44 protein-coding genes and 14 pseudogenes (1 of these 58 cut by a window edge) are annotated in these 55,891 nt (G+C 59.9%); 25 read left to right on the top strand and 33 right to left on the bottom strand.

Features of this window, described 5'->3' with window-relative positions; translation table 11 throughout:
* Positions 1–266, top strand: partial view of an NUDIX hydrolase gene (locus ACGLHR_RS23800; protein ID WP_400096624.1) — the 3' portion only. The gene continues 214 nt to the left of window position 1, outside the view; only the last 266 of its 480 coding nucleotides appear in the window; the start codon falls outside the window, past its left edge; its stop codon occupies positions 264–266.
* On the opposite strand, the pseudogene ACGLHR_RS23795 reads toward ACGLHR_RS23800, so the two are convergent.
* The 4 genes and pseudogenes from ACGLHR_RS23795 to ACGLHR_RS23780 form a co-directional block, all read right to left on the bottom strand.
* Positions 246–664, bottom strand: a pseudogene (locus ACGLHR_RS23795) (ISNCY family transposase); the annotation flags it as partial. The gene ACGLHR_RS23800 and the pseudogene ACGLHR_RS23795 overlap by 21 nt on opposite strands.
* Positions 665–713: 49 nt before the next feature.
* A pseudogene (gene tnpC / locus ACGLHR_RS23790) lies at positions 714–1,469 on the bottom strand (IS66 family transposase); the annotation flags it as partial.
* 131 nt (positions 1,470–1,600) lie between these two features.
* Complete coding sequence (gene ltrA, locus ACGLHR_RS23785) at positions 1,601–3,238, bottom strand: group II intron reverse transcriptase/maturase (protein ID WP_400096623.1); 1,638 nt, start codon at positions 3,236–3,238, stop codon at positions 1,601–1,603.
* 562 nt (positions 3,239–3,800) lie between these two features.
* A pseudogene (locus tag ACGLHR_RS23780) lies at positions 3,801–4,079 on the bottom strand (transposase); the annotation flags it as partial.
* A gap of 572 nt (positions 4,080–4,651) precedes the next feature.
* Here ACGLHR_RS23780 and ACGLHR_RS23775 point away from each other — a divergent pair.
* Positions 4,652–4,880: pseudogene (locus ACGLHR_RS23775) on the top strand (divalent metal cation transporter); the annotation flags it as partial.
* A gap of 105 nt (positions 4,881–4,985) precedes the next feature.
* Here the strand turns inward: ACGLHR_RS23775 and ACGLHR_RS23770 are convergent.
* Positions 4,986–5,228 carry a hypothetical protein gene (locus ACGLHR_RS23770; protein WP_400096622.1) on the bottom strand — a complete coding sequence of 81 codons (243 nt, stop codon included), beginning with the start codon at positions 5,226–5,228 and terminating at the stop codon, positions 4,986–4,988.
* A gap of 520 nt (positions 5,229–5,748) precedes the next feature.
* Between ACGLHR_RS23770 and ACGLHR_RS23765 the strand changes: the two genes are divergently transcribed.
* Complete coding sequence (locus tag ACGLHR_RS23765) at positions 5,749–6,294, top strand: Cache 3/Cache 2 fusion domain-containing protein (protein ID WP_400096621.1); 546 nt, start codon at positions 5,749–5,751, stop codon at positions 6,292–6,294.
* 742 nt (positions 6,295–7,036) lie between these two features.
* Positions 7,037–7,234, top strand: coding sequence for a hypothetical protein (locus ACGLHR_RS23760; protein WP_400096620.1), 198 nt, complete (start codon positions 7,037–7,039; stop codon positions 7,232–7,234).
* A gap of 7 nt (positions 7,235–7,241) precedes the next feature.
* On the opposite strand, the gene ACGLHR_RS23755 is transcribed toward ACGLHR_RS23760, so the two are convergent.
* The 3 genes from ACGLHR_RS23755 to ACGLHR_RS23745 form a co-directional block, all read right to left on the bottom strand.
* The gene (locus ACGLHR_RS23755) at positions 7,242–7,745 is read right to left on the bottom strand and encodes an ADP-ribosylglycohydrolase family protein (RefSeq protein WP_400096619.1); all 504 of its coding nucleotides are present in this window, start codon (positions 7,743–7,745) and stop codon (positions 7,242–7,244) included.
* Positions 7,742–8,335 (bottom strand): hypothetical protein, encoded by a 594-nt coding sequence (locus ACGLHR_RS23750; RefSeq protein WP_400096618.1) that lies wholly within the window; start codon positions 8,333–8,335, stop codon positions 7,742–7,744. The genes ACGLHR_RS23755 and ACGLHR_RS23750 overlap by 4 nt, the downstream gene beginning before the upstream one ends.
* Positions 8,336–8,733: 398 nt before the next feature.
* Positions 8,734–8,985 carry a hypothetical protein gene (locus ACGLHR_RS23745; protein ID WP_400096617.1) on the bottom strand — a complete coding sequence of 84 codons (252 nt, stop codon included), beginning with the start codon at positions 8,983–8,985 and terminating at the stop codon, positions 8,734–8,736.
* Positions 8,986–9,123: 138 nt separating this feature from the next.
* Here ACGLHR_RS23745 and ACGLHR_RS23740 point away from each other — a divergent pair, with 138 nt between their 5' ends.
* On the top strand, positions 9,124–9,387 hold the full coding sequence (locus tag ACGLHR_RS23740; RefSeq protein WP_400096616.1) for a hypothetical protein: 264 nt from the start codon (positions 9,124–9,126) through the stop codon (positions 9,385–9,387).
* A 990-nt stretch (positions 9,388–10,377) separates the two neighbouring features.
* Here the strand turns inward: ACGLHR_RS23740 and ACGLHR_RS23735 are convergent.
* From ACGLHR_RS23735 to ACGLHR_RS23725, 3 genes are all read right to left on the bottom strand, one after another.
* On the bottom strand, positions 10,378–10,827 hold the full coding sequence (locus ACGLHR_RS23735; RefSeq protein ID WP_400096615.1) for a helix-turn-helix domain-containing protein: 450 nt from the start codon (positions 10,825–10,827) through the stop codon (positions 10,378–10,380).
* Between the two features lie 298 nt (positions 10,828–11,125).
* Complete coding sequence (locus ACGLHR_RS23730; RefSeq protein ID WP_400096630.1) at positions 11,126–12,466, bottom strand: MFS transporter; 1,341 nt, start codon at positions 12,464–12,466, stop codon at positions 11,126–11,128.
* A 179-nt stretch (positions 12,467–12,645) separates the two neighbouring features.
* Positions 12,646–13,017 carry a hypothetical protein gene (locus ACGLHR_RS23725; protein ID WP_045242993.1) on the bottom strand — a complete coding sequence of 124 codons (372 nt, stop codon included), beginning with the start codon at positions 13,015–13,017 and terminating at the stop codon, positions 12,646–12,648.
* A gap of 756 nt (positions 13,018–13,773) precedes the next feature.
* On the opposite strand from ACGLHR_RS23725, the pseudogene ACGLHR_RS23720 reads away from it, so the two are divergent.
* The 8 genes and pseudogenes from ACGLHR_RS23720 to ACGLHR_RS23685 all read left to right on the top strand — a co-directional run.
* Positions 13,774–14,499 (top strand): annotated as a pseudogene (locus ACGLHR_RS23720) (SDR family NAD(P)-dependent oxidoreductase).
* A gap of 449 nt (positions 14,500–14,948) precedes the next feature.
* Positions 14,949–16,208, top strand: coding sequence for a serine hydrolase domain-containing protein (locus ACGLHR_RS23715; protein WP_400096614.1), 1,260 nt, complete (start codon positions 14,949–14,951; stop codon positions 16,206–16,208).
* 106 nt (positions 16,209–16,314) lie between these two features.
* The gene (locus tag ACGLHR_RS23710) at positions 16,315–17,301 is read left to right on the top strand and encodes a tripartite tricarboxylate transporter substrate binding protein (protein WP_400096613.1); all 987 of its coding nucleotides are present in this window, start codon (positions 16,315–16,317) and stop codon (positions 17,299–17,301) included.
* 27 nt (positions 17,302–17,328) lie between these two features.
* Entirely contained in the window at positions 17,329–17,985 is a 657-nt protein-coding gene (locus ACGLHR_RS23705; protein WP_400096612.1) for a flavin reductase family protein, read from the top strand.
* 324 nt (positions 17,986–18,309) lie between these two features.
* Positions 18,310–19,051 (top strand): annotated as a pseudogene (locus ACGLHR_RS23700) (SDR family oxidoreductase).
* A gap of 36 nt (positions 19,052–19,087) precedes the next feature.
* A complete protein-coding gene (locus tag ACGLHR_RS23695; protein ID WP_400096611.1) occupies positions 19,088–20,095 on the top strand; it encodes an NAD(P)H-dependent flavin oxidoreductase in 1,008 nt (335 codons plus the stop codon).
* Positions 20,096–20,144: 49 nt separating this feature from the next.
* Positions 20,145–20,746, top strand: a pseudogene (locus ACGLHR_RS23690) (2-hydroxychromene-2-carboxylate isomerase).
* Between the two features lie 66 nt (positions 20,747–20,812).
* Positions 20,813–21,001: pseudogene (locus ACGLHR_RS23685) on the top strand (glutamate--cysteine ligase); the annotation flags it as partial.
* A 1-nt stretch (position 21,002) separates the two neighbouring features.
* On the opposite strand, the pseudogene ACGLHR_RS23680 reads toward ACGLHR_RS23685, so the two are convergent.
* The 12 genes and pseudogenes from ACGLHR_RS23680 to ACGLHR_RS23625 all read right to left on the bottom strand — a co-directional run.
* Positions 21,003–21,113: pseudogene (locus ACGLHR_RS23680) on the bottom strand (hypothetical protein); the annotation flags it as partial.
* 326 nt (positions 21,114–21,439) lie between these two features.
* Positions 21,440–21,719: pseudogene (locus ACGLHR_RS23675) on the bottom strand (IS110 family transposase); the annotation flags it as partial.
* 7 nt (positions 21,720–21,726) lie between these two features.
* Positions 21,727–23,274 (bottom strand): AMP-binding protein, encoded by a 1,548-nt coding sequence (locus ACGLHR_RS23670; protein WP_400096610.1) that lies wholly within the window; start codon positions 23,272–23,274, stop codon positions 21,727–21,729.
* An 8-nt stretch (positions 23,275–23,282) separates the two neighbouring features.
* Positions 23,283–23,843: an enoyl-CoA hydratase-related protein gene (locus ACGLHR_RS23665; protein ID WP_400096609.1), complete on the bottom strand. Its 561-nt coding sequence runs from the start codon at positions 23,841–23,843 to the stop codon at positions 23,283–23,285.
* 311 nt (positions 23,844–24,154) lie between these two features.
* The gene (locus ACGLHR_RS23660) at positions 24,155–25,624 is read right to left on the bottom strand and encodes an NAD(P)(+) transhydrogenase (Re/Si-specific) subunit beta (protein ID WP_400096608.1); all 1,470 of its coding nucleotides are present in this window, start codon (positions 25,622–25,624) and stop codon (positions 24,155–24,157) included.
* Positions 25,621–25,977 carry an NAD(P) transhydrogenase subunit alpha gene (locus tag ACGLHR_RS23655; protein WP_267602024.1) on the bottom strand — a complete coding sequence of 119 codons (357 nt, stop codon included), beginning with the start codon at positions 25,975–25,977 and terminating at the stop codon, positions 25,621–25,623. Before ACGLHR_RS23655 ends, ACGLHR_RS23660 begins: the two co-directional genes overlap by 4 nt.
* A 10-nt stretch (positions 25,978–25,987) precedes the next feature.
* Positions 25,988–27,106, bottom strand: coding sequence for a Re/Si-specific NAD(P)(+) transhydrogenase subunit alpha (locus ACGLHR_RS23650; protein ID WP_400096607.1), 1,119 nt, complete (start codon positions 27,104–27,106; stop codon positions 25,988–25,990).
* Between the two features lie 151 nt (positions 27,107–27,257).
* Complete coding sequence (locus ACGLHR_RS23645) at positions 27,258–27,881, bottom strand: 2-hydroxychromene-2-carboxylate isomerase (RefSeq protein WP_400096606.1); 624 nt, start codon at positions 27,879–27,881, stop codon at positions 27,258–27,260.
* A gap of 129 nt (positions 27,882–28,010) precedes the next feature.
* Complete coding sequence (locus ACGLHR_RS23640) at positions 28,011–28,220, bottom strand: hypothetical protein (protein WP_400096605.1); 210 nt, start codon at positions 28,218–28,220, stop codon at positions 28,011–28,013.
* Positions 28,221–28,317: 97 nt separating this feature from the next.
* Positions 28,318–29,502 (bottom strand): acetyl-CoA C-acyltransferase, encoded by a 1,185-nt coding sequence (locus tag ACGLHR_RS23635; RefSeq protein WP_400096604.1) that lies wholly within the window; start codon positions 29,500–29,502, stop codon positions 28,318–28,320.
* Between the two features lie 171 nt (positions 29,503–29,673).
* On the bottom strand, positions 29,674–30,408 hold the full coding sequence (locus tag ACGLHR_RS23630; RefSeq protein ID WP_267602028.1) for an SDR family oxidoreductase: 735 nt from the start codon (positions 30,406–30,408) through the stop codon (positions 29,674–29,676).
* Between the two features lie 377 nt (positions 30,409–30,785).
* Positions 30,786–31,364 carry a TetR/AcrR family transcriptional regulator gene (locus tag ACGLHR_RS23625; protein ID WP_400096603.1) on the bottom strand — a complete coding sequence of 193 codons (579 nt, stop codon included), beginning with the start codon at positions 31,362–31,364 and terminating at the stop codon, positions 30,786–30,788.
* 558 nt (positions 31,365–31,922) lie between these two features.
* Here ACGLHR_RS23625 and ACGLHR_RS23620 point away from each other — a divergent pair.
* The 4 genes and pseudogenes from ACGLHR_RS23620 to ACGLHR_RS23605 all read left to right on the top strand — a co-directional run.
* Positions 31,923–33,596, top strand: coding sequence for an AMP-binding protein (locus tag ACGLHR_RS23620; protein ID WP_400096602.1), 1,674 nt, complete (start codon positions 31,923–31,925; stop codon positions 33,594–33,596).
* Between the two features lie 66 nt (positions 33,597–33,662).
* A complete protein-coding gene (locus ACGLHR_RS23615) occupies positions 33,663–35,432 on the top strand; it encodes an acyl-CoA dehydrogenase C-terminal domain-containing protein (protein ID WP_400096601.1) in 1,770 nt (589 codons plus the stop codon).
* A 455-nt stretch (positions 35,433–35,887) separates the two neighbouring features.
* On the top strand, positions 35,888–36,076 hold the full coding sequence (locus ACGLHR_RS23610; protein ID WP_267602031.1) for a hypothetical protein: 189 nt from the start codon (positions 35,888–35,890) through the stop codon (positions 36,074–36,076).
* Positions 36,077–36,236: 160 nt separating this feature from the next.
* A pseudogene (locus ACGLHR_RS23605) lies at positions 36,237–36,311 on the top strand (transposase); the annotation flags it as partial.
* Between the two features lie 37 nt (positions 36,312–36,348).
* On the opposite strand, the gene ACGLHR_RS23600 reads toward ACGLHR_RS23605, so the two are convergent.
* Positions 36,349–36,945: a TetR/AcrR family transcriptional regulator gene (locus ACGLHR_RS23600; RefSeq protein WP_400096600.1), complete on the bottom strand. Its 597-nt coding sequence runs from the start codon at positions 36,943–36,945 to the stop codon at positions 36,349–36,351.
* An 83-nt stretch (positions 36,946–37,028) separates the two neighbouring features.
* Between ACGLHR_RS23600 and ACGLHR_RS23595 the strand changes: the two genes are divergently transcribed.
* Positions 37,029–37,913: an SDR family oxidoreductase gene (locus tag ACGLHR_RS23595; protein ID WP_400096599.1), complete on the top strand. Its 885-nt coding sequence runs from the start codon at positions 37,029–37,031 to the stop codon at positions 37,911–37,913.
* Between the two features lie 226 nt (positions 37,914–38,139).
* On the opposite strand, the gene ACGLHR_RS23590 is transcribed toward ACGLHR_RS23595, so the two are convergent.
* The 3 genes from ACGLHR_RS23590 to ACGLHR_RS23580 all read right to left on the bottom strand — a co-directional run bounded on the left by ACGLHR_RS23590 (position 38,140) and on the right by ACGLHR_RS23580 (position 41,054).
* Positions 38,140–39,009 carry an AraC family transcriptional regulator gene (locus ACGLHR_RS23590; protein WP_267602034.1) on the bottom strand — a complete coding sequence of 290 codons (870 nt, stop codon included), beginning with the start codon at positions 39,007–39,009 and terminating at the stop codon, positions 38,140–38,142.
* 406 nt (positions 39,010–39,415) lie between these two features.
* The gene (locus ACGLHR_RS23585; protein WP_400096598.1) at positions 39,416–40,339 is read right to left on the bottom strand and encodes a 3-keto-5-aminohexanoate cleavage protein; all 924 of its coding nucleotides are present in this window, start codon (positions 40,337–40,339) and stop codon (positions 39,416–39,418) included.
* A 343-nt stretch (positions 40,340–40,682) separates the two neighbouring features.
* Entirely contained in the window at positions 40,683–41,054 is a 372-nt protein-coding gene (locus tag ACGLHR_RS23580; protein WP_267602035.1) for a hypothetical protein, read from the bottom strand.
* 287 nt (positions 41,055–41,341) lie between these two features.
* On the opposite strand from ACGLHR_RS23580, the pseudogene ACGLHR_RS23575 reads away from it, so the two are divergent.
* A pseudogene (locus ACGLHR_RS23575) lies at positions 41,342–41,554 on the top strand (MerR family transcriptional regulator); the annotation flags it as partial.
* Positions 41,555–41,655: 101 nt separating this feature from the next.
* Here ACGLHR_RS23575 and tnpC (ACGLHR_RS23570) read toward each other — a convergent pair.
* The 3 genes and pseudogenes from tnpC (ACGLHR_RS23570) to ACGLHR_RS23560 all read right to left on the bottom strand — a co-directional run bounded on the left by tnpC (ACGLHR_RS23570) (position 41,656) and on the right by ACGLHR_RS23560 (position 44,325).
* Complete coding sequence (gene tnpC / locus ACGLHR_RS23570; RefSeq protein WP_400096597.1) at positions 41,656–42,000, bottom strand: Tn3 family transposase post-transcriptional regulator TnpC; 345 nt, start codon at positions 41,998–42,000, stop codon at positions 41,656–41,658.
* Positions 41,993–42,907: pseudogene (locus ACGLHR_RS23565) on the bottom strand (Tn3 family transposase); the annotation flags it as partial. The gene tnpC (ACGLHR_RS23570) and the pseudogene ACGLHR_RS23565, both read right to left, overlap by 8 nt.
* A 992-nt stretch (positions 42,908–43,899) precedes the next feature.
* Entirely contained in the window at positions 43,900–44,325 is a 426-nt protein-coding gene (locus ACGLHR_RS23560; protein WP_400096596.1) for a hypothetical protein, read from the bottom strand.
* Between ACGLHR_RS23560 and ACGLHR_RS23555 the strand changes: the two genes are divergently transcribed.
* Entirely contained in the window at positions 44,324–45,571 is a 1,248-nt protein-coding gene (locus ACGLHR_RS23555) for an ISL3 family transposase (RefSeq protein ID WP_400096595.1), read from the top strand. The genes ACGLHR_RS23560 and ACGLHR_RS23555 overlap by 2 nt on opposite strands.
* Before the next feature lie 7 nt (positions 45,572–45,578).
* On the opposite strand, the pseudogene ACGLHR_RS23550 reads toward ACGLHR_RS23555, so the two are convergent.
* The 3 genes and pseudogenes from ACGLHR_RS23550 to ACGLHR_RS23540 form a co-directional block, all read right to left on the bottom strand.
* Positions 45,579–46,503: pseudogene (locus ACGLHR_RS23550) on the bottom strand (MFS transporter); the annotation flags it as partial.
* Positions 46,504–46,550: 47 nt separating this feature from the next.
* On the bottom strand, positions 46,551–47,357 hold the full coding sequence (locus ACGLHR_RS23545; protein ID WP_400096594.1) for an oxidoreductase: 807 nt from the start codon (positions 47,355–47,357) through the stop codon (positions 46,551–46,553).
* A 90-nt stretch (positions 47,358–47,447) separates the two neighbouring features.
* The gene (locus tag ACGLHR_RS23540; RefSeq protein ID WP_400096593.1) at positions 47,448–48,908 is read right to left on the bottom strand and encodes an efflux transporter outer membrane subunit; all 1,461 of its coding nucleotides are present in this window, start codon (positions 48,906–48,908) and stop codon (positions 47,448–47,450) included.
* A gap of 85 nt (positions 48,909–48,993) precedes the next feature.
* Here ACGLHR_RS23540 and ACGLHR_RS23535 point away from each other — a divergent pair, with 85 nt between their 5' ends.
* The 5 genes from ACGLHR_RS23535 (at position 48,994) to ACGLHR_RS23515 (ending at position 55,626) form a co-directional block, all read left to right on the top strand.
* Positions 48,994–49,608: a TetR/AcrR family transcriptional regulator gene (locus ACGLHR_RS23535; RefSeq protein WP_400096629.1), complete on the top strand. Its 615-nt coding sequence runs from the start codon at positions 48,994–48,996 to the stop codon at positions 49,606–49,608.
* A gap of 87 nt (positions 49,609–49,695) precedes the next feature.
* Positions 49,696–50,811, top strand: a complete 1,116-nt coding sequence (locus ACGLHR_RS23530; protein ID WP_400096592.1) for an efflux RND transporter periplasmic adaptor subunit — start codon at positions 49,696–49,698, stop codon at positions 50,809–50,811.
* On the top strand, positions 50,808–53,936 hold the full coding sequence (locus ACGLHR_RS23525; protein ID WP_400096591.1) for an efflux RND transporter permease subunit: 3,129 nt from the start codon (positions 50,808–50,810) through the stop codon (positions 53,934–53,936). Before ACGLHR_RS23530 ends, ACGLHR_RS23525 begins: the two co-directional genes overlap by 4 nt.
* A gap of 148 nt (positions 53,937–54,084) precedes the next feature.
* Entirely contained in the window at positions 54,085–55,245 is a 1,161-nt protein-coding gene (locus ACGLHR_RS23520) for a porin (protein ID WP_400096590.1), read from the top strand.
* A 72-nt stretch (positions 55,246–55,317) separates the two neighbouring features.
* Entirely contained in the window at positions 55,318–55,626 is a 309-nt protein-coding gene (locus ACGLHR_RS23515; RefSeq protein WP_400096589.1) for a hypothetical protein, read from the top strand.
* Positions 55,627–55,891 lie beyond the last annotated feature (265 nt).

Genomic DNA, 55,891 nt, shown 5'->3' with positions numbered 1-55,891 from the left:
TAGCGGAGCGATCTTTTCCGATGCAGCTTCCCGACGGTGAGAATGTTTGGGCGGAGGAGCGCTATTTCCTCGTCAGGGTATCAAGCGATATCCTCTCGATGGAGCATTGGACGTCGCTGGAAAATGAGGTAATGGCTGATAGCCACTGGTGGACGCTCAGTGAGTTAGCTGCTACGCGTGAAACAGTCTTTCCAGAAGACTTGGCATGCATGCTGGCCGCATGTGGAATTTCCGGAGAAAACGGCTCAGTCAGTTGTACCGTTTAATGGCCATGGTTGCTTCTGAAGCCTAACCAGGGCTTCCATCATGTCATTCTGGTCCAGCGACCGCCGCGCTTTCTTGCCAGGCGGCTACCGCGCTTGCGTGGTACTCCGTCCGTGCTTGGCAAAGATTGAGAGCGTCGGTTGTCACGCTTCTCCTGAACATACTGGGCCATCTGCAACACATACCCCAGCCCCTCGTTGTCAACGATCGCACCTTGATCGACTTCCGATAGGCGATCATAGGTGGTATAGGGAAGCGCAGCGCCATTTGCCCGCGGCTCGATCCGTCCATTGGGGTAGTGATAGACGTCGATGTAGTGGCCAGCCAGCTTGCGATGCTCCGGGGTATCAGCAACCAGGTAGAGGATCTTATCGTACTGAATCGTCAGGTTCTTGGACACACAGTAAGTAAGCGCTAGTTTCAGCACACCTTGAGCGCAACCGACCTGTTCAAGTAGGATGCGGCGGTGCGGTTTGACGCTGGGCGAAGTTGAACGGCATCAGGTCGCTGATGTCAGCATCGGGCGGCCTCTGTGGCAACTCGGTGAGCACATGGAGCAGATAGGCGTATGGCTCAACGTCACAGGCGCGGCACGTAAGCATAAGGCTGTAGATCATGGCGCTCGCCTTGGCGCCAGCTACGGTGTCCGCAAAGAGCCATGCCTTTCTCCCTGTGCAGAATGGCCGAATGTCACGTTCCACCGCGTTGTTATCCACCGGCGCCCGTCCATCAGTGACGTATCGGCTCAGGTATTCCCACTGGTTGCGGGCGTAGGCGATCGCCTTGCCCAGCAAGCTCTCCGGCAGTACCTGCGGCGCCTGCTCATCCAGCCACTCCCTGAAGGCTTTCAGCAGCGGCGCGCTGTGCTGTTGGCGCAGCCGGTACGTGTAATTGACGCGCGCTTCTCCTTCGGGCAGTTCTGCCGTGGCGAGCGTCTCGACCTGATACAGGGCCTTGAAGTACTCAAGTGCCTTTAGCACTCGGGCGCTGGGCTTCTTCTGCCCCTTTTGCGCATCAACGAACATCCTCCTTGAATGGGCCAGACAGCCGAAGTGTGTGACGCCTTCGAGAGTGCGCCAGGCACTGTAACCGTCGGTCATCAGCAGGCCCTCGTAACCTCCGAGGAATACCTGCGGATACTCCTGTCCGCGCCCTGGCTGGTAGTCGAACAGCACCACCGGATGCTCGCACTTTTCCGCGCTGCGCTGGGTAGCCGGACGCAGTTGCCCGCGCCCGGCCCCCTAAGAACTGTACGTGCGAGTTTCCCCGCATACAGCTCAAGCCCCTACAAAGGCACCTTTTCGGCACCCGTTTTCACCACTTGTGTTCCAGCGTATTACTGATTTCCATGGCAATTGGGATGGTGCAGTTGAAGATTACTCGCCGCGTCCGATCCGCCTTCAGTTCGTTTCACGATGAAGCGGGTATCCCAAGGGGTACCCTTTGTGAGCGGTTCATGACAGGTCGGACACAGACCATCTTGCCTTACCCAAACTCGGTAAAGCTTCGCGCGGCCACGGGGCGAGTTCAGCATTTTCTTACCCCAGCGGGTTTCGAAATATGCGTCCCACTTCGGGTCGTGCGGATTGGCATTGCCTTTGATTTTGATATGCCGCTGTATTGGCGTATCCGATTCTTTCAGCAAAGTGATCGTTCTTCGACTTCCATCCTCATTTTTTTCTGTCGCAGCAAATACCCAGTTTCGGAGGCCTTGGGCTTTGAAATATCTATCTTTCACCCATCTGGCTCCCTTATCCGGATGCCTTCTTACTGCCCATTGCCACAGCATTGACCAGACATTTGAATCAACCCGAGCAAAGGTTTTCTTGGCGACCATATGGCGGTGATAGTTCGCCCATCCCCGTAAAATCGGGTTGAGCAGCCCTATCAAATTGGCCTGTTTGGCCGTCTTGTTGCCTTTGATGACTTCCCGGATTTTGTCAAGATGGGCTTTGACGTTTTCTTTCGACGGCTTCATCAACAGCTTGCCGTCGTTGTACTTGCGGATATTCCATCCGAGGAAGTCGAACCCTTCGCTGATGTGTGTTATTTTGGTTTTTTCCGGCGATAGGATCAACCCGCGTTCCGCCAGAAACGCAACCACTGCGGGCTTGACCTCGTGTTCCAGCCATTCTTTCGAGTGGCCGGTGATGATGAAGTCATCCGCATAACGCACCATGTTCATTTTCAAGCCCCTCTGCTTCGCCCTCGGGAATTTTTCCGCAAGCATCGCTTCGAGACCATCCAACGTCATGTTGGCCGCGACCGATGAGATAATCCCACCTTGCGGTGTACCGGCATCGGTCGGGAAGAGCTCGTTCTGATACACATATCCCGCCTTGAGCCATTTCTGTAAGATCACCTTGTCCGTGGGGATATTGGCGAGCATCCATTCGTGGCTGATTTGGTCGAAACAGGCTTTGATGTCGGCCTCTAACACCCATTGTGCACCCGCTTTTTGCGCCAAGCATACGAAGCATTGCGCTCCCGCATCGGCGGTCGAACGTTCCGGCCTGAATCCATACGAATTCATGTCGGCGGTGGTTTCCGCAATAGGCTCCAGTGCCAGTAGATGCAGTGCTTGCATCGCCCGACACCGCATCACGGGGATGCCCAGAGGTCTTGTCTTGCCGTTCTTCTTCGGAATCAATACTCTCCGAAGCGGAAGAGCCGAATAACCCCGTCTCTTCAACGACCCGATCGCGTTGGTCTTTGCCCTCGGTGTTTTCCAAGTCGCCTTATCGACGCCGGGGGTGTTCTTGCCTTTATTTTCAGTCACCCGCTTGACGGCTAGTGCCTTGCCGCTAAACGAGTGGGTCAGCAGCCATTGCAGGGCTTTCGCCTTGTTATGGCCGGCCTGTGTCGACTTCACAATACGGATTTGCAGCCGTCTTACATGACGCTGGGCATCGGCCCAATTGATGCCGTCCCATGCCACGCCGAGAGGCGCACACGCCGGTGTTGCTGCGTCCATTTGCTTTCCTCCTGTGCAGATGGTTCTATAAACTCTCTTGTGACGAGAGACCATAAGGAAGTCTGCCCGCTTTCGCGTGGGATGATGTTGCAATCCCTATCCATCCGATTACAGGATGGCGTTCGCTTTGTCCTCGTTCCTACGCCCGCACCGCCATGGGCAGACCTTACGGTCTGCTGCCCCCGAAGGGAGCGATACGGGATTTCCACGTTCCACTTGCAAAAGTACGTCGACTTAGGCGTCTGCTGTCGGCCGGAAGGCGTATGGGTCACGAGGACGTATCTATCAAACGCCGCTCCCACCTTCGTTACCGTTTTGGTTCAAGCGTAACAGCCACTTCCGCTTGTCATGTGTTACGACCTTTAGCGCAGATTTACTTGTGTTCGCCATATCGACTATCTAGCACTCATCCGGCGTGTGGCTGCCAGAAGGGTATGTCTCTCACGATTGATACCCCGCACCCTGCGGTGCTTCGTTGCGTTGTCAGGACCGCTCTTTATTCAGGTCCCTAGATTCATCCGGTGACACGGATGGTTCCCTCCTGTTGAAGTGGAAACAACTTCTGCAAACGACTTCGTGTCGCAAGGTAGACCCACATATACGATTTGCTCTGCGCAGCCTTGCCTTCCTCCTTGAGCACCTGCACCGTCGTCTCGTCCGCATGGATCAGTGGCTGGGATAGCAGCGTGCGGCGTAGCGCCTCGTACAGCCGGCTGTAGTGCAATTGCGCGGGCCGGATGATCCAGTTCGCCAGCGTGCCGCGGCCAACTGCAATGCCAGCGCGCCCGAGCGCGTCTTCCATGGGGTACAGTGGCGTGCCGTCAACATACTTTCCGATGGCGCCGGCGGCCACCTGACCGGTGCCGCCCGGCAAGTCATCGCGCCGGCGTCCTCACACTGTCGAGTAACGCTTGTTGGGTAGGCCCGCTCCAGGGCCTATCATTAGTAGCTGACCGAGCAAACATCTTCACATCTTCGACATCGACAAGGCGTTTGGCGCTTATGAACTATATGACCACACCTACGGCCCCGACGCGGCATCCGCCAGCACCGGCAAGACGTCGGCCCGAACAACCTGACGAGGCTCGCAAGACCGCACAACCCGGTCAATTTGATCCGCAGAGCAAGCAGATAGCGGATCTTCGCGAGGATACCTGCACTCAGTAGTTCCAGACTGCACCATCACCAAGGCGCTATAGCGCGTGCAAGCGGCTGACAAGCGGATCGGGGTTTCGCCACGATCGTGGCGTCTCCTCTCAGGCCCTACCATTCCTTGCGGCATCCCATGCTCTGCTGAAAACGGTGCATTGCGCAGACGATGGTGCCTGACATAGAAACGACCACCAAAGCTCCAGCCGATGAGATTCTGCCCATGACTCAGCCGGATTCTGGCTCGGCTAGCTCGGCCCGGGACTGATTACCGGCGCCGCCGACGATGATCCCGGCGGTATCGCCACCTATTCACAGGCGGGCGCGCTGTTCGGCTTCAACATGCTGTGGACGGTGCTCTTCACCTATCCGCTGATGATCGGCATCGAGGTAGTCCCGAGGATCGGGGGGGGTGAGCGGACACGGGCTGGCCACCAACATCCGGCGGCACTATCCGGCGTGGCTGCTATACGCCGTGGTCGGCCTGGTACTGCCGCTCATCAAGCAAAAAGCCGCCTCCACGCATGCACGCGGAGGCGGCGCCTAGCGGCGGCATGGATTGCCGCCGCGAGCTTTTAGCCTTTATGCCAGCAGGTAATTAGCGCTGGCCTTGCTGGCCACCCTTCTGGCCTTGCTGGTTCTGCCCACCCTGATCGGCCTTCTGGCCCTGTTGTCCTTGCTTGTCTTGCTGGCCGCCTTGCTGGCCTTGACCACGATCCTGTTGCTGTTGCTGGCCGCCCTTCTGGTCTTGGCTGCCGGACTGGCCGCCTTGCTGACCGGATTGCTGCTGTTGCTTGCTTTGGTCTTGCTGGCCTTGGCCGGGTTGCTGTTGCTGTCCCATCGTGCTCTCCATGGCGCGGCGGAATGCCGCGTTTATGAAAGGGTGCAAGCTGCGTGCCACGCTTCGGGCCGCATGCCACCTCTCGATCACTCGAAATCTAGCGCCAACAATTATTGCTACCCAATAATTCACACTAATTTCTGGCTACCGGCCAGGCCCCATCGGAGAACGCGCCGCGAGCTCCATCGGAGAACACGTCGCGCCGGTGAAGTCCCCCGGGCACCGTCCCCATAGCATAGGCCCGTAAGCGCCACGCCGGCGCATCGCAGCAGACAGTTTTCTTATCGGGCTTATGACGCGCGGCTATATGAGATCGCGGCACCCGCTGTCCTGCATAAAGCCGACAACCGTTCTTGTCTGTTCTTGTAGGGAGTATTCCCACTGGGGTGCCAAGTGAACTCGAAGGCCAGCGGTAGGCGGTGCTACGCTACCTATACTCCAAACGGACGGATAGGCAATCGGCCACGTCTCGGGGATGTTGTCGCCCCGTCTCATCGACAACGCTGAGCAGCGGGGTGAGATGATGCCAAAGGCAAGCCAAGTGGGCATCATAGGGCGATGGGTTGTCCTAGCGATGTTTGCACTTGCAATGTCGATTTTTGTCCCAGTCGTGAGTCATGCGCAGTCGCCGGAGAACGTAAAGCAGGCCATGGTGTTACTTAAGGCAAAGACGGCCAAATTGGGCGTACCGGGGATTAAAGGAGAAGATGCCGTTGCCGGAAAACCCGTGCCAGCGTTGTATTTTGGCACGATCAAAATGAACAACAACTTCGTCGTGGTCGATGAAGTGAAAAAGGAGATGGGCGGTACTGCAACATTGTTCGTCAAGAGCGGCGATGACTTCGTCCGTGTGGCGACGAATGTACAGAAGGACGACGGGTCGCGGGCCATCGGCACGGTTCTCGATCCCAAAGGCAAGGCCATCGCGGCAATTCGCGGCGGTGGCGCTTACTATGGCGATGCCGACATTCTCGGAAAGCCCTATATCACAGGCTATGAACCAATACGGGACCCTGGTGGGAACGTCATCGGCATCTACTATGTGGGGTACCTCAAGGCGCAGTGAATTTCGGTAGCCCCTTATCGTTCGCGTCACCAGCCCGGTGACGCGTTTTTTTGGGCGAACGGGCGTCACCAATGCTGCTTCAGACACGGGCATGGCACAAGCCATACTCCTACAAGGCGGGGGGTATTGACTTTTCGTCACCTGTAACCGTGCCGGTGTCCGCGTCTTGCGGCCAATCCGAAACGTACAAGGGCATAGTTTTGGGCATGCGAATGATCCGCGTCCGTATCCGCTCGGTTTCGTCGATGAGGGTCAGCACGGCAGCGGGAATCATGTAGCGTAGCCGAATGTCGATTTGCTGGATCGATTTCTCAACCCTAGATCGAACCCGTAGCGCCACTATTTCGGCCACGACCATCGCTTCGTCGTATGCAGCGACTGGATTCGCGCCGTCACAGACCAATTCGTTCAGCGGCACCCATAGGCGATTACCAGCACGCCGGGCCGGAAGACTCCGCTGGATACCACTTCGACCCGTGGAACCACTCGATAGCTGACGTACACATCTCCCCTTCACCGTCTTGGCGGTGCTTGCGCGCTCTTGGGCGCTTTGGATATGCATTCGAGCAGGATACCTTCCTTCTGGCCCCGCAGCCGACGCATCTGGGTTAGGGGAATTCACTGAGAAAGATACGCGCTGGAAATGGGACCAACAACGTTAGAATCTTTCCTCTAAATTTTCGCAGCACAAGCCCCATCGACGTGAGAGGCAGCGACACAGGAATCCATCAAGGAGGTACGCATGTTGAGTCCGCATGAATGCGCGACGTTGATACTGGTCAACGATGCGCCCGATCAAATCGAACTAGACCGTGCGGAGCTTCACACTCTGTTGGAACATCAGTTTGTGACCATTGAACCGCTGGCTTCAGGGTACCAACTACCTCGCATCACGCCCCACGGCCATGCCTTCCTGCACGCCGTAGGGCGAATTCGCTAAATGACGACTACGGGTTGTCTGCCATCGTCGCCTCGAATCGGAAGATCAATGGTTCCACCAGTTCGAATCCGCGAAGCTGTTCCAGCCATCGCGTTGGCATCCCGGCCAGTCCGAACCTGATCCCGGCCAGCCCACCAGTGACGGCAGCAGTCGTGTCAGTGTCGTGCCCGAATTGGATAGCAGTGCGGACCACGTCTTCGAACGACGCTTCTTCCAGTGCGCGACGCGTGGACCAGATTGTGTCAATGACATACCCGGTCCCTCGCGGCAGGTCAGTCTTTGGGAAGCCTCTCAGCACGTCCAGTTCGCGCAAGAACGCCTTCCGTTCTCGTTCATTGGGCCAGTCTTGGTAAATTTCGGCCAGACAGCCATCAGCCCAGACCCACGGATCGCCAAGCTGGCGCAGATAGCCCCTTGCCACCAGACAGTAAAACGCACAGGCGACCAGCCGACGGTCGGCCAGGTCGGCCGGCGGCAGCGGACACCCCAAATCTTCTGCGCTAAAGGTCATGCGGCGCCCTGCTCGTCGCGGTACCGCGCGTCGACGAGCCGCACAACGACGTCTATCGGGGCCGCTGCATCGGCGATCCAATCCGCCGGCGTGCGTCCCTCCAGGCCTACTTGCGAGCGATGCAGAAAATTATGGATAACCCAATTGCTCGCGCCGGCAGCCACAAATGGTGCAAGCACAGCGGCCAGCCGCTCGGAATCGACGTGGAACTGCCACGACGGATAGCGAAACCCTCGCTCGCGCCCGGGCAGCACGAGGGCATAGAGGCGACCCGCCTGGCGGTCCTGGTTGATGGCGCGGTCCGAACGTCCCGCATAAAGCGCCGCGTCCTTAAGAGACAGGTTTTCTGGCTGTTCCCACTCCCGGGCGGCTGCCAGTCGACCACGTTCGCGCGCCTCTTGCAGCGGATCGGAATGCGCTGCCCCGCCGGCATGTGCCACAGTCTCCCCGGCAGCAATAAAAGGACGCTCGCGGACCGGACGATTTGGCTTTGCAAAGATGCGAACGATCCTACCGAGTGCCGCGTCTAGTTCGTGTTGGACTTCGACGGACAACGCGACCTCACGGGATGCGTCGTTGACGAGCGCCACTGCCGTCTCAATGAGCTCACGGGGGGTGGCGTGTTGCGGGTCGCGCGCTACCGCAGACGATGCAGCACGACGAGCGCGAGCACTCGGGAGCTGCGTAGCTTCGAGCCGGACAGGTGCGGCCGGGAAACGCGCGCGAAGAGAGATACGGCGGTGTAGAGTCATGAACATATGATAGTTCATGAAGTTCATGACGCCAACCATTTTGGCCACGCGTAGCGGTCGAGCACCCCCGCCCCTGGTCCATGGCGACTGCCCATCACTTTGCAAGATGGTAAATATGCCTTTTTACCCACTTTCAAGAGGCATTGTGCCCGCCAGCACCCGGCTTAGACGGGAAACGCGCTACGCTTGGGCCCCTCTTTCGTCAGACAGAAAGTGAACCGCAGATTGGGTAGTCCTCAGGACCCCATACAACGGGCACTCGGCTTTTCGTTAGCGTCCACAGCACCTTCGGAGATATGCCGATTCTGCAAGTGGCTGTGCATCGCCTCGCAGCGGATCAACATCGTCGCCGCGGGTTCCCCGTCAGCGCCGGGACTGCCAGCTTCCGCGGCGACCCGCAGATAGACTTGCCGGGAGACAACGGCGCTGATCACAATGATGGTGCCGACGCCGAACGCTCGGACTGCAAGGAGGAGGTATTGCGCCATGGCAAAACTGCACCTTATAGCAGGGAGGAGATTGGCAGTGAGACTACACGAGGATGTCTCGCGACGGTGTCACGCCGTTGCAGGATTGACAAATCCGTTTCGTCACGGCGGGCGAGATCGTGCGCTACATGACACCGCATGGCAGCACTGAAAAGAATGTCTCGAAAAGCGATCGAGGCCTTACCGACCGGCCGCTACTGGGCCACGCCGCGCGCGCCCTTCCCGCTGGACGGTCCCAATGGCCATGATGAGGTCTTCCCCGGCGCCCAATGCGTCAGCGACGGCAAATGGGTCACCTTTTATAAGGACGGGGAAGAAGTATGGGCGTGCAATGCGGTGTATGCCGCCGCCCATTTCGACTTTGCACCGGTTCCCACCCACCGCTCGCCGACGGACAACTGAGGGTCGGACAGTTCCCCAGGTCGCACGATTCAGCAGCCCACTGAGTTTATCCTGCTTGCCGACTATGAGGAATTTGAAATTATCCCATCCTATGGGGAGAACCTCCCGCATGATGGTTTCGATCGCCGTCCGGTCATCCGCAGGAATCTGGTGTAGGCCGTCAACTATTACATATATGTTTCTTGTTTTGCTTGTCCTTCCACGAAGGCGAAAACTAAGCGTACTGAACTCCTCTGGCGTAATGATGTCTTTTGGTAACCGTTTCCCTTCGATTAGCCAGTAAAATTGCTCTGCAAGTACGAGCCGTAGATAGTCAGCACTGTAAGAAATTCTGCTTGCCGGCTTTATGAATAGGGCAACGGAAGAATCTGGTCGAAATCTACAAAACTGGGCTGAAATAGTGGTAGTCCCACATCCTTCGTCTCCCTCTAGGAAAACAACCGGTGTCTCTACAAAGAGCCGATCGATGGTATGTAGGACGTTTTCACGGTGCACTTCTGGGAGGGGGGGCTGGAAACTCTTTCGCGAAGCTAATTGGATAGACCACCTCACCTGCACTATTTTTTGACATATTATAAATATTTTCCCGCTCTATTTATTAGTTTACAGTCAAGATTCGCTGATTTCCCCGACTCCCGCTAGCCACTTTCGCACGGTAGGTGCTAAAGCGGAACTTCCGGCTTAGCCACGTACCGTCGGCTAACAAACGTTAGCAGCCCAGGCCGATGCGTGCTCCATTCATCGAGCTTGATGGCGCAGAATATTGTACCGACGCCGCTGCCGTCAACGAAGAGTTGCGCCAGCTTTCGTCCGGCAAGCTTCCGCTGGGCAATCGCCAATCCCGGTGGCGGGGAACGACTGCGATGTTTCCTTGGGAGGCAAGGCGTGCCGAAACATGGAGGTGTCGCGAGGCTAGACGGAATTTGGAACGGGCAACGGCTCGGCCGGCTTGGTACCGATCAGTTGCTTTGCGGGCCTATGACAGGGATGTCAATCACGCAGGCCAACGAGTTGGCAGAGGGGACGCTCAGCAATACGATAGCGCTGCGGTTTCCCCGGAAAAAAGTGCGACTCACCCGGGCAGGCGCGGCGATTGCGCGGCTGGTAGACCTTGTGCGGGCGCTGCTTGCGCGGCACCCAAAGCCTGGCGCTCACCATCAGTCGTCGGATCGATTCCTTGGACAACGTCAGCCCATGGCGCTCTCGCAGCTTCTCGCAGGCCAGCGTCGGGCCGAAGTCGGCGTAGTGTTGGCGGATCAGGCCAAGGACCACGGCTTCGCGATCCGCTGGCATGCGGTTGTTGTTTGGCCGGCCGCGCTGTCGCGACACTGGCCCGGATGGGCCTTCCTGCCTATAGCGTTCCAGCAGCCGCCGGAAGCCGGAATTGCCGGTCCGTGATCTCCAACCGTTCGGCGGCCACGCTGGGCCGCAGCTGACCATCCACGACCGCCTGGACGGTCTTGAGCCCTGTCTGACTCACGCATGCTTACTGTAATTACCTTGGGTCTAGCCATCCTCTGGCGTCTCCATTGCATTCAACCGGGTAGAGGGTCGGCCGGGATTCGCGGATATGTGAAGCTTCAGATATTTGCGAATCCCGGCCAGCGCTCGGTTACGAGTTGGAGCGAGAACCTCGACTTCGTCCTCCGGTGCCCAGGTGCACGCGCTCGTCGCTTCCCGCTTGGCAGATCGGCGAAAGGGCTCTTCACCAACTCGTACACTTGCAACGGTGCAAGCATCAAGATCCCTGTCCGACCACGTTCTCGTCGTGGCTGTGCGAAGAGGCCGACGACTTGTGCTTGATCAGCGTAACCGCGACACCGCCAATCACCGCGGCCATTGCAATCGCGAGGAAGTTCTGCACCAGCGGCAGCTTCATCGAGACCAGCAGCCCGATCACGATCGGCGCCGCAATCGCGCCGATGCGCCCGACCCCCGAGGCAAAGCCCAGTCCTGTCGAACGGATCGCCGCCGGGTAGAACTGCCCGGCATACGCGTACAGCAGGATCTGCGTGCCCAGCGTCGACGCGCCGACTACGGCAACGATAAGGAACAGCGGCTGCGCGCCGTAGCCGAGCAGCGTCAGCGAGACCGCAGCGACCGCGAAGAATGCGGCCGTCACCCACTTGATGTTTAGCTTGTCGGCGAGCCATCCGCCACCGACGGCGCCGATGACTGCACCGGCGTTGTAGGCGAGCAGGAAGTTCAACGCGGAACCGAGGCTGTAGCCGGCCATGCCCATCAGCTTGACCAGCCACGAACTGAGCGCATAGAGCATGAAAAGGCAGGTCATATAGGCGACCCAGAGCATCACCGAACTGAAGCCGCGGCCGTCCAGAAACAGCCTGCCGACGGATGGACCTTCGGCCTTGTCCTCGGCAGGAACGAGGAACTCCTCGTGCGGCTCGAGCCGCATATCCGGTCGGATTTTTCGGACCACTTCGCGCAGATGTGTGTCGTCATGCTGCTTGATCAGGAACGGCAGCGACTCAGGCATGTACTTTAAGATGAACGGGATCAGCACCACCGCGGCGCCCGCGGCGATAAACACGGATTGCCAGCCATAGGTCTCGATGAACTGCTTGCCGAGCAGCGCGGCAAGGATGCTGCCGACCGCGTAGCCACAGCACATCAGCGTGACCATTACGCTGCGCACCTTCCTCGGCGAGTACTCGGTCATCTGTGCGGCTGCATTCGGGATCGCGCCGCCGATGCCGAGCCCGGCGAGGAAGCGCATCACGCTGAAGGTGATTGGGTCGTTGGTGAACCCGGCGGCCGCGGTGAGAACGCTGAACAGGAACACGCAGATCGAGATCGCCCAGCGGCGGCCGATCTTGTCGGCCAGCGCGCCGAGCGCGATCGCTCCGAACATCATGCCGAACAGCGCCGAACTGGCCATGAAGCCCGCGGTCGCGGCCTCCACATTCATCGTCTTCATGATCGACGGAAGCGCGGTGCCGGCGACCGCCAGGTCGTAGCCGTCGAGCACCAGGATCACGAAACACCAGATCAGCACGGACCAGTGAAAGCTGTTGAACTTGGCCTCGTCGGCCAGTTTGTGAACATCTATCCGGTGCACGCTTGAAGGTGCTGCGGCCAGCTCAGGGCGGATTGACTTCATTGACTTGTCTCCATTTATCGTCGGTTCGAGGTTCGGCATGCGGCGCAGTAACTCATTCTGGGCCGAGACCTCACGGCCAACGACCGCCCTTGCATAGACAATGGCGCTCCCCTTAGTCCGTGCAGGCTGCCCCCCCCTCACACGCGAGGGGCTTCGGGCAGGCGTTCACCGCCGCGCACGACGTATTTGGCGGGATACAGTGTGACGAGAACCTCGACTTCGTCCTCCGTTGCCCCCGTGCACGCGCTCCAGATCGAGCTCACTTTTTTGGCCAGCGATAGTATGGCGCCGTCGCTGCGCCCATCACGTATGTGGCAGAAGATCAGCGTTTCGGAAGTGGGCTCTCCCGAACGGTAGAGGTTGTCGGGCGTGGCTTCATGGAATACGACGCTAATCAAGTCGAGCGGCGAAAGGATGATCTCCCTGATCGCGCTCGTGAACTCGCTGGCGATCTTGGCCTTGACGCCAGCTTCGATTCCGACCTTGCATTCGCAAACAATGATAGGCATGTTATGTCTCCGTGAAGTTAGGGCTGCTGAGGCCTCAGTCTCTCGGAACGTCGCCGCCGGTGATTGCAACAGGGCGCCACCACTTGCTTGGAAGTGCCATGACATGGCGTCGTGGCCCGCCAATCCAGGCCAAGCTCGTTATCGGTGGGCCGGTGCCCCTGTGCGACGTATGTAGTGTCGCAAACATTGCCCACGCGTTTGGCACCTGCCAGATTGCACGTTGAGAGAGTCGGGCGGAGTCAACCTCCTCGGTCGAGCAACTCACAGGCCACGCGCCCGGTGCGCTGACGCAGTGGCTGAACATCGCGCTATTCATGGCGTAATAGACAGATGGCCCCACAACTGCGGCCGGCGACGTCAGGTCCTCAAGTCAGCCACAGTGACGCGCCGATCAGACGCGTGAAGGCCGGCGCCACCTTGAAGCAGTTCAGGTAAGGGGCGGTATCGGTGGAGACGTCAGGCCAGCGAAGTCATATCGGTCGACGAAAAAAGGGCTACCTGCTCGGCAAGACATGCGCGGCCGATTTGGCCTTTCGTGCAGAAAAGTCTTTCAGCGAGCACTGCCTGACCCCGATCCCCGGGGTCGCGGAAAGCATCGACCGGAAAGCGCAGCGACTCACACTCAAGAATGGATGGAGGAAACCCTTGTTGACAGGGGGTTGACGATAACATACGCTTCTTTTACTAAACGTACGTTTATTAAACGCACCTCAGGTGCGGGCCCGCGCCCTCTTACTCATCCATGGAGCAATTCACATGGCAGACAAGAAAGCCATTCTGGCGATTGGAGCCGGCGACGCTACCGGCGGCGCCATCGCCAAGCGCTTTGCCAAAGAGGGCTACATCGCATGCGTTACCCGCCTAACTGTTGACAAGCTCCAGCCCCTGGTGACGAGATCAGGGCCGAAGGCGGCGAGGCGCACGGCTTCGGCTCCAACACGCGCAAGGAGGACGACATGATCTCGCTGGTGCAGCAGATCGAGAAGGACATCGCGCCGATCGAAGTGGCGGTCTTCAACATCGGCGCCAATGTTCGCTTCGGCACCACCGAGACCGCCACTCGCGTCTACACCAAGGTCTGGGAGATGGCCTGCCTCGGCGGCTTCCTGATGGGTCGCGAAACGGCGAAGGTCATGCTGCCGCGGGGTCGCGGCACCATCATCTTTACGGGCGCGCCGGCCAGCTTGCGCGGACGCGAAGGTCTTGCTGCATTCGCCGGCGCCAAGCATGCGCTGCGCGCGCTCGCGCAAAGCATGGCCTGCGGACTGGGCCGCAAGGGAATCCACGTCGCGCATCCCGTAATCGACGCCGCGAACGACACGGCGTTCATCCGCGACAACTTCCCCGAGCGTTATGCGCTGAAGGACCAGGATGGAATCGTTCAACCCAGCTCGATGGCAAATGCTTACTGGAATTTGCATCAGCAGTCCGCGATGCCTGGACGACGAGATGGAACTGCGGCCCTGGATGGAAACGTTCTGAGACCCGGACGGTGCCAACCGCAGATTTCCAGCTGCGCTTCCTCTCCCTCTTTACTGACGGAGAAGCGTTCGTCTTCCCTTGCAACGCCAGCGGCCACGTCGTCCTGGACGCATTGGTCGAGCGTCCCCGTAGCAGCTACCTCTTTGCCCGCGCCACGGTCCGCCGGTTCTATGCCCCACCGCAAATCATTGTCGCGCCGCAGTGCGAATCGGAGCCAACTTGACGAGTTCGAGGCACTTGATGCGATGGCTCCCCAGACCTCCCACAACCGCTGGGCATGTATTTCGCGGCTCAAAACCCGGCCCGCGCGTACCCCTGTCAGCGCTTCGCCCACACCCTCACGAATTTGCACGCATGACTCGGGGCCGCCGTAGCTGGCTAAGCCTTCAACGTATCACTCTTTCTTTCACAACAATTTGCCGGTTTTGACCGGTGTACGGAGACAAACCTTGGCACAAGGTCGCAGCACATTTCTCAAGTCCTCCGTCGCGCTGGCAGCGTTGCCGGTCGCCGGTTGCCGCTCGTCGTCGGATGACACCGCCGCACTGAAAGCCAACGCCGATTCCGTGCTGACCCGTGCCGTCGCATCCGGCGACACAGCCGGCGTAGCCGCCGCGGTGATCACTCGCGATGAGACCCTCTACTCCGCGGCGCAGGGAGCGCGCGCGCTCGGCGCTTCCGCAGCGATGGACATGGACACGGTGATGCTCATCGCCTCCATGACCAAGCCGATCACCAGCGCCGCAGCCATGCAGCTGGTCGAGCAGGGCAAGTTGAGCCTGGACGGTCCAGCGTCCGCGGTGATCCCCGAGCTGGGCGTTCTCAAGGTTCTGGAGGGCTGGGACACGAATGGCGCGCCCGAACTGCGAGATGCCCAGGGCCAGCTCACCCTGCGGCATCTGCTCACCCATACGTCCGGCTTTACCTACGAGATCTGGAACGCGGACCTGGAGCGCTACTACCGCACGCAGAACGTCCCCGGCATCCTAACGGGGCAGAAAGCGGCGCTGCGGGTGCCTCTGAGCTTCGACCCCGGCACGCGCTGGAATTATGGCATCGGCATCGATTGGGTGGGCCAGCTGATCGAAGCCGCCAGCGGCCTGCGCCTGGGTGACTACTTCCAGCGCAACATCACAGGACTGCTGGGCATGGACAGCACGGCGTTTAAGATCACCACGGCCATGCGCACCCGACTGGCCGGCATGCATTTGCGCGGAGACGACGGAAAATTATCCGTGATCGATCTGGGAACAGTGCAGGATCCCGAGTTCGAGTCGGGCGGCGCAGGCCTGTACTCGACCGCCAACGACTACCTGAAGTTCATGCGCATGATCCTCAATGCGGGGCGGGGCAACGGCAACCAGATCCTCAAGCCGGAGACGGTGGCCCTGATGTCGCGCAATGCCATGGGGCCGCTTCGCGTGAGCAAGCTACCGACGCAGATTCCTTTTCTCTCGCGCGACGTGGAATTCTTCCCCGGTGTGCCCAAGACCTGGGGCCTGGGCTTCATGATCAACGAGAGTGCGGCGCCCACCGGCCGCAGTGCCGGCAGCTTGGCCTGGGCGGGGCTGGCCAATACGTACTTCTGGATCGACCCCACCCTGAACATCGCAGGCCTGGCCATGATGCAGTCGCTGCCGTCCGTGGACCCGAGAACCGTGGACGTGTTCTACGGTTTTGAAAAGAGCGTTTACGCCTCGCTGAACTGATGCCTGAAGGGCGGTCACCGCCCTTCAGGATCGAGGGCGCAGGGTCTATGACATGACTCCTTCCTTCACAACAATTTACCGGTTTGACCGGCGCACGGAGACAAACATGAAAACACTGACTCGCAGACTCTTTGATGCCGCTGTTGTAGTCGCGCTTTGCTGCGCCGCCGCCGCGATGGCGCAGCCCTATCCAAACAAATCCATCCTGATCAAGGTCGCTTACCCGCCCGGGTTCGGGGTGGACGCTTCAGTGCGTCCATCCGCACCCGTGCTGGAGCGGGCCCTTGGGCAGATTCTCGTGATCGACAATATGCCCGGTGCGAACGGCTCCATCGCGGCGATGAATGTGTTGAAGGCGTCGCCAGACGGATACACGCTGCTCGCGACGGCGGGTCCGGATTTACTGGTGGCGCCGCTCACGGTCGCTTCGGCTAAGTACACGTTCGACAGCTTCAAGCTCATCGGTTCGTTCGGGATTTCGGACATGGTCCTCGTCAGTCATCCCGATCGTCCTTTCAACAACCTCACCGCGCTCCTCGAACACATGCAAAAGCGTGGCGCGAAGGAGCTTTCCATTGCCCACTGGGGCCAGGGCACGCTCGCTCATCTCGCGGCCGCTGAATTCCAGGAGCGGGTCGGCGTCAAGTTGCTGGAGGTGCCGTACAAAGGCATCGCTCCCATGGCCACGGCCGTCGCAGGTGGCGAGGTGGACCTCGCGTTTGTTCCTCTTGCGGGGCCAATCCTAGGAATGGTTCAGACCGGGCGGATCAAGGCCATCGCCTTCGCGAGCGCCAAGCGACATCCGCTCATGCCGGATGTCGCGACGCTGAGCGAGCACGCTCGATTCAAGAACTTCGAATTCGGCATCTGGACGGGCTTGTTCGCGCCCGCGCGCACAACCGATGCCGTTGTCGCGCGCCTGAGCAGGGCCTTCCAGCAGTGGAACGACAGCCCGGAATTCCTTGCGCTCGCTACTGCGCAGGGCTTTCGCAAGCTGGACTCAATGACGCCGCAGCAGGCAGCGGCCTTCTTGCGCGTAGAGAACGAAAAGTTTTTCAACATCGCAAAGACCCTTAATCTGGTGGCGCAATAGCGCTGCCGCGCCGGAAAGGCCCATACTATGACCGTTCGAGACCTTCACTACTACGAGCCCGCCGAGGGCCACGGGCTGAGCCACAACCCGCTCAATGCGCTGGTGGCACCGCGACCCATCGGCTGGATCTCGTCACGCGACGCGCAGGGGCGGGTCAATCTCGCGCCCTACAGTTTCTTCAACGCGTTCAACTACGACCCACCGATCATCGGATTTTCTTCGATCGCCTGGAAGGATAGCGTTCAAAACGCATCGGAAACGCGTGAGTTCACCTGGAACCTGGTCACCCGCGAACTCGGTGATCAGATGAACCAGACCTCATCACCGCTTCCGCGCGGCGAGGACGAGTTCCGGTTCGCCGGCCTCACGGCCGTGGCGGGTCGCAAGGTCAACGTCCCGCGGGTGGGCGAAAGCCGCGCGGCTATGGAATGCAAGGTGATCGACATCGTGCAATTCCGAAACACCGAAGGCGAAAAGGTAGGTGGCTGGCTCGTCTTGGGCGAAGTGGTGGCCGTGTACATCGACAAGACACTCCTGAAAGACGGCGTGTATCAGACAGCCGAGGCATATCCGATCATGCGGTCCGGCGGACTGAATGACTATGTCCAGGTCTCGCCAGAGAATGTCTTTCAGATCGCGCGGCTCGCGGGCGCTAGCAGCCCGTCGTCGCACGGCAAGGGATAGCACACACCGTCCGCAAGACGTCACATGCCTAGACTAGGAGATGAAACACCCCCATGCCGGCCTAGTGCTGCCGCAACCGCCATGGACATGGTAGGCCATGCGGTATTCCACCGTGGGCGAATACTTGAAATTCATCCGAATGCCCGCGATACGCCTGAACCGCTGGGTGGTCGGACGCCGATACGCTGGTCTGCTGGACGCCGCCTGAGGGCGGTCCGGGCCTTACGAATGCAACTAGAGCTTTTTACATGAGAGAAGTCTTGACACCTGGTGCGCAAGCACGTACTTTTACATAACGATCGTTTATCAAAGGAAAGCGAGTTCATGGAACCCACTAGCCTGAAAGTCGCGCTGGTCATCGGCGCAGGTAATTCGACCGACGGAGCCATCGCACGCCGGTTTGCTCGTGAAGGGTTCGTTGTCTGCGCCACCCGCCGCGATGCCGAGAAGCTTACGCCGCTGCTCGAAAAGATCCGCGACCAGGATGGCAAGGCCCACGGCTTTGGTTCCGATGCCCGCAAGGAAGAAGAAGTTGTCGCACTCATCGAGAAGATCGAGTCGGAGATCGGTCCCATCGAGGTGCTCGTGTTCAACTTCGGCGCCATTGTGCCGTGCAGCATCCTGGAAGAGACCGGGCGCAAGTCGCAAGTACTTCAAGATCTGGGAGATGGCGTGTTTCTCGGGCTTCTTGAATGGCCGCGAAGTGGCTCACAGAATGGTGGCACGCGGCCGCGGCACAATCCTGTTCACCGGCGCGACGGCCGGCATTCGCGGCTCCGCCAACTTCGCCGCCTTTGCAAGTGCCAAGCATGCGCTGCGCGCGCTGGCACAAAGCATGGCTCGCGAACTGGGTCCGAAGAACATCCACGTGGCCCATGTTGTCGTCGACGGAGCCATCGACACCGAATTCATCCGCAACAATTTCCCCCAACGCTATGCGCTCAAGGACCAGGACGGCATCCTCAATCCCGAGCAAATCGCGGACAACTACTGGTACCTGCACACGCAGCCGCGTGATGCCTGGACCCACGAACTCGATCTCAGGCCCTACATGGGACGCTTCTGAGACGGACCCACTCCACAACCAATACGACTCAATCCCATGAAGACACGGATCACCGAGCTGTTAGGCATTCGACACCCCATCGTGCAAGGCGGCATGCACTTCGTTGGCCTGGCCGAGCTGGCGGCCGCAGTCTCGAACGCCGGCGGGCTGGGCGTCATCACCGCGCTGACGCAGCGCACACCAGAACTGCTGGCGAAGGAGATCGCCAGATGTCGCGAGATGACGGACCAGCCTTTCGGCGTCAACCTCACATTCCTGCCGACTTTTTCCGCCCCGCCCTATCCCGAGTACATCCAGGCGATCGTGGAGGGAGGCGTGCGCATCGTCGAAACAGCAGGGCGCAGCCCTGAGGAATACATGCCGGCGATGAAGGCGGCCGGAGTTAAGGTGATCCACAAGTGTACGTCAGTCCGGCATGCTCTGAAGGCCGAGAGGATCGGGTGTGATGCGGTGAGCGTGGACGGCTTCGAGTGCGGTGGCCATCCCGGCGAGGATGATATCCCGAACATGATCCTGCTGCCCCGAGCCGCCAATGAGCTCAAGATCCCGTTTGTGGCTTCCGGCGGTATGGCCGACGCCCGTAGCCTGGTGGCAGCCCTCGCCCTCGGCGCCGACGGCATCAACATGGGCACGCGATTCGTGGCGACCAAGGAAGCGCCTGTTCACGAGAACGTGAAGCGCGCCATCGTCGCGGCCACCGAGCTCGACACGCGACTCGTGATGCGCCCATTGCGCAACACGGAGCGTGTGCTGAAGAACGCTGGCGTCGAGAAGATCCTGGAAATCGAGCGCGACAAGGGTGAGCAGATCCAGATCTCCGACATCCTTGAGCAGGTCGCAGGCGTCTATCCGAAAGTGATGCTCGACGGTGAGATGGATGCAGGGGCCTGGAGTTGCGGGATGGTCGCCGGCCTCATCGACGACATTCCGAGCGTACGCGAGCTCATCGATCGCATCATGGCGGATGCCAGCCACCTGATCGGGCAGCGCCTCGCCCGGATTCTCGGGTCCGAACAGATGCCCGAGGAAAGCGTTGCCGCCTGAGGAAACTCGACGTACACATCGGAAATCCATCAGACTCAGGAGAAAACTCATGTCCAAGACCGCGGAGTTCTATTTCGACCTCGGCAGTCCGGCATCGTACCTCGCATGGACGCAATTGCCGACGATCTGCGAAGAAACCGGTGGCACGCTTGTCTACAAGCCCAGATTGCTCGGCGGGGTATTCCAGGCCATTGGCAATGCCTCGCCCGCGACAATTCCGGCCAAGGGCGCATACACCAACATCGATTACGCCCGGCACGCAAGGCTTACGGCATTCCCTATCAGTGCAACCCGCACTTTCCCTTCATCACGCTCACGCTAATGCGAGCCGCCACCGGCGTACAGATGAGAATGCCCGACCGGTTCCAGGATTTCCTGCACAGCGTCTTCCATGCGTTGTGGGTCGATGCGCTGAACCTCAACCAGCCCCAGCTTGTCGCCAAAATGCTGGTCGACGCGGGGTTCGACGTCGAGGCGATCCTGGCACTCACCAACGATGCCGAGGTGAAGTCGCAACTGCGCTCGACGACGGAAAAGGCCGTCAAGCGTGGTGTGTTCGGCGCCCCGACCACTTTCGTCGGCGAGCATATGTTCTTCGGCCAAGACCGCCTCGAATGGGTCTGTCACGCGCTGCAAGGCAAGCCTCTGTGAATTGATCCGGCCGTCTCCGGCGGCCCGGCTCTGACCCGGCATCCAGGCTTCCCATGGCAAACTCCCATCCTAGCGATTCAAGACCGACTTAATGCGTTTTCGACCGACCGGCTGACGGGCATCCGGCGTGGCGTCGAGAAAGAGTCGCTGCGTGTGCGTCGCGCCGGCAGCCTTTCCGTGACGCCACCATCGGTGGCGCTGGGCTCGGCCTTGACACACGCTTGCATCACCACAGACTTCAGCGAGTCGCGAGTTCGTTCGACGAGCCGTAGCGCGCGATCGGAATAGCCTCATCGGACGGCAGGCCGCAGGGCATGCTCGCCCTCCAGAACATCTCGTCTCCCATCGCGCGGTAGACAAACTGGTGGTGAAAGCGCGAGAGGGTCTCGGGGACGTCCGCACCCAGCGTCAGCCCGCGCTCTGACGGCCATGTCTGCCGAGTTCAGCGGTTCGCACCTGAATTGCACCCGCTCGCGCAGCGATGCGAATCAACGTGCCTGCTCGAGCTTGCCTGGTCCGACACCGACTCTGCGCTCTTCCACGGGCTCGCCGAGGCATCGCTTCGCGAGCAGGCGCGGCTCGAAGCGTCCGACGACGTGCCGTTCGAATTCTTTCGCCAACACTATCTCTCGCCGTTGCAGTTGCAGCCACAGTGCCTGAGTTGTCGAAGCGCTGTGTTACGCCGTGCGCGCCTCTCGCGGCACGGCCAACGACATGGCTGATGTTCCAGATGAGCCCGGCCAGCTCGCGCGCCAACGCGACTACCGCGATGTTCCTGCTCTTGCCGCGCGCCGCCAGCTTGCGATAGCGGCGACATAGCCGCAGCTGCGCGTCCCCGGCGCGATCGATGATGGCCTTCGGGATGCCTTCGTGCCGACGCTGGATCTCGAGGCTCACGCGTGCCGGGGTGCGGGTAGCTCAAGACTGCCTCGACGAGAAGCTTCCTTGCGTAGCTGTTGCCGGTCTTGGTGATATGCGGCTCAAATGCCCACGGACGAAGGTTTCGTCGAGCGAATTAATGTGTCCCGCAGCAGCTTCTTCTGAAGCTTTCCCGTGGGCAGGCGCGGAAAATCGAGCACAAACGAGAACGACCGCGGAACCCGTACCGGACCGAGCTTGCTGCGGCAAAGGGCTCTCAACTCCTCAGCTAACGCGTGAGGGGTGCCCGGTTGCCGCTCGACCTGAACCACTGCGTGTACCGCTTCCCCGTACTCGTCATCGGGCAGGCCGAAGACAGCCACGTCGAGCACGCGATCATCTGTTACAAGAATGTTCTCTATCTCTTGTGGATAGATGTTCACGCCGCCGGATATGATCGTGAAATCGCGGCGGTCCGAGAGGTATAAGTATCCCTCTTCGTCGAGATGGCCTATATCACCGTAGGTCCACCACCCCTGTTTGCTTCGGCTCGCCGCAGTTTTGTCGGTATCGTTCCAGTAGGCAAACCTGGCGTCCGACTCAAAGTACACCGTTCCTGTCGAGCCAGAAGCCACTTCGTTCTCATCGTCGGCAAGGATATGAACGATTCCCTCGACGGCACGACCCACTGACCCCTTGTGAGCGAGCCATTCAAGCGAACTGATCGCACAGGCGCCGATCCCTTCTGTTCCCGCGTAATGTTCCTCCAGGATCGGCCCCCACCATTCGATCATTGCCTCTTTGATATGAATGGGGCAAGGTGCGGCGCCGTGCATCGCTAAGCGATGACTGGAAAGGTCAAACTGCATGTGCATGCCTGGGTCAAGGCGCAGCAATCGATGGAACATTGTCGGAACCCATAAGCTGTGGGTAACCCGGAATTTTTCCATGGCATGGAGAGCCTGAACTGCATCAAAGTGCTCCATGACCACAGCGGTACCGCCGAGCGCCAGGGTCGCCGAGACGTTTCGGTGCGGCGCGGCATGATACAGAGGTGATGTACAGAGATGGACCATGGACGTATCGACGCCCGGCTTGCTGGCAAACGAAGCATCGCGCGGGTCCATGTCACGGAACGATATGGGAGGAATCGGCTTGCGCACACCTTTTGGCCGCCCGGTCGTCCCGGACGAGTACATCATCTCCCTGCCACGAGCGGGATCATGGATTGATGTCACTGGGCACGCACCAAGCGCGTCCTCGAATCGCTCAAAACCGGGAATATCGCCCCCAAGGGCGAAACATGCTGCTGAGCCAAAATCGGCCGCTAAGAGACCCGCGCTGTTGACGGCGGCCACTGAAACGAACACAGCGCGCGCTCCACAATCGCGCGCGATATAGCGCAGGTCGTCGGCGCTTAACTTGGTTGACGCCGGCGTAAAAACGACGCCGGCGCGCTGACACCCCCATCCCAGATACAGGAACTCGGGGCAATTCTCGACGCAGAAGAGCACAGCGTCTCCGGTCTTGATCCCGGCACTGCGGAGAAGATTGGCAACCCGATTGGCCCCCTCTTCCAGTTGGAAATACGTGATTTCGCGCCCGCCAGGTATGAAGACCGCCGCAATCTTCTTAGGCATGGTCTGCGCGTAGTGCGATGGATGCGCCATGTCGCCTCTCAAGAGAAAAGGGAGAAGCCAGGCGCACGACGCTCGAAAAAGGCCGCGAAAGCATTCTTGGGTTCGGCGGACCTGAGACGGATGGCAAACTCTGGCAGTTTGAGGTCGATAGGATCGAGCTTTCCCTCATCTTCACTTCTGCGAATGAGGGAACGCATTGCCCGAATCGCGCCAGGGTCCATCGTGTGCTCTAACGCTGTTCCCGCGAGAATGTTGATCAGGCCGCATTCAGCCTCGTCTTGCGCGGTGCAGGGCTCGCCAAGCAGAAGCAACTCAGTCGCCTTAGGCGTCCCGACGTTGTTCGGCGGCAATTGACTTGACCCGAACTCCGGGCAAAGTCCCAATCTCGATGTTGCCTCTGAGGCATCGTCATTTCCGCTCGTGAATGCTTCTTCGCTGTCGTGTATCACCACAGCGCGAACTTCGCCGCGCCTGCCTGCGTCTCTGATTGACTCAGCAAGGGCTCCGTGCCTATCGAAAGTGATGGCATTCTTCCGGTCTGGTCTGTTAAGGCCAATGAGCATGACGCCACGGTCTGCTACAACTTCTATGTGCTTCATTGCGGTCTCCTAAACACCGCGCCGATTTGCATCGACTTGAGAAGGTCGCCAGCCCGTTATAGGCGACGATGGGTATTGCACGATGGATACCGAGCCGTCCATGCGGGCTCGGCCTCACTCGCTTTGCCACTATTGACCAGGCGGTCGAGGGTGCTGCTCACCGTAGCCAGTCGTTTCTGGATGGCGGCTGCGCCGATGTTCGAGCAGCACCACATCGAGCCCTGCCGGTACGTCTTGACGGCATGGCGCAATCGAAGGAGGCGGCCACCTGGGCTGGCTGAGGCCGGTTCGTCGACCGTCAGCACATGCGGCTATCCCGCGGCCTTGACCATGTCCTCGACCACCTTCTTGGCGTCGCCGAATACCATCATGGTCTTGTCCATGTAGAACAGCTCGTTATCGAGGCCTGCGTAGCCGGCCGCCATCGAGCGTTTGTTCACGATGATGGTCTTGGCCTTGTACGCCTCCAGGATCGGCATGCCGGCGATCGGAGAGTTCGGGTCGGTCTTGGCCGCCGGGTTAACCACGTCGTTGGCGCCCAGCACCAGCACCACGTCAGCCTGGCCGAACTCGCTGTTGATGTCTTCCATCTCGAACACCTGGTCGTAAGGCACCTCGGCCTCGGCCAACAGCACGTTCATGTGGCCCGGCATGCGGCCTGCCACCGGATGGATCGCATACTTTACCGTCACGCCGCGCTCCGTCAGCTTCTCGGTAAGTTCCTTGAGCGCATGCTGGGCGCGCGCCACCGCCAGGCCATAGCCCGGCACGATGACCACCGTCTCGGCATTGCTCATCAGGAAAGACGCGTCATCCGCCGAACCCGAATTGACGTTGCGCTGCTCGGCGCTGCCGCTGGCCGCGGCCGTCGCCGCACCGCCGAAGCCGCCCAGGATCACGTTGAAGAACGAGCGGTTCATGGCCTTGCACATGATGTACGACAGAATCGCACCGCTCGATCCCACCAGCGATCCGGCGATGATCAGCATCGGGTTGTTCAGGGAGAAGCCGATGCCGGCCGCCGCCCAGCCCGAGTACGAGTTCAGCATCGACACCACCACGGGCATGTCCGCGCCGCCGATCGGGATGATGATCAGGACACCGAGCACGAAGGCGATCGCCAGCATCAGCAGGAACGGCTGCCAGTTCTGCGTGAGGAAGAACGCCACGCCAAAGCCAAACATCGCCACGGCCAGCGCCAGGTTCAGCATGTGCTGGCCGGCGAAGACCACCGGCGCGCCCTGGAACAGGCGGAACTTGTAGCGCCCGGCGAGCTTGCCGAACGCGATCACCGAGCCCGAGAACGTGATGGCACCGACGAAGCAGCCGATGAACAGCTCGACGCGGTTGCCCATCGGGATCGCATGCGAGCCCGCCGTGCTGATGCCGAAGGCCGCTGGCTCGGCGACTGCCGCCACCGCGATGAACACCGCCGCCAGGCCGATCAGCGAGTGCATCGCCGCGACCAGCTCAGGCATCTTGGTCATCTCGACCTTCTTCGCCACGCAGGCGCCGATGCCGCCGCCTACCACCAGCGCGCCGAGAATCAGCGCCAGGCCCGTGCCGACCGATGACTGGCCAGCGCCGGCGGGAAGGAATTCCTGCTTGAGCTTGACGATCAGCGCCACGGTGGTCACTGCGGCGATCGCCATGCCGGCCATACCAAAAGCATTGCCCTTGCGGGCCGAGGCCGGGTGCGACAGGCCCTTGAGCGCCTGGATGAAGCAGACCGAGGCGGACAGGTAAAACAGCGTTACCGAGTTCATGGACAGAAAGTTCATCGCGCCGCCTCCGCCACAAGGTCATCGGCCACGGACTTGGTACTAGCCTGCGGCGCAGCCTTGGGTGCCTTCTTCCGGAACATCTCCAGCATCCGCTGGGTCACCATGAATCCGCCGAACACATTGACCGCGGCCAGCGCCACGGCCAGCGTGCCCATGATGCGGCCGGTGGGGCCTTCGGTAAGGCCTGCGGCCAGCATCGCGCCGACGATGATGATGGCCGAGATTGCATTGGTCACGGCCATCAGAGGCGTATGCAGAGCGGGCGTGACCGTCCAGACCACGTGGTAGCCCACATAGATCGCGAGCACGAAGATGATCAGGTTGATTACCGTGTGGTTCACCATTTCCATTAATGTCTCCTTAACTGGCCAATGCCATCTTGTCGCGCCGCGTCATCAGGCAGGCCTCGACAATGTCGTCTTCGAGGTTGATGGAGAGCTTGCCTTCCTTGTCGATGATGAGCTTAAGGAAGTCGAGCACGTTGCGCGCGTATAGCGCCGAGGCGTCGGCCGCCACCATGCTGGCTAGGTTGGTATGGCCAACCAGTACCACGCCATGCCGCTCGACCACCTGGTCGGCCACCGTCAGCGGGCAATTGCCGCCTTGCGCGGCGGCCAGGTCGACTACCACTGAGCCGGGTTTCATCGCCATCACGGTCTCTTCCTTGAGCAACACCGGCGCCGGGCGGCCCGGAATCAGCGCGGTGGTGATCACGATGTCGGCTTGGCTGGCACGCTGGTGCACCAGCTCCGCCTGGCGGCGCATCCAGTTGGCCGGCATGGGGCGGGCATAGCCTCCCGCGCCCTGCGCGATCTCGCGCTCCTCCTCGGTCTCGAAGGGCACGTCGAGAAACTTGGCGCCGAGCGACTCGATCTGTTCCTTGACCGCTGGGCGCACGTCGGAGGCCTCGATCACCGCGCCCAGGCGCTTGGCCGTGGCAATCGCCTGCAGGCCAGCAACGCCGGCGCCGAGAATCAGCACGCGCGCGGCCTTGACGGTGCCGGCCGCGGTCATCAGCATCGGCATGAAGCGCTGGTAGTGGTTGGCGGCTTCGAGCACTGCCTTGTAGCCGGCGATGTTGGCCTGCGACGAAAGTACGTCCATGCTCTGCGCGCGCGTGGTGCGGGGTGCCGCCTCGAGCGCGAAGGCGACGATGCCGGCCGCAGCCATACGCGCGTTGTTTTCGGCGTCGAAGGGATTGAGCATGCCGACCAGGGTGGCACCGGGCTTTATCTGGCCGAGTTCGGCCTCGTCCGGCGCGCGCACCTTTAGCACCAGTTCGACGCCGAGTGCCTGCGCGGCGGTGCCGATGCGGGCGCCCGCGGCCTCATAGGCCGAGTCCGGATGGCTTGCCCTGACTCCGGCGCCCGCTTGGACAATGACTTCGTGACCTTGCGCGACGTATTTCTTGACCGTCTCGGGCGTGGCGGCAACACGGGTCTCGCCGGCCCGCGTCTCCTGCGGGATACCGATTTGCATCTCGTCTCCTTATGATGTTCGTTCCTGGAGTGGTACCCGGCGGGGCCAGCCTTCCATTCTAGATTTTGCTGCCCTCTTGAGAGCCATGGTTGTCGCTCACCGTGCGTGCACGCTTCCCCACCATCTTGATGCGCCGTGGGCGACGGTTCGCTTACCTTAGTCGTGCTTTCGCATTCTCAATCTCTTCCTCCAAATCCCGCAACTGATCCTTCCCAAAAAACATCTCGTCGCCGACAAAGAAGGTCGGAGAGCCAAACGCACCGCGTTCGAATGAGTTCTGGGTATTCGCCAGCAAGATCTGCTTGACCTCGGGATCCGCAATGCCGGCTTCGAAGCCTTTTCCGTCCAAACCGGCGACATCCAGGGCTGCCGAGATGACGGCGGGATCATCCATCTTCAAACCTTGTTCCCACATGTTTGCGAACACGGAATTTACGTAGGGCATAAAGGTGCCGTTCTTCTGGGCAGCCACAGCCCCGCGCATGATCTGCAATGTATTGACGGGCCAAAATGGATTGTCCCGATAGGCGGTCAGTCCGTGCTTGGTGATGAAGCGCTGGATCTCTAAACGCCCAAACTCCGGCTTGTTCTTGATACCCGCAAAAGCCTCCGCGGGAGAACGATTCCCCGTTAGCCTGAACAGCCCCCCAAGAAGCACCGGAATATATTCGAACTGGACGTCCTGCCGTGCCTCAATACTCGGAATGACTTTGTGGCTAAGGTAGGAATTCGGGCTGCCGAAATCAAAGTGGAACTGAACTCGTACGCCGCTCATGGTGTCTCCTAATATATGACGTGGTGAAATTTGGGTGGAACGTTTAGCAAAGCCCGCTTACCTGCTGCGGATCTGACGACGGATGCTCCACGATCCCTGTCGAAATCGGCCCACGCTCCGCTAGCGCGGTCATACAGCCTGCCCAGGTACGGGACTCACCGACAACAAGTGCTGGTGAGCAGATCGGGCAGCTTCGAATTTTCCTCGCGCATCGTCTGCCGATTCCGCCGCTACCGTGATGACACCTGCCAGCTCGAGTTCAGCGTTTAATACAAAAAGGGAGAATATCTGTGCTGCCTTCTGCGAAACGTGATCATTTCCAAACGCCGTGTCTTTCATTGCTATCCTCGGTTGGATCCTCTGTATGGTGGCATCGCAATCGCCGCGATACCGGTTATAGATCTGAGGTGACCGAAAACCGTGATCCAATGGCGATTTACGCTACCTCGAACAGCCCCGCCGCCCCCATTCCGCCACCGACACACATCGTGACGACAACGTATTTCTCTCCACGGCGTTTGCCCTCGATCAGGGCGTGACCCACAAGCCTTGCACCCGTCATGCCATACGGGTGCCCGATGGAAATCCCGCCACCGTTCACATTCAATCGGTCCGGATCGATTCCAAGGCGATCGCGACAGTAAAGAACCTGGCACGCGAACGCTTCATTCAGTTCCCACAGACCGATATCGCTAACCTTCAACCCATGCCGCTCCAGGAGTTTCGGGACTGCAAAAACCGGGCCAATACCCATTTCCTCGGGCGCACAGCCCGCCACCGCGATGCCGCGGTAGATACCAAGAGGCTGCAATCCGCGCCGCTCGGCCAGGCGGCGATCCATCAGGACCGAGGCCGAGGCACCATCCGAAAGCTGACTTGCGTTTCCTCCGGTGACGACGCCGCGGTCGATGACTGTCCTGAGCTTTGCCAACCCCTCCACCGTTGTGTCGGGACGGTTCCCTTCGTCGCGGTCCAGTAGCACGTCACGGAAACTGATCTCCCCTGTCTCCCTATCCTGGATAGCCATGGAGGTTTGGAAGGGTACAATTTCGGCTGTAAAGCGGCCCCTCTCCTGGGCAAGCGCCGTACGGCGCTGTGATTCCGCCGCGTAAACATCCTGCGCCTCTCGGGAAATGCCATACCGCCCCGCGACGAGTTCAGCGGTCTGCAGCATCGGCATATAGGCATGTGGAACCCGCTCAATCAATTCTGTGTCGGCCGCACTCGTCATCCATTCGACAAAACGGTCCTGAACCAACGAGATGCTCTCTTGCCCCCCTGCCACCACCACGTCCATCTCGTCCACAATGATTTGCTTTGCTGCGGTGGCCATCGCCATCAACCCAGAGGCGCATTGCCGGTCGATGGACTGACCCGCGACGTTGACCGGAAGTCCGCCGGCTAGCGCGCTAAGACGGCCAATGTTCATGCCGGCCGTGCCTCCCGGCATCGAGGTACCGATCACTACATCCTCAATCTCTTCCGCGGCGATTCCGGCACGCTGAACCGCATGCGATATGACGTGCCCCATGAGGGTCGGCGACTTTGTGTTGTTCAACGAACCCTTATAGGCGCGACCGATCCCGGTCCGTGCCGTCGAGACAATGACTGCTTCCCTCATGCTGCCCTCTTGATGATGTGAATACCGGGGTAGACATCCCGCTATGACCGCGTCTCTCTCTGACGCATCGCTAAGCTGGGCCACCAACAGACAGAATGGAAAATTTCTTCGGATGGCAAGGCATTGCGATCGTGCGGAAGCGGTCTCTATCCCATTGGTCAGACGTTTTGATTACCAGGTCTCAGTCCAGGGACGCAGGTCGAGTTCAAAGGTCCAGGCGTCGCGTGGTTGCGAATGAAGGTACCAGTAGTTCTGCGCGATATGCTCCGGATTCAGGATGCCATCCTGGTCTTTCAATGCATAACGATCCGGAAAATTGGTGCGGATAAAGTCAGTGTCGATCGCGCCGTCCACCACAATATGGGCCACATGGATGTTCTTCGAGCCGAGTTCGCGGGCCATGCTTTGCGCAAGCGCGCGAAGCGCATGCTTGGCACCCGCAAACGCGGCATAGTTTTCCTTGCCTCGCAGACCCGCAGTAGCGCCGGTAAAGAGAATCGTGCCGCGTTGACGCTGTACCATGCGCTTGGCAACTTCCCTTGCGTTCAGAAATCCTGCAAAGCAGGCCATCTCCCAGATCTTGAAGTACTTTCGCGCTGTCTCCTCAAGGATGGAAGAAGGCACATTGGCGCCAATGTTAAATACGAGAACGTCAATTGGGCCGATCTCGGACTCAATCTTGTCGATGAGGGCGACCACCTCCTCCTCCTTGCGCGCGTCCGTGCCAAACGCGTAGGCGATTCCGCCGGCATCGTGAATGGAGTCAACCAGCGGTTGGAGCTTGTCCGCTGTACGACGCGTCACACAAGCGACCATGCCCTCCGCGGCGAAACGCTTGGCGATTGCACCACCCGTGGAGTCCCCCGCTCCGATCACGAGCGCGACCCTCTGCTCTCTGACATCCATCACCGTCTCCTTTATTAACAAACGATCGTTTAGTAACGAAAGAGTACTTCACCCCCGTGCAGGAGTCAAGGGCGACTTACCCTAACGCACCTACAACGAAAAAGCTCAGGAGCACGCTGTGCGCGGCACGCGAGGTGGCGAGGATGGTAAGGATGAAAGAAGAAAAGCCGCGACGGCACTTGGCTGTATGGCTTCGCGCGCCGGGGCCCGAAGCGGAAGCATCGACAGCACGTGCGGTGCGGCCCGGTTCGGCAGTTGAAGCCGTCGCAATGAAAGCGCGGTACCGCGGCATGCACGCACATATCTGCGCGCATCGAGAAGAACTCACAAGGGCGCAGAACTGCGCCCGGAGGAGGTGGGTGCTACATCGGCACCGCTTAGGTCTTGCTGAGGGGTTCGAGCCGTTCAATAGACCGCCCGAGAAAGCGACGGCTGGAAGCGAGAATCTGCTGCCTGGTCCGGTCGGTTTCAACCACCCGGGCCAGCAAAATGGCACCCACGCACTGCGCAATCAACGCCCAAGCCGCATCCGGATCGTCCAAACGCTGCCTCCAACTGCTCTGCAGCTTTTTCGCGCTTTCCTCCACTGAGGCGCGGACTGCTGGCCCAGACCTCGCGATTTCAGGTCCCAAGGTCGGCAGGACGCACCCTGATTCCGGATGCAGCGCATGAGAACTGCTGAGATAGCTTCTGATGCGTTTCACGAAATGATCTTCGGCCGTCTCATCCTCGCCTGCGAGCATTTCAGCGCTGTTGGTCAACTCCCGCTGGATGACCTCCGCGAACAGTTCCGCTTTAGAGCCAAAATGACTATAGAAGGCGCCCCCCGTGAGCCCGATGGCACCCATCAGGGCATCGACTCCCGTTGAATCGAATCCCCCCTTTTTTGCAATCGCTTGACTACTGTTAAGGAGTTTCTCCCGCGTCTCCTGCTTGTGCGTGCTTGAGTAGCGCATTTTCGGCTCACTTCGAATTCAGGACATGGCACGAATTATAGCATGACGATCGTTCAGGAAAGTTCTGCCTCGGGTTGATGCTGCGGCGCAACGGACTGCCAATTCCCAAGATACCGGCCTGCGCTCGCCAGGGCTGGGTGCCGCGGATGCCGTCCTGTACATCGGCCGTCGAAGCCCGTCTAAGCGCTGTCTCTTCTCGGCTCGACTGAGTGCCATCCTCGGGACACGAAGGCGCCCAGCTCGCGTCCCGCTCCTATGCCGTGGGCACCAAACGGCATGCGCAGGTCAAATCACCAACCGCGAATACTTGTTGACATCACTCAGTGTGTAACCTAGCATGTTTGCAAAACGATCGTTAACTAAAGAGCCACGCGCCATCTGTTTGCGCCAGTCCCCGGCACGAGAATTCGGTCGGTAGGCCTACCAGTGAGCTGCGCGTTCGTCACGATGCTTCTCACCACACGGAGTCGATTTCATTCGGAAAGCCGTGGGGCAGATGGCAACAGAGCGAAACAACCCTGGGGTCTAACCAGGGTATAACAACTGAGAGACATCAATATGGAAGCCAGACGCTGGCATAGCTCCTATCCGCCCGGGATACCGCTTGAGATTGATGTGGACGCGACAGCGACACTGGGGTCCATGATTGCAGGCGCGGTCGCCTCGTTCGCCACGCGTCCTGCGGTAACCTGCCTGGAGGAATCACTTAGTTACGCAGAGCTCGGCATTCTGTCTGAAGCGCTTGCGACTTTTCTGCAGCAGTCGGGATTGAAAAAGGGGGACCGTGTAGCGTTGATGCTGCCAAGTTGCCCCGCTTTCCTGATAGGCTTGGCAGCGGTATTTCAAGCAGGGATGGTGGCGGTTCCAGTCAACCCACTGTATACACCGCGTGAATTGAGGCATCAGCTACAGGATTCTGGCGCCACCTGCATTATCGTCGCCGACCAACTGCAGCCGTCGCTGCAGCAAGTGCTGGAGGAAACCAGCATTGTTCAGGTGCTGACGGCACCGGTTGTTGGAATGAAACCCATTGTCGGTCAACTCGTGGCACTCGCAAAAGACGCTGGCGCTGCTCAACAAGCCGGCACGACCGGTGGTCGCACGTGCCAACCTTTAGCCCACGCGATTCTGCAGGGAAGCAGAGGCAGTCTTTCCCCGGTTGCACAGACCGCTCAGGACATCGCCATTCTGCAATACACCGGTGGCACGACGGGTGTTTCCAAGGGGGCAGTCCTCACGCACAAGTCAGTTTGCGCGAGTTTGGCGCAAATTTTGACTTGGGTTGGACCACCGTTAGCAGGCTCGGAGGCATCGATGGTGACACCGCTGCCTCTGTATCATATCTTCCCGCTTGCAACTGCACTACTGGCGCTATCGCTCGGTTGTGAGAATCGCTTGGTTCCCAATCCGCGTGAGGCTGGTTCTGTGCTTGCTGAATTGAAGCGGCGGCCGTTTCAGTTGCTTGTCGGGGTCAACACCTTGTTCAACAGCTTGGTGAACACACCGGAACTCATTTCCGTAGACTTCAGCGCTACCCGTTTGGTGATTGGTGCCGGGGCGTCAATCCAGGACGCTATCGCAAAGCGATGGCTCGCGGCCGGTGCTCCCCCTGTTACCGAAGCCTATGGTCTTACAGAGACCTCACCGAGCGCCACCTTCAATCCTCCTGGGCGAAGTGGGTCGATCGGCATTCCTGTGCCTTCGACCGACGTTCGCCTAGTAGATGAAAGTGGGCACGACGTCCCACTCGGTGTTGCCGGCGAACTTCTGATCAAGGGACCACAACTCTTCAGCGGCTATTGGAATCAGGAGGACGAAACACGGAAAGCGTTCCTTGATGGTGGCTGGTTCAGGACGGGCGACATTGTGGTCATGGACGAATTGGGATTCATGACAATGGTCGACCGCAAGAAGGACATGATTCTCGTCTCAGGCTTCAACGTTTATCCGAATGAGATCGAGGCCGTCGTCGCTATGATGCCCGATGTCCTCGAGGCCGCCTGTATCGGCGTGCCTGACGACCGTTCTGGCGAGGCCCCGCACCTCTTCATCGTGCCATGCAATATGGCGCTCACCACGGAACAAGTGGAGGCACACTGTCGCTCCCATCTTGCCGCCTATAAAGTGCCACGACACATTACGTTTGTCGATGCCCTGCCCAAATCAACGGTGGGCAAGATCCTGCGTAGAGACTTGCGTTCGCGCTTGGTTGCCGAGCAAAGCAATGCATAGCGCCCCGCTCAGCCCTTCTCGATTTCTCTCTGGCCTGCCATGCGGCTGCCAGCACACCCGGACCTTATGAACTACTATCACGCCCCGCTCCGCGATCTTCAGTTCGTGCTGCATGAGCTGCTCGACGTGTCCACCGGCTCCGCAACTGCCGAAATTGCCGATCCCGACACGATCAACCAGGTAATCGAAGCCGCAGGTCAGTTCGCTACAGAGATTCTGGCGCCCCTGAACGGCATTGGAGACCTCCAAGGCTGCACCATGCCTTCGTCAGGTGTGGTGACGACGCCTGAGGGATTCAAGAACGCGTACAAGCGATTTTCTGAGGCGGGCTGGACCGCACTGGCATGTCAATCGGAGCATGGTGGTCAGGGACTGCCGAACGCGGTCAATGCAGCTGTCATGGAGATATTCGCTGGCGCTAACATGGCCTGGGCGGCTTATCCTGGTATGTCGCAGGCGGCTTACACATGCCTGGCGGCAAATGGCTCGGACGCGCAGAGGGCGCTCTACCTGCCGAAGCTAGCTTCCGGCGAATGGGCGGGAACCATGTGTTTGACCGAGCCGCATTGCGGCACCGACCTCGGACTTTTGCGCACCCGTGCTGTACCGAATGCCGATGGCACCTTCGGCATAACCGGTACGAAGATCTTCATTTCGGGAGGCGAACACGACTTCACGGACAATATCGTCCATTTGGTACTCGCCCGGTTACCGGACTCGCCCCCCGGCGTCAAGGGTATCTCCCTCTTCCTTGTTCCAAAGTTCCTGGTGTCGCCTGAAGGAGATCTGGCCGAACGCAACGCAGTCACTTGTGGCTCCCTGGAGCACAAGATGGGCATCCATGCGAACGCCACCTGCACGATGAACTTCGATGGTGCAACGGGTTATCTGGTGGGCGAGCCAGACAAGGGGCTCGCGGCTATGTTCGTTATGATGAACCACGCGCGGCTCCTTGTCGGGGTCAATGCAATCGGACTGATGGAGGCGGCGTACCAGAAGGCACTGGGCTATGCAAAGGACCGCACACAAGGAAGGTCCCCAACAGCATCGGCCCGTAACAGCCCGGCGGATCCGATTATCGAGCATGCTGATGTGCGCCGTATGCTGCTGACTCAGAAAGCATATATCGAAGGAACACGAGCATTCGCGCAGTGGGCATGCCAGCTGGCCGACACCCAGCACTTCGGCGATGACTCCGGGATTCGGCATCAGGCGGCAGAACTCTCTGCGCTGGTTACACCGATCGTTAAAGCATTCAGCAGCGACCTCGCCGTCGAATGTACCAGCTTGGCAATGCAAGTCCTTGGTGGACATGGCTATATCGTGGATAACCAGGTCGAACAGCATCTTCGTGACGCACGTATCATCCCGCTCTACGAAGGTGCCAACGGCATTCAAGCCATGGACTTCCTTGGACGCAAAGTTCTCCTCGACCAGGGCACACGGCTGGAGATGTTCCTTGCAATCGTCACCGAGTTCATCAACGCGAATGCCGATAATCCAGTCCTGCGGGAATTCACCGCCCCGCTTTTGAGCGCGACCGATGTGTTGCGGAATGCGACGCACGAAGTATCGATGCAAGCCAAGGCGGATCCTCACGTCTTGGGAAGCGTTGCTGCATCATATCTTCGGCTTGCCGGTCATGTCGGTCTAGCATGGATGTGGGCACGTATGGCTGCGATCGGGCTCGTCAACGCCGCCTCTGCCGACCCGATCTATGCATCGAAAATCGCGACGGCGCGCTTCTATTTCAAGAAGCTGCTACCCGAAATACAATCTCTGGCAGCGGCGATCGCCGCCGGCTCCGGTCCGATCATGGAGCTTGATTTCGGCTAACGCGTCCACTTTCGCTATGGTCTGTTTGGCGGCAGCCGCAGCAGAATGCGCTGCCGCCATACAGAGTTTGCTGCATGCCGGGCACCGAAGAAGTTGGGCTCTACAACCAAGCGCAGCATGGGAAAATATGACAATGCCGAGTTCCAATTCTGGATATACACGGCGCATCGGAACGAAAGTGCCTCGGGTTAGCATTGCTGCCAGAGCCGGATTGAGTGTGGAATCTGCCACCGAAAATTTGAACCATACCACCAGGTGCTCATGGCGCTAGGTTCTTCCCGGGAAGTACGAATACTCCAACCCGAAAGCGCCGTCTCCGATCTGTCAATCCGCGACAACGAACTCACGCACTGAATTTCTCTTCAGCCCAAAGTCCCCACCAAGGATTTTCGCTGCGAAATTTCAAGCCAGTTGCCGTCGAAGTCCCGCACAAAGGAGACATCGCAGAGCCTGACATGCGCATCCCCCTCACGTCCACCGCGCGCCAGGACACCTGCATGCGTCTGGACCATGTCAAAGACCTGCACAGTACCGTAGCGATAGCCTGGAGCGCGCAACAGTGGATCGGTAGAAACCGATTGATCCTGATGCAGCAAGGCCCTTTTATCGAGCAGATCCTGATCTCGCGCGAAAACTATCACTAGACTCGGCCGCCCGAACTGGGCTCGTTCCCGCCAGCGTGATTCGGTGCATGACGCGACGGAATCCGTGGTAGTCGTCAATCGGGTTATGCAACATGCACCTGTTGTCCCAGAACGCAAATGCACTGCGGCTCCTATGCGAAGCGGCACGTGGATTCCGAGTAGGCGCACGAACGTGGTGGGCATCTTCCCCAACTACGCATCCATCCTGCGCCTCGTTGGCGCCATGATGATGGAAGTCGCGGTCACATTGAGGCCATCGAGCCCGTATAGGCTCAAGATCTCGTTTGTGCGACACCGGCCGCCGGCCACGCCAACATCACAACGGCGATCATGCGGTCCAATTCGCCCCTGCTAGCACCCGCCTGCGGCAAATTCAAGATCGTTTGCATCACGCCGAGAAAATACCAAGCCAGCGCAGCGACATCTGCATCAGTTGGCAGTTCGCCATCTGCAATTGCTTCCCGAAGCAGACCTTCGAGCAGATCGCGCTGCTGACTCATCCCCGAGAGCGCCGCCTCCTGCCCTGCTGCCGGCAGATCGACTAGCTCGGCACAACTTCGTGCGAGCAGGCAACCAAGGGGGCGACGGGACCCCATCGGCAGCAGCCCCCGCAGCAGCGCCTCGAGCCGCGCACGGGCACTGCCGCCCTCGTATGACTTCATCCTCCGTAGCACCCGATCCGTATAAGCTGCAAGTGCCATCTGGAACAGGCCATCTTTGTCCTTAAAACGTTGGTAAAGGCTTGAACGCGATAGCCCGGTCGCTTCCGTCAACACGTTGATCGATGTAGCCGCGTATCCGTGACGCCAGAAGGCATCCAGGGCTGCATCAATGACGGCACCTTCGTCGTATTGCGGCTTACCGCTCATTCAAATACCCTTTGACAAGTTGGAACCATCGTTCCATGATGTGTGAATCGTTCGTTCCATGATACATCTTAGAGGTACTAACCATGATCAACCCCTCCAAGGCTAAGATCAAGAAACCGCGGATCGCCATCGCGGGGGCAACAGGACGCGTTGGGGCTACATTGACGGCGTTGCTTGCCGCTGACCCAATCGACCTGGTCGCGCTAACGCGCCAACCCAGCACAGCGCGACTGCCCGAAGGGGTGATCCCATTCAAGGTCGACTTCAAACGCGCGGACACGCTTGAGGAGACCCTACGCGGCATCGACTGGCTCTTCATCGCGCACGGCACCTCCCTCGAACAGGTCGCCAACGAAATCGCGTTGATCGATGCAGCAGTTGCATCAGGCGTTCGGCACATCGTCAAACTGTCCGCCCTTGGTCCCGCGACCCGACTTCTTCCCATCGCTTGGCACATGCAGATCGAAGCGCATTTGGCGCAGCAGCCGATCGCATCTACCGTCTTGCGCCCTAGCACTTTCAGCCATGTGCTCAAGCGTCTGGGGCCACACATCGTTGCCGGTTCCTGGGCCGGCGCAGCGGGTAACGGGCGTGTGAACTTCATCGATACCCGCGACGTTGCTGAAGTGGCCCGCATTGCATTGCTCGAGGAAATCGAGCCGGCGTCGCAACGTGCGTACCACCTGTCTGGTCCACGTGCGTGGACCATGAACCAGGTGGCAGAGGAGTTGGCCCACCTACTTGGACATCCGGTTACTTACGTCGAACGTTCGCCTGCCGGGCAGAGAGAGGCTCTGCTCTGCGCCGGACTTGCTCCGCTCGTAGCCGATCTTTTGGTTGGACTCGACCAAATGTTCCGCGAGTCTGTGATCGCCGAAACGACCTCGACGGTCGAGGAACTGACCGGAAAGGCCCCACGTTCGTTAACGGAATGGTTGACCGACAACCTAGACGTATTTCGAGCGTGAGCTCTCCATCGGTTGGTGTCCCAGGAAGTGGGGTAGTCTTGTGCCACTCGCTGCGCGGCAAAGCGCGTAGGGCGTAGCCCGAAGCGGCTTGCCGCGCAGCGGCCATTTCGTTCTGGGTGGCCATCGTGAAGTCTGGATTAGTTTGATGTGCGATCCACCGAACTTTGTCCTTGAAGGAAATCACGATGACCAACGCCACTACGGCACCCCGGGGCCGCTTAACGCATTAGCGCGTCGCAGCCCTGCGGAAATCGGACGGCGTGACGCCGGTCGCCTTCTTAAATGCGGTGCTGAAGTGCTGAGCGTGGCTGAAGCCGCAATCCAGGGCGACTTCAGTTGCGGTGCGACGAGGATCCAAGAGGAACTCTTTGGCCCGCTCGAGACGCAAACCGTACACAAAGCGCAATGGCGTCTGCCCGGCACTTTCGCGAAAAGCCCGCATGAAATGTCGGGGACTGACACCGGCAACTTGCGCCAAGCCCTTGATTGTGAACGGCCGTGACAAGTCGGCCTCGATGTAGTCGATAACGCGCCGCAAGCTGCTAGGTGGGAGGCCACCGCACGGCCGAATGGCGGCTCTCTGGCTGCCGTCGACCCGCGCCAGGAGGGCGAGTGCTTGCATTGCCCAGCCTTCGGCGAACAACCCATAAAGGCTGTCTGCATTGCGCGCCTCACGGCATAGGACCGAAAGGCCACGTTGCAGATCTTCGTTGCCAAAGGCAATCAACGGCCGATTGAAGTGGCAGCCGGCTTCGGAGGCAATGGCCGGGTCAAGGAAGACCACCGTGTAGTCGAAGCACGGGGCTACGTCGAACTCGCCTTCGACTGAAATCGAGGCCGGGAACAGCGCAAGGTTTGTTCCTTGTGTTATTCCCGAGTGGATGCGGCGGCCGTCGAGTTGCAGATGCAACTCTTTGAGGCCGTTACGAAACCAGAACAGCGCGAGCCGCGGCTGACGAAAACGCCAAGAGATGGGCCCGGTCGCCCGACGCGCGAGGACTTCAACATGGGTGGTGCGCGAGTCAACAATGGTGCCGGATATGAGTTCGCCCCCAACCTCGCGGTATTCAGCTTGTGAGTCAAGGTGACCATGCATTGCTTACCTCCACTTCGACCTTGCGTCCAGCCTCATTGTGCGCGCGGCCGATTGACCTCGCAAGCGAATCAGTCGCTGGTGAATACCCCTTATGGGGAGGGTCGCTGACGCATGGACGTCAACCGCGTTCGCTTTGCCCCCGCGCATCGTGCACCTTGGCTCGACTCGTGCTGGTCTGAAGCAATAGCGATGCGATGAGCCAAGACAACGGGCCCGCGAGGGGCCCGGCATCAAGCACAGTAGGTCGGCGATTTAGGTCTAGCCGACGGCGTCGCCACATCTCGGTGAAAGGCACTGCTGGCCGATTGCAGCGTCGGCCGCACCGGCGCGCCTGATCTCGGCGCTCAGCCCCATGGACCTCGCAACGCGATTTGCTTGGCAAAAAACGCCGCCCCTGTTCCTTCTCTCAGAACTTGACGTTCCCAATGCCCTTCAATTGCAAGATTTCCCGGGCTTCGTTCGGGCTGGCGATTTCGAGTCCAAGCCCCTCGATAATCTGGCGCGCCTGCCGCACCTGTGCGGCATTGCTCTCGGCCAGCGTGCCCCGTCCAAGCCACAGGCTGTCTTCCAATCCGACGCGCACATTGCCGGCCATACTGGCAGACATTCCTGCAAGGCGAAGCTGATCTTTGCCTGCCCCCAGCACCGACCAGTGATAGTCATTGCCGAACAGCCGGTCGGCCGTCCGCTTCATGTGCAACACGTCGTCAGGATGCGTGCCGATACCTCCCAGGATGCCGAACACGGTCTGAACAAAGAACGGCGCCTTGACCAGACCGCGCTCGACGAAGTGCGCCAAGTTGTAGAGGTGGCTCACGTCATAGCACTCGAATTCGAAGCGCGTGTCATTGGCGGCACATTGCGCTAGGGCGTATTCAATATCCTTAAAGGTGTTTCGGAAAATCAGGTCACGACTGGCTTCGAGCGCTTCGCGCTCCCAGGCATGCTTAAATTCCTTGAAACGCGCCAGCATTGGGAACAGCGCGAAGTTCATGGAGCCCATATTGAGTGAAGCCAACTCGGGCGCAAAGCGCATTGACGGCTGAATGCGCTCCTCGATCGTCATGTAGGGCGAGCCGCCACTTGTGATATTTAACACTGCATCGGTGCGTGCCTTGATTTGCGGCAAGAATCGGCCAAATGCATCGGGGCTCTGGTCCGGCTTGCCCGTGACAGGATCGCGTGCATGAAGGTGAATGATCGCGGCGCCCGCTTCGGCCGCGCCGACCGAGGCTTCAGTAATTTCTTCCGGTGTGACCGGTAGATACCGTGACATTGAGGGCGTATGAATCGCACCGGTGACAGCACATGTGATGATGACTTTGCTCATATCTGAATCAGGAAATCCGCATCAGGCGGCTTGCATTCGCTGTTGCCAGCTTAGGGCGGGTTGACTTCATTGACTTGTCTTCTCCTATCTTCGGTACGAGGTTCGGGATGCGGCGGGGCCGATACCTCGCCCCGGGTAGTCCGAGCGTGGCGCGCGCTGGTTGAATCTAATGGCACGGCGCAAGCGCTCTTCGAGCCTCATGGCTGGCGAACCGCCGGGCGGTAGATTCACGACTCAGTTGGAGCGCGCCCGGACCGCTGCGGGATCGGCTCGAATCGCTCGGTAGTGCGGTCCGGCTGGCAGGTTCTGAGTCGCCGGCATGCAGATGCACGATGGCCGCACCTCACACGCGAGGGGCTTCGGGCAGGCGTTCACCGCCGCGCACGACGTATTTGGCGGGATACAGTGTGACGAGAACCTCGACTTCGTCTTCCGTTGCCCCGGTGCACGCGCTCCAGATCGAGCTCACTTTTTTGGCCAGCGATAGTATGGCGCCGTCGCTGCGCCCATCACGTATGTGGCAGAAGATCAGCGTTTCGGAAGTGGGCTCTCCCGAACGGTAGAGGTTGTCGGGCGTGGCTTCATGGAATACGACGCTAATCAAGTCGAGCGGCGAAAGGATGATCTCCCTGATCGCGCTCGTGAACTCGCTGGCGATCCTGGCTTTGACGCCAGCTTCGATTCCGACCTTGCATTCGCAAACAATGATGGGCATGTTGTGTCTCCGTGAAGATAGGGCTGCTGAGGCCTCAGTCTCTCGGAACTTCGCCGCCGGTGATTGCAACAGGGCGCCACCACTTGCTTGGAAGTGCCATGACATGGCGTCGTGCCGCCGGTCCTCCGCTAGACGCCCGGGCGCTGCAGGGGCGGCTGACGGCAGCTTTGGCACAAGCTGGCGGCCTGTTTTGAGGAATCGGAATTCGCCGGACTGCGTTTTTCGAAAAATCAATGACTTAACAGTTGTCCATCGGGCACGCCCGACCCCGAAGGATGAGGCGCGTCGAACTGCTTCGCTTGGAGGACGACACCCATTGCGAGGAAGCCAGCAGCCTGGCCGAGCGCAAGCTCAACGACGTGCGCGCAAAGCTGGCCGACCTGCGACGCATGGAGACCGTGCTGTCCGAGCTGGTGTGCGCCTGCCATGCCCGCCAGGGCAACGTATCCTGCCCGCTGATCGCATCGCTGCAATCGGGAAAAGTGTGCCAAAGGGCGTAGTGCACGCGGCTACGCCGCTCCGGCTCGTTCCGGCTTCTGTTCTGCCGCTTTGTCGCAGCCGGCTACATGCGCCGTCTCGACGGGCAAGCGACCTGGCCGAGTTAGACATCGTCGCGGGGGCGCAGCGGCTCTAGTGGACACAGCGCTTGCACCGCGCGCTTGAGCAGCACGATCCAGTCGTCCAGTTCTTCTGTGATGGCCTCGGCTTGGTCCACGATGGTCGGACCAGTGGTTGGATACGACAATGCGGCGCCGTTGATCTGAGTATGTGCCATGCCGTGCAAGCGCAGCAGATCGTCGCGCAGCCCGGCTGGCTCACAGCAACGCGCGCGGATCGCATCGAGTTGGTCCACCACGCGCAGGATGGTGGTCGTGTCGAACCTGTCTCGAAGCGCTTGCAACGCCTCGGCGTCGACCCTGCCGTAAGGGGTATCGGTGTCAGGCATGGCGAGGCTTGCGGACGGAATGGGCGGGAGCGGCGAAGAGGCTATCGCGAATCCAGGCTTCCGGCACCCGCTCCAGGTTGAGTTTATAGTCGCCGAAGCGCTTGATGTTGCTGGTCAGGTAGGGACTCAGGAAGCCGATGTCGGCCACGTCGATCTTGATCCCTTCCTTCACCATCGCGCGCAGGGCCTGCATCATGTCCGCCGTGTTCTGCAGAATCACGGCCGAGGCGATCAGGTCGTTGTAGCGCAGGCGCTTCTGCTGTTCGTCGGGGTCGTTTTCGGCCAGCACGTCACCGCCGAACGCGAACCATTTGGCAAAGCCATTGTAGGACTCGATCTTGTTGGTGGTGGCGGTGATCTCCTGGCGTAGTTCGCGGCTGCCAATCCATTCGAGCAGGAACGCCGTGCGCACGACCTTGCCGAGTTCCTGCGCCGCCAGAAACAGGCGATTGCGGCGGCTTTCCGAGCCGAACCGGCGCAGCAGGAGCGGCGAGGAGATTGTTCCGGCCTGGATCGATAGCGCTACCTGCATCAGGTCCTGCCAGTGGAAGGCGATCAGGTCCCAGTCCACGGTGTCCGAGAACAGCCGGTCGATGTGCTTGTATTTGGTGTTGGTATCGGCACGGTAAAGCTTCAGATCCTGCCAGTTGCGGATGCGCGGCATCAGGTTGATGCCCAGCAGATGCGTGAAGGCGAATACTGCCGCCGACTGGCCCTGGGTGTCGGCGTGCACAGTATCGGCCTCGACGCTCAAGCCGGCCTTGAGCAGACGCTCGATCACGTAGATGGCTTCCCATACACCGGGCGGAATGAAATGCCGGAACACCGCGATGTAGTTGTCGGCCACGTGCCGGTAGGCCACCGCGCCCATCTTGCGGTAGCGGAAGTGGTAGCCGGCCAGCAGATTGCATCGCTTACAGATTGCCGGTGCTGCGAGATCGAAAAACAGCATGGCGGCAATTCCTGCAATCGGGTTCGCTGCCCATTCCCAACGCGCGCCTAGAGCCTTGGGCACGAGTCCAGCGATGAACTTCGTGGCACCATCTACTGTCAGCCCGCCTTCGCCAGCAATTTTCTGGAGTTCAGTGTCCGATCCGCAGAACTGCTTCTGCAGGACCTGATAGACCTGACGGAACAAGGATGCTCCCACCGTCGCACTTGACTCCTTGTCGTCAATAACGGCAGCAAAGCTGCGCTCGTGGGCTAGGCTGCGCCGGCGAACACCTCCCGCCGCAAAGTTCCCGCCTTGGCCAAGGACGCTAAGGTGACTCCCCCCCAGCTCCGCATAGTAGTCCTTCAAAATCTCGTCTCGGTTCATTCCCCTCTCCTGGCGATTCGCCAAATGGCGCATAGCCAAACTAGGAGAGCAGCGCACGTGCATCAATACTACCGAAGGGGGAATACCAAGGTGTGCACGCAGCACAGGAAGACAAAAGCCCGCACGCCGAACCGGGCGGGCCTACTCTTACTTTCTCTTTAACCAGTCCGGCATGTCTGGCCGGTACACCTTTCCGTCCTTGCTCATCCCCCACAGGTCGGAATAGCCAAGGTGGTTGATGGGCTCCGCGTAGGGATCGACGGTGAGGCGCTACTTCTCACCATGCCTGCACCCACACCGCTGAGCACCATGCCCGGTAGCCACTGCGTCAGATAGGCAGGTGTAATGCCGGGCACCAGCAAGAACCACACAGCACTGCTCGCGTAGAGCACGCTACCCACCACCAACAGTGGGCGATGGCCATGCCGACTGGCGATTCGGCCTGAGAGGGTGGCCACTGGAATCACCAGCGGCGGCCCAGGGGTGATGGCAAGCCCCGCCAATGGCAGCGAGTAGTGCCAGATCGACTTCATGTAGAAAAAAGGGCTCGTCGGGGGAATCTGTGGGTAGTTTGAGGCGATTTACGAGGGACAAAGGAAGCGATAGAGCTTCTTGCAGGTCGCGTCGAAAGAGCTCTGGGCATCTTCACTAAGATGCCGAGTTATCAAGGGACCACCGTATTCATGGATCTGGCTGAGAACGAGCGCATTGGCATCCATCGCGGCTGCATGCTTGTCTTCGTAACGGACTTCAATGAGATGGCCACCGAGTATCCAGAGGTTATCGCGGTGGCGGTACAACGTCTTGCGCGCATATCCCTGTGCGAGCAGGCGTTGCAGGAAAGGCGTGAACACTTCTACGATCGCCTGGCCAGGCGGGATGTCCTCGTTGTCGAAGCGCCATGAAGCGGGCCAGTCCTTAAGGTCCGGGACGTAGCGCGCCAGTGCATCGAGATCCGGGGCGACAATAGCGGCTTTGCCCTTGTCGCTTCTGACCCTGCTAACCATGTTGCTGACCCGCCTGCTCAACGCCTGTCATCATATTCCCGGGTTCGTTTATGAAGGTGCGCGGCTGTGCGAGGCAACCCAGTCCATCGAGATCGACGTACGGCCGCGCAAGGGCTCCAAGCCGATCTGCTCATGCTGTAGCCAGCCTGCGCGGGGTTACGACACGCTCGCACAGCGCAGGTTCGAGTTTATTCCGGTCTGGGGTTTTGCCGTGTTCCTGCTCTATACCATGCGGCGCGTCGATTGTCGTGACTGTGGCGTCAAGGTCGAAGCCCTGCCGTGGGCCAATGGCAAGCACACGCTCACGCGGGCATACATGCTGTTCCTGGCGCAGTGGGCACGCAAGCTGTCGTGGAAGGAGACGGCACAAAGCTTCCGCACCAGTTGGGAGAAAGTCTTCAACGCAGTGGAGTGGGTGGTCGACTGGGGGCTGTGCCATCGCAAACTCGGTACGATCCGTGCCTTTGGCGTCGACGAAATCCAGTATGGTCGTGGACACAAGTACCTCACACTGGTCTACCAGATCGAGGCTGGCTGCACCCGTCTGCTATGGGTTGGGCAGGAGCGCACGAAAGAAAGCTTCGCGAAGTTCTTCGCCATGATCGGAAAACAGCTTTGTGAGAAGGTTGAGTTCGTCTGCTCGGACATGTGGAAGCCCTACCTTGAGATGATAGCGCTGCATTGCCCCAATGCGCTGAATATCCTGGACCGCTTTCACATCGTTGCGAAGATGAATAAGGCCATCGATGAGGTCCGCGCTGACGAATCACGCCGCATGGTCCGCGATGGATACGAGCCGGTGCTCAAGAAGTCCCGCTGGTGCCTGCTCAAACGTCCGGAAAACCTGACCGACAGACAGCGACTGCGCATGCGTGACTTGTTGCAGTACAACCTGCGCACCGTGCGGGCCTGGCTGCTCAAAGAGGAATTCCAGCAGCTCTGGGATTACATCTCACCGGTCTGGGCCGGAAAATTCCTCGACCAGTGGTGTACTCAGGTGATGCGCTCGCGCATCGAGCCAATGAAGAAGTTCGCCCGCACCGTGCGTGCCCACCGTGAGCTGATCCTCAACTACTTCCATGCGCGCAAGCAGTTCTCCAGCGGCATCATCGAGGGTCTGAACAACAAGGCCAAAGTCACCATGAGAAAATCGTACGGATTCCGAACCTTCAGGGCGACGGAAATCGCGCTATATCATGCACTTGGCAATCTTCCTGAGCCTCCGTCAACCCACACATTTTTCTGACGAACCGAAAAAAGAAGGCGAAGAACATCATCAAAAACGCGATGCCGAAACTCAACGTTGCGAGATTGACATAACGGTAAGTCGGGTTGCAAAACAACCCCAAGTCCACCAGCGGTGCGGTCGCAACGTGAGCCCAGGCCACAAAACCGATGATGCTCAAGAGCCCGATGTCGGCAATACCGAGCAGTTGGTGACACGGCCAGCTAGGCGATTCCGATTGCACAATGGACAGCGCCAAAGCGCCCGTCCCGACGATCAGTAGGCCCATTCCGAACAGATCAAGCGGGCGGTTGGTGGTGTGCTGTTTTGTCTCGGTGAGCAATGGCGCACCGCGCCACATGGCAGCCAGGCCTAAGGGCACGTTCAGATAGAAGGCCCACTGCCAGCCGATCGATGCGATCACGAACGCCCCAAGGCTCGGCCCCACCGCAGCAGCCAGAGCACCAACCGCTCCCCATAGACTGATCGCCACCGCGCGCTTGCTGATTGGAAACGCCGCCAGCACGAGCGAGAGCGATGCGGGCGTCAGCAACGCAGCGCCGATGGCTTGAAGCACGCGTGCTGCAACGAGCCACCCTACGTTGACAGCCACACGCAGCCGACGCCGCCAGAAATAGCCCTACGCAGGCCAGAAACACCTTCTTGCGCCCATGCTTATCTGCCAACCCGCCAGACGGAATGAGCGTTGCAGCGTAGGCGACAGTGTAGGCATTGAGCACTCAGGAGAGATCTGCCGCAGTGGCTTGAGGAAACCCTGCACGTAAGGCACTGAAGGCGGCGAACAGCATCGTGCCGGCCATCGAGACAAGGAACACCGCCACGCTGGCGACCCAGAACACCGGCCAAGGTGATGCGGTGTTGAGATGTGCATTCGGCAACGCCGGAGCAATCGTGGCAGTGCCTCCGGTTGCTGAGCTGTCTGGATTTGTCATAGGGCTCTTCCGATGATGTGTGCCTGATCTGTTTCCGGTAACGTGCTTCAGGAGAGTCCGAACGTCTTGCGCAGAGTCGCACCGACCGGTCCTGCCGGCATGAAGCGGCGCAGCTTGCTCAGAAGGGAGGCCTCGCCTTTGGGGGTACGGCGCATCTTCCACGCGCCGAGAGCGGCATCGACGACCGTGCTCGCGACGCCATCGGGGTCCGGTGCTTTTTGGACACTTCTTTGAATCGCCTGCGAAACGACGCTGCGCTCGTTGTCGTAGGCAGATACCTTGGAAGCCGCGTGGGGGGCGTTGGTATCCAGGCTGGTCTTGGTAAATGAGGGCTCGACAAGCACCACACGGATGCCGAACTTGCGCACCTCGTGGTCCAACGTCTCGGACATCCCCTCCACAGCGTGTTTGGATGCCGAATAGAGACCCATGTACGGCGCCGGCAGAAAGCCGAGCACGGAGCTGATGTTGACGATTCTTCCCGAACGTTGCGCACGCATGTGCGGCAATACGGCTCGTGTGGTACGCAAGATGCCAAACACGTTGGTGTCGAACAGCGCCTGTGCTTCGGCAATCGACGTCTCTTCGGTCGCGCCGAGCAGCGTCACGCCGGCACTGTTGACGAGCACATCGATGCGCTTGGCCTGCGCGATGATGGCCTGGATCCCCCGCTGAACCGAGGCTTCATCGCGGATATCCATCTCGACCAGCTCAACGCCCGGTAGCGGCCGCGCTTTTGCGAGGTTGCGGACGGTGCCGAATACCCGGCAGCCCCGCAGCGCAAACTTCGCGGCGGTGGCACGGCCGATGCCCGAGGACACGCCTGTAACGACGACAACTTTGGAACTCGACATGGCAGCTTCTTTCGGTATGAGTGGGTCGGTGCTGCGGTAAAGGTTTGAGCGATGAGCCGTGCTGAATGCGCAGCCTCAGTCGCGGAGTGACTATTTGCTAGCAATGGCGGTCGATTCGTCGGGCTGCCACCCACCGCCCAGCGCCTTGAATGCCGCGACGGCAGCGCGCGCTGATTCGGTTTGCGCCTGCGCGCGCGCGTCTGATGTACGTAACAGGCTTTCGTCGGCTTGCAGGACTTCAATCAAGCTGACGACGCCTTTTTGATACGCAGCAAACGATGCACTTCGCGCGCGGCCAAGCGAATCCACGCCTTGCGTGAGCACGGCCGCTTGCTCCTCGCGCTTGACCAGAGCCGAGAAGGCGTCTTCCACATCTTCCGTGGCGCGCAGCACGGCGAGCCGGTACGCGGCGAGCATCTCCGCCTCTTGCCCCTTGGCCTGATCGATTTGTGCGTTGATACGGCCGAAGTCGAACAGGCGCCAGCGCAGGCCGAGCACGCCGGCGAATTGACTGGCACCGCTGCCGAACAGACTGCCGGCGCCCACCGATGTGGCGCTGCCCAGCAGGCCGCTGAGCGAGAACTTCGGGTAGTACTCCGCAATGGCGACACCGATGCGCGCGTTGGAAGCCGCTAGGCGACGCTCGGCAAGGATGAGGTCAGGGCGGCGCCTCAGCAATTCGCCGGGCGAGCCGCTGATCGCAATTTGCGGAGCGGCCGGGATGTCGCCGCCTTGCGCAAGCTCCGCCCGGTGCGTGCCCGGCAGCGTGCCGAGCATCACATCCAGCGCGTTCATCGCCGCATCGAGGCCAGCCTCAAGCTGTGGGATGGAAGCGCGAACCTGAGCGAGTGCGCCTTCGGCCTGCCGGACTTGAAGCTCGGCCGCCAGTCCCTTGCCGTACAGCAGGTTGATGGTGGAGAGCAATTCTTCTTGCGTCTGTACCTGGTGGCGGGCCACTTTCAAGCGCGTCTGTAAGCCGCGGATGGTGATGTAGATGTCGGCAGTCTGTGCGGCCACGGCCAGCCGTGTGGCGACTGCGCCCGCCTGGGAGGCCTGGTAGTCGGCAAGTGCCCCTTCGCGGCCACGGCGCAGGCCGCCGAATACGTCCAACTCCCAGCTTGCGCTGACATCGGCCTCAAAAGCGTTGCCGTAGCGGTCGAAGCCGGGCCGCGAACTCAAGACGCGGCCCAAAGGGGTTTCGACGGACTGGTACGCACGCGCGGCCTGGCCCGTGACATTGCCGGAGGGCAGCAACGCGGCATTGGCAGCGCCAAGCCCCGCACTGGCTTGCGTGACGCGGGCGAAGGCCTGTGCAAGGTCCAGGTTTTGTTCCAGCGCGAGCTGCACGTACCGCGTAAGTTGCGGATCGCCAAAGCCAGCCCACCACGCAGGCAGATCGGCTTCGGCATTGGCTGTCCGCTGCTCCACTGCTGTCTGGCCCTGGAATTGTCGGGGAACCGGCACATCGGGCTTCACATAATCGGGGCCGACGGCACAACCGGTCGCCAGGCTGGCAGCGAAGAGGGCCATAAGGGAGTGTTTTGGCAACATGGATGTCTTCCATCGGGTTTTGGTGACTATAGTACAACATGGTCACACGTTGTTCAACTATCGCGACTCGCGTAAGCTGGAGCCTATGAAGACCACCCCCTACCCCGTTTCCGCCCGTGGCCCGGCGGACCATGACGTGCGAGACCGGATCGTTGCCGCCGCCACCGAGCACTTCAGCCGCTACGGCTACGAGAAGACCGCCGTTTCCGATCTGGCCAAGGCCATCGGTTTTTCCAAGGCCTACATCTACAAGTTCTTCGAGTCCAAGCAGGCCATTGGCGAGATGATCTGCGCCAACTGCCTGCGCGACATCGAGGCCGACGTGAATGCCGCCCTGGCCGACGCCGACTCCCCGCCGGAGAAGCTCCGGCGCATGTTCAAAGCCTTGACTGAGGCCAGCCTTCGGTTGTTTTCCCACGACCGCAAGCTGTACGAGATCGCGGCCTCGGCAGCGACTGAACGCTGGCAAGCGGTGATCGCCTATGAGGACCGCATCCAGAGGTTGCTGCGCGATGTGCTACAGGAGGGCCGGGAGACCGGAGACTTCGAGCGCAAGACGCCGTTGGACGAGGCCACGACGGCCATCTACCTGGTCATGCGCCCGTACATGAATCCGTTGCTTTTGCAGTTCAGCTTTGACTACACGGAAAGTGCGCCCGGGCTGCTCTCCAGCCTCGTGCTTCGGAGTCTTTCCCCCTGACGTGCAGATTTTTTGATTGTGACCATTGACTAAAGTGGTCACGAGAACCAGAATGAAAGCCCAGATCATCTTGTCGATGGGGCTTTCATGCTTTCGCGTCGCTTTATTACCTCTACCGTTGTTCTTGCGTTTCCGCTCGCGCTGAGCGCTTGCGGCGAAAAGGCCCCTGCAGACCCGCGCACCGAGGCACCGTTGGTGCGTGCCACGGTCGTCCAGCCAGCCGCTTCCGCATCGCGTTCATTCACGGGGGTCGTCGCTGCCCGGGTGCAGAGCGACCTCGGCTTCCGTGTGCCCGGCAAGGTGCTGGAACGCCTTGTCGATGCGGGGCAAACCGTCAAGCGCGGGCAGCCGCTCATGCGCGTCGACCCGGTCGATCTGAAGCTCGCCGCACATGCACAGCGAGAAGCCGTGAGCGCCGCGCGAGCGCGTGCGCAACAGACGGCGGAGGACGAAGCCCGCTACCGCGATCTGCGCGGAACGGGCGCAATTTCCGCGTCGGCCTATGACCAGGCGAAGGCTGCGGCGGACGCGGCCAAAGCCCAGTTGAGCGCGGCGGAAGCGCAGGCCGATGTTGCGGGCAACGCCAGCCGCTACGCAGAGCTGATCGCTGATGGCGACGGCGTAGTCATGGAAACGCTGGCCGAGCCCGGCCAGGTCGTCAACGCGGGGCAGGCTGTTGTGCGTCTGGCCCACGCAGGCCGCCGCGAGGCGGTCGTTCAGTTGCCGGAAACGTTGCGGCCGGCGATCGGCTCTGTCGCACAAGCCACAATGTTCGGAAAAGACGGCACCAGCGTGCCGGCGACACTGCGGCAACTGTCGGATGCTGCCGATCGGCTTACCCGCACCTTCGAAGCGCGCTATGTGCTGGATGGGGAACTGGCCAATGCGCCGCTGGGCGCTACCGTGACGATCCAGATTCCGGATGGGCTCACCACCGCCCGAGGCGATCTCCAGGTGCCGCTGGGTGCCCTGTTCGATGCAGGCAAGGGTTCGGGCGTGTGGGTCATCCAGGGAGATCCCGCCAAGGTGTCGTGGCGGTCCGTCACCATCGTGCGCCTGGGCGATGAAGGTGCCCGGGTCGCGGGCCAGGTCAAGCAAGGGGACCGGATCGTCGCGCTTGGCGCACAACTGCTGCGTGAGGGCCAGCAAGTCCGCGTGGCGGGTCAGGGCGCCAGCACTGCCATCGCGGGGGTGCGTCTGTGAGCCAAGGCCGCTTCAACCTGTCGGCGCTCGCGGTGCGCGAGCGCGCCGTGACTTTGTTCCTCATCTGCTTGATCTCTCTGGCGGGGCTCATTTCCTTCTTCAAGCTGGGCCGCGCGGAAGACCCGGCGTTTACGGTCAAGGTGATGACGATCATCACCGCGTGGCCGGGGGCCACCGCGCAGGAAATGCAGGATCAGGTGGCCGAGAAGCTCGAAAAGCGCATGCAGGAGCTGCGCTGGTACGACCGTACGGAAACGTACACGCGGCCGGGCCTGGCGTTCACCACGTTGACCCTGCTCGACAGCACGCCGCCGTCGGAAGTCCAGGAGGAGTTCTATCAAGCGCGCAAGAAGGTCAGCGACGAGGTGGCCAACCTGCCGCCCGGCGTGATCGGGCCGATGGTCAATGACGAATATGCGGACGTGACCTTTGCGCTGTTTGCGCTGAAGGCGCAGGGTGAGCCGCAACGTGCCCTTGTGCGCGATGCGGAGACGCTGCGCCAGCGCTTGCTGCACGTGCCCGGCGTGAAGAAGGTCAACATCACCGGCGAGCAGTCGGAGCGCATCTACGTCGAGTTTTCCCATGACCGGCTGGCGACGCTGGGCGTGAGTCCGCAAGAGGTGTTTGCCGCGCTCAACAGCCAGAATGCCCTGACGGCAGCCGGCTCGGTGGAAACGAAAGGGCCGCAGGTATTCATCCGTCTGGACGGCGCGTTCGACGAGCTGCAGAAGATTCGCGACACGCCGGTTGTATCGCAAGGCCGCACGTTGAAGCTGTCGGACATTGCCACGGTCAAGCGTGGCTATGAAGACCCCGCCACGTTCATGGTGCGCAATGGTGGCCAGCCTGCCTTGCTGCTGGGCATCGTCATGCGCGAAGGCTGGAACGGGCTGGACCTGGGCAAGGCGCTCGACAAGGAGGTGGGCGCCATCAACGCTGACATGCCGCTCGGCATGAGCTTGACCAAGGTGACCGACCAGGCAGTCAACATCGCCGCTGCCGTCGATGAGTTCATGCTCAAGTTCTTCGCCGCACTGCTGGTGGTCATGCTGGTGAGCTTCGTCAGCATGGGTTGGCGCGCGGGCCTGGTGGTGGCCGCGGCCGTGCCGTTGACACTGGCGGTCGTCTTTGTGGTGATGGCTGCGACAGGCAAGAACTTCGACCGCATCACACTTGGATCTTTGATTCTGGCGCTCGGCTTGCTGGTGGACGACGCCATCATCGCCATCGAAATGATGGTGGTGAAGATGGAAGAAGGCTACAGCCGCGTCGCCGCTTCGGCCTATGCATGGAGCCACACTGCGGCGCCCATGCTGTCGGGCACGCTGGTGACCGCCGTCGGCTTCATGCCCAATGGTTTTGCGCGATCCACCGCGGGCGAATACACCAGCAACATGTTCTGGATCGTCGGCATTGCGCTGATCACGTCCTGGGTGGTCGCAGTGGTGTTCACGCCTTACCTAGGCGTGAAGATGCTGCCCGACTTCAAGAAGGTCGAAGGCGGCCACGATGCGATTTACGACACCCTGCGTTACAACCGCTTCCGTGCGCTGCTCGGGCGTGTGATTGCGCGCAAATGGCTGGTCGCGGGTTCGGTCGTCGGGCTCTTTGCCTTGGCCATCCTCGGTATGGCGGTGGTCAAGAAGCAGTTCTTCCCAATTTCGGATCGGCCTGAAGTGCTGGTCGAGGTGCAGATGCCCTATGGAACATCGATCAACCAGACCAGCGCGGCCACCGTAAAGCTGGAAGCTTGGCTCGCCAAACAGAAGGAAGCCAGGATTGTGACGGCTTACGTTGGCCAGGGTGCGCCGCGCTTCTATCTGGCGATGGGGCCGGAACTACCGGATCCGTCGTTCGCCAAGATCGTGATCCGCACCGACAGCCAGGAAGAGCGTGACGCGTTGAAGCAGCGCCTGCGCCAGGCGATTGCCGACGGCCTCGCCCCCGAGGCGCGCGTACGGGTCACGCAGCTCGTGTTCGGTCCGTACTCTCCGTTCCCGGTTGCCTATCGCGTGACCGGCCCCGATGCGGAGACGTTGCGCCGCATCGCGGCCGATGTTCGGCAAGTCATGGACGCCAGCCCGATGATGCGCACGGTCAATACCGATTGGGGGATGCGCGTACCGACGCTGCACTTCACCTTGCAGCAGGACCGCTTGCAGGCCGTGGGGCTGACCTCCAGCGCCGTCGCGCAACAACTGCAATTCCTACTCAACGGCATTCCGGTGACGGCGGTGCGCGAGGACATCCGCACGGTGCAGGTGACCGCCCGCTCGGCCGGCGACATCCGACTGGATCCGACCAAGATCGGCGACTTCACGCTGGCAGGCGCCAACGGGCAACGCATTCCGCTCTCGCAGGTGGGCAAGATCGATGTGCGCATGGAAGAGCCCATCATTCGGCGGCGCGATCGCATGCCGACGATCACGGTGCGAGGCGATATCGCCGATGGCCTGCAACCGCCCGACGTTTCGACAGCCATCAGCGCGCAGCTTCAGCCAATCATCGAGAAACTGCCCAACGGATACCGCATTGAACAAGCGGGTTCCATTGAAGAATCGGGCAAGGCGACGAAGGCCATGCTGCCGCTGTTCCCGATCATGCTGGCAGTCACCCTGCTGATTCTCATCTTCCAGGTGCGGTCCATTCCGGCGATGGTCATGGTGTTCCTGACCAGCCCCCTCGGCCTGATTGGCGTGGTGCCAACGCTGATTCTGTTCGGGCAACCGTTCGGCATCAACGCGCTGGTTGGCCTGATTGCGTTGTCGGGCATCTTGATGCGCAACACGCTGATCCTGATCGGGCAGATTCAGCACAACAAAGACGAAGGGTTGGATCCGTTCAGGGCCGTTGTGGAGGCCACGGTCCAGCGTGCGCGGCCGGTGATCCTTACCGCGTTGGCCGCCATCCTGGCCTTCATTCCGCTGACCCATTCGGTGTTCTGGGGCGCGCTCGCCTACACGCTCATCGGCGGGACGTTTGCCGGGACGATCTTGACTCTGGTGTTCCTGCCGGCCATGTACTCGATCTGGTTCAGGATCCGGCCCGGCAGCGCGGCCGATGCGCAGCGTGAACGACACGAGACCGTGCAGCCCGCCGGACAACTGGCGTCCAAGTCATATTGAATTGCGAGGGCATGTTTCCGCCGGATGGCCCTTGATTTCAATCCACTTGCATTAAATCGACTTCTAGACGGGACATTGGGTGCATGGCCTCCACCCAAGGCGTGCTGCTGTGCGAGAGGTCATAAAAATCGTAGTGAGGAGACAAAATATGAAGGCAAATCCAATTCTTCTGGGCTCCTTGGGCATATTTTCTGGCATGACCTGGGCTCAGTCTAACGTTATTCTGTATGGCGTTGCAGATATGAGCATGGAATACGCAAATCACGTCGGTACGGTGCCATTGGCAAGCAATGGGTTCAATAGTGGGCCCGGAAAAAACGTCTATCGAATGGATTCTGGTGGCCTGTCCGGGTCGCGCTGGGGGATTCGTGGCACAGAGGATATTGGCGTCGGTCTGCAATCCATTTTTGTCCTTGAAAGCGGTGTGAGTCTCGATAACGGCACCCAGATGCAGGGTCGACTTTTTGGCCGCCAGGCGTTCGTTGGATTGCAAAGCAGCTCACTTGGAAAATTCACATTCGGGCGTCAATACACATCGCTGTTCGATTCCATTGCGAATTTTTCACCAACGATCTACGCAACGCAGTACTCACCAACCGTACTTCTTCTCGGGCCGGCCTATCGAGAAGACAACACGGCGAAATATAGCGGTGCTTTCGGTCCCTTCACTATCGGTGCCCATTGGTCATTTGGAACAGGTCTTACGTTACCCGCCACCGCGCCAAGCACAATCCCGCTCACAGGAACCGGAGAGGTTCCGGGGCAATTTCACAGAGACTCTGCGTATGGCGTTGGAGTGAATTATTTTGGCGGAAGTTTTGGAGCCGCGCTAGCCTTTGACGAATTCAATCCGAGCATGGTGAACGGGACGGGAGGTTTCAAAAAACTCGCGGTTTCCGGAAGCTATGCTGCGGGGCCAGCAAAGCTAATGGCCGGGTACCGCTGGGGAAAGAATAGAGATGGGGCCGGAATTGAAATCCTGCGAGACGATTTCTATTGGATCGGCGCAAACTACAAGTTGACACCGAGTGTGGATTTCACTTTGGAGTACGCGTACGACAAGATTCACCGAAGAGTGGGTGAATCGCAAATGGGCAATCCATGGCAAGTAACGGCAATCGCGAATTATTCATTCTCCAAGCGTACAAGTGCCTACGTCGTAACTTCTTTCGCAAAGAAAGCGGGACTCAATCTTGATAATAGTGCCGTAAATTATGCCAACAGTCTGGGGACAGGGAATAGCTACGCCCTCGGTGCAGGCGAGACGTCCATGCTCGGGGTAGGGCTTGGAATCCGTCACACGTTTTGAGTGGCGTTTTGAGATGCCTTACAAGAATTCTCGGTGTTTTATTCAGATGGTATTTGCCTCAAGGAGCGAAAAATGATTACCAAGTCGGAAATTCTGAGTGGGTTCGCCGTCGCGGTGCTGGTGGCCTCGAGCTTCACAACGGTTGCGCCCGCTGGAAGCAAGGGCGAAAAGGGACGGCCTTGGGTGGACGTCCATGTCAAGTTGGACGCCAATGGCAGTGCGGCGAAGTGGGGAGCCTTTGATCCGTTCAGCGACGGCACGCGAACTGGCACGCCCGATTCACATGTGGACACCGCAAAGCTCAAGGTGCTCGACACGTTCGGTGCTGGCTTCGACATGCAATCGACCGACAGCGATTCGCTAAGTAACTGCTTGACCTGAACTCGTTGCTTCCCATGTCGGGCGCTGCGTAAGCAGCGGCAAACTTTTGCACCCGCCTGCCCATGTTACCTCCGTGCTCTCTCGACCTTGGGGCAGGCGGTCTTTCTTTCATATCCGATTGCTTTCCCAACTATGTCCCACACGGGCACTTCTGCGACACCGGGGCGCGACTATCATGTTGTTTCGATGTAAGCGCGAAATTTAGCGCACATAGAGTACAAGGCTGAAACGGTGCAGGATGTGTCCACTATTTTTAGTGGACACA

The sequence above is a fragment of the Cupriavidus sp. CuC1 genome (genome assembly GCF_044627735.1).
Taxonomy (GTDB): domain Bacteria; phylum Pseudomonadota; class Gammaproteobacteria; order Burkholderiales; family Burkholderiaceae; genus Cupriavidus; species Cupriavidus ulmosensis.
The sequence above is the reverse complement of the archived record's forward strand: the minus strand, read 5'-3'. Positions and strand labels throughout refer to the sequence as shown.

What these genes read in the sequence shown, in the direction of transcription:
- ACGLHR_RS23645 (WP_400096606.1), bottom strand. Translation starts at nt 27,881, where the DNA reads ATGAGCGGCGTACGAGTTCAGTTCCACTTTGATTTCGGCAGCCCGAAT.
- ACGLHR_RS23595 (WP_400096599.1), top strand. Translation starts at nt 37,029, where the DNA reads ATGATCAACCCCTCCAAGGCTAAGATCAAGAAACCGCGGATCGCCATC.
- ACGLHR_RS23630 (WP_267602028.1), bottom strand. Translation starts at nt 30,408, where the DNA reads ATGGATGTCAGAGAGCAGAGGGTCGCGCTCGTGATCGGAGCGGGGGAC.
- ltrA (WP_400096623.1), bottom strand. Translation starts at nt 3,238, where the DNA reads ATGGACGCAGCAACACCGGCGTGTGCGCCTCTCGGCGTGGCATGGGAC.
- ACGLHR_RS23765 (WP_400096621.1), top strand. Translation starts at nt 5,749, where the DNA reads ATGATGCCAAAGGCAAGCCAAGTGGGCATCATAGGGCGATGGGTTGTC.
- ACGLHR_RS23545 (WP_400096594.1), bottom strand. Translation starts at nt 47,357, where the DNA reads ATGTCGAGTTCCAAAGTTGTCGTCGTTACAGGCGTGTCCTCGGGCATC.
- ACGLHR_RS23650 (WP_400096607.1), bottom strand. Translation starts at nt 27,106, where the DNA reads ATGCAAATCGGTATCCCGCAGGAGACGCGGGCCGGCGAGACCCGTGTT.
- ACGLHR_RS23710 (WP_400096613.1), top strand. Translation starts at nt 16,315, where the DNA reads ATGAAAACACTGACTCGCAGACTCTTTGATGCCGCTGTTGTAGTCGCG.
- ACGLHR_RS23540 (WP_400096593.1), bottom strand. Translation starts at nt 48,908, where the DNA reads ATGTTGCCAAAACACTCCCTTATGGCCCTCTTCGCTGCCAGCCTGGCG.
- ACGLHR_RS23725 (WP_045242993.1), bottom strand. Translation starts at nt 13,017, where the DNA reads ATGCCTATCATTGTTTGCGAATGCAAGGTCGGAATCGAAGCTGGCGTC.
- ACGLHR_RS23660 (WP_400096608.1), bottom strand. Translation starts at nt 25,624, where the DNA reads ATGAACTTTCTGTCCATGAACTCGGTAACGCTGTTTTACCTGTCCGCC.
- ACGLHR_RS23580 (WP_267602035.1), bottom strand. Translation starts at nt 41,054, where the DNA reads ATGCCCATCATTGTTTGCGAATGCAAGGTCGGAATCGAAGCTGGCGTC.
- ACGLHR_RS23530 (WP_400096592.1), top strand. Translation starts at nt 49,696, where the DNA reads ATGCTTTCGCGTCGCTTTATTACCTCTACCGTTGTTCTTGCGTTTCCG.
- ACGLHR_RS23740 (WP_400096616.1), top strand. Translation starts at nt 9,124, where the DNA reads ATGGCAGCACTGAAAAGAATGTCTCGAAAAGCGATCGAGGCCTTACCG.
- ACGLHR_RS23615 (WP_400096601.1), top strand. Translation starts at nt 33,663, where the DNA reads ATGAACTACTATCACGCCCCGCTCCGCGATCTTCAGTTCGTGCTGCAT.
- ACGLHR_RS23610 (WP_267602031.1), top strand. Translation starts at nt 35,888, where the DNA reads ATGCGCATCCCCCTCACGTCCACCGCGCGCCAGGACACCTGCATGCGT.
- ACGLHR_RS23670 (WP_400096610.1), bottom strand. Translation starts at nt 23,274, where the DNA reads ATGGCGCATCCATCGCACTACGCGCAGACCATGCCTAAGAAGATTGCG.
- ACGLHR_RS23745 (WP_400096617.1), bottom strand. Translation starts at nt 8,985, where the DNA reads ATGGCGCAATACCTCCTCCTTGCAGTCCGAGCGTTCGGCGTCGGCACC.
- ACGLHR_RS23625 (WP_400096603.1), bottom strand. Translation starts at nt 31,364, where the DNA reads ATGCGCTACTCAAGCACGCACAAGCAGGAGACGCGGGAGAAACTCCTT.
- ACGLHR_RS23705 (WP_400096612.1), top strand. Translation starts at nt 17,329, where the DNA reads ATGACCGTTCGAGACCTTCACTACTACGAGCCCGCCGAGGGCCACGGG.
- ACGLHR_RS23635 (WP_400096604.1), bottom strand. Translation starts at nt 29,502, where the DNA reads ATGAGGGAAGCAGTCATTGTCTCGACGGCACGGACCGGGATCGGTCGC.
- ACGLHR_RS23520 (WP_400096590.1), top strand. Translation starts at nt 54,085, where the DNA reads ATGAAGGCAAATCCAATTCTTCTGGGCTCCTTGGGCATATTTTCTGGC.
- ACGLHR_RS23755 (WP_400096619.1), bottom strand. Translation starts at nt 7,745, where the DNA reads ATGACCTTTAGCGCAGAAGATTTGGGGTGTCCGCTGCCGCCGGCCGAC.
- ACGLHR_RS23695 (WP_400096611.1), top strand. Translation starts at nt 19,088, where the DNA reads ATGAAGACACGGATCACCGAGCTGTTAGGCATTCGACACCCCATCGTG.
- ACGLHR_RS23735 (WP_400096615.1), bottom strand. Translation starts at nt 10,827, where the DNA reads ATGGTCAGCTGCGGCCCAGCGTGGCCGCCGAACGGTTGGAGATCACGG.
- ACGLHR_RS23555 (WP_400096595.1), top strand. Translation starts at nt 44,324, where the DNA reads ATGTTGCTGACCCGCCTGCTCAACGCCTGTCATCATATTCCCGGGTTC.
- ACGLHR_RS23655 (WP_267602024.1), bottom strand. Translation starts at nt 25,977, where the DNA reads ATGGAAATGGTGAACCACACGGTAATCAACCTGATCATCTTCGTGCTC.
- ACGLHR_RS23760 (WP_400096620.1), top strand. Translation starts at nt 7,037, where the DNA reads ATGTTGAGTCCGCATGAATGCGCGACGTTGATACTGGTCAACGATGCG.
- ACGLHR_RS23535 (WP_400096629.1), top strand. Translation starts at nt 48,994, where the DNA reads ATGAAGACCACCCCCTACCCCGTTTCCGCCCGTGGCCCGGCGGACCAT.
- ACGLHR_RS23590 (WP_267602034.1), bottom strand. Translation starts at nt 39,009, where the DNA reads ATGCATGGTCACCTTGACTCACAAGCTGAATACCGCGAGGTTGGGGGC.
- ACGLHR_RS23600 (WP_400096600.1), bottom strand. Translation starts at nt 36,945, where the DNA reads ATGAGCGGTAAGCCGCAATACGACGAAGGTGCCGTCATTGATGCAGCC.
- ACGLHR_RS23640 (WP_400096605.1), bottom strand. Translation starts at nt 28,220, where the DNA reads ATGAAAGACACGGCGTTTGGAAATGATCACGTTTCGCAGAAGGCAGCA.
- ACGLHR_RS23620 (WP_400096602.1), top strand. Translation starts at nt 31,923, where the DNA reads ATGGAAGCCAGACGCTGGCATAGCTCCTATCCGCCCGGGATACCGCTT.
- ACGLHR_RS23515 (WP_400096589.1), top strand. Translation starts at nt 55,318, where the DNA reads ATGATTACCAAGTCGGAAATTCTGAGTGGGTTCGCCGTCGCGGTGCTG.
- ACGLHR_RS23585 (WP_400096598.1), bottom strand. Translation starts at nt 40,339, where the DNA reads ATGAGCAAAGTCATCATCACATGTGCTGTCACCGGTGCGATTCATACG.
- tnpC (WP_400096597.1), bottom strand. Translation starts at nt 42,000, where the DNA reads ATGCCTGACACCGATACCCCTTACGGCAGGGTCGACGCCGAGGCGTTG.
- ACGLHR_RS23770 (WP_400096622.1), bottom strand. Translation starts at nt 5,228, where the DNA reads ATGGGACAGCAACAGCAACCCGGCCAAGGCCAGCAAGACCAAAGCAAG.
- ACGLHR_RS23665 (WP_400096609.1), bottom strand. Translation starts at nt 23,843, where the DNA reads ATGAAGCACATAGAAGTTGTAGCAGACCGTGGCGTCATGCTCATTGGC.
- ACGLHR_RS23560 (WP_400096596.1), bottom strand. Translation starts at nt 44,325, where the DNA reads ATGGTTAGCAGGGTCAGAAGCGACAAGGGCAAAGCCGCTATTGTCGCC.